Genomic DNA, 57,189 nt, shown 5'->3' with positions numbered 1-57,189 from the left:
CTTGAAGGGTTTCCACCCATTCAAACCCCGTTGCCTCAGCCAGTCGTTGACTGGATATGTTCGCCGAAGAAGTGGTCAGGCGCAGTGTGTGCCCGCTCAACTGCGAAACCAGAGCGGTCAATGCCTCCCTCATCAGCCCATGACCGGCGTGTGCCTGATTGCCCCAATAGCCAACTTCGTAGCTGTGAATCTCATCGGCCAGCGGCAGCAGGCCGATACAGCCCACCAATGCCTGGGGCTCGTCGCGAGATAACAGGAAATACCGTTTCTCCCCGACAGGCGCATCGAAGTCTTTTGCCGCGCGCTGCAGGCTTTCCTGCGTGTCCTCCCGCGTCCAGTGCGGCTTGCTCCATACGAGAAACCGGCGGTGCAGCGCGTAGCTGGCGTTCAAGGCATCGGCGAGTTTTTCAGCGAGCGCCACGTCGGGCGCAACCAGGGTCATCCGGTCAGTTTGCAGGGTTGTGGGCAGCGGCGCCTGCTGTTCAATGGTTTGCACCCACACGAATCCTTCGTCTTCACTGGGTGGCTCGAGCATGCTGAACACGCTTTTCAGCGCGTCCTCCGGCACCTTTTTGTCGGCATTGCGTTGGGCATTTCGCGATAACGCCAGCTCCAGCGGTGCGCTCACCAGGATGCCGATCACCGGGACTGCATATTCCCTCGCGATGGACAGCAGCTCCTCCCGATGACGCCTCGCCGGCAAAGCAGCATCGAAGACGATTGCGCCGTGCCCCAACCGCTCAAGGTTTTCCGCCACCCAGCGAGACTTGCCCGCCCCCTGCACGCCCATGACCACGTACACATGAGTGCCCTTTGCCGCCTGTGACAGCTCGTGCCTCAACCGCGCATACGCGAGCTGCCATGCCTGTCGATTTCGTTCAGGCGTGAATTCCCTGCCGAACTCGGTTTCCAGATAGTCGTCAGGGTTGATCACCAAGGGCAAGTCCATCGACCGATCCTCCATCAAAAAGGCACGTCGCCCAAAATCGTCGCGCGGTGCATCACCCGCCTTTGCGGTCGGTAATCATCAATCGCGTAATGCTGGGTAATGCGGTTATCCCAGAACGCTACATCATTCGCCTTCCATCGCCAACGCACGGTGAATTCCGGACGGCTCACGTGGCTGAACAATAACCGCAACAACGCATCACTTTCCGCCGCCTCAAGCTCATTGATCCGCGTGGTAAAGCCTTCATTCACAAACAACGCCTTGCGCCCGGTGGCAGGATGCGTCCTGACCATCGGGTGTGACAGCGGCGGGTGATCCTTCCGGGCTTTTTCGTAGCGCGCCAATGCTTCGGGCGTGCTGCCGAAGCGCTCGGTGGGAAATGATTTGGTCAATTCGTGGGTGGCGGTCAGGCCGTCGAGCAGTTGCCTGACGGGGGCCGATAACCCTTCAAACGCAGCCACGCCATTGGCCCACAACGTATCCCCGCCGAACGCAGGCACTTGCCTGGCCGCCAGCACGGAGCCCATCGCCGGTGCGGCGAGGAAGGTCACATCGGTGTGCCAGATGGCGTTGTCGCGGACATCGGTCACGGCGGTGTCGATCAGCAGCAGTTCCGGGTGCCGGTCAACGTGCGGGTAAATCGGATGCCGGTGCAAATCACCAAACCGCGCGGCAAATGCCACGTGCTGCCCGGGGGTAATGGCCTGGTTACGGAAGAACAACACCTGGTGCTGCAGCAGTGCTTGCTCCACCCAGTCGTGTTGTTGATCCGTCAGAGGCAGGGCCATATCCAGCCCCTCAACCTCCGCGCCGATGGTAGGGCCAAGGGGATGAAGCGTCAGGCCCATGATTATTCTCCGATGAACTTGTCGCTGACGAAGGCGGAATAGTCAGGCAGGACCTTTTCGATTTTTCCCTGTTCTTTCAGAAATTCGGCGGTCTTGCCGATTTCCCTGGCGGTGCCACCGGCGAGGTATTGCGCGCTTTTTTGTTCGGCGGCCGTCGGGAACGACGAGCCTTCGAGCAGCTCGGGAATGTCCGCAGCGTTGGCGCCTGTGAGTCGGGCGATGCTCTTCACGGGGGCAGAATCAGCGGTCCAGTCTTTTTTATGCGCGGCGTAATCGGCAATCGCCGCCAGGCTGACCCTGGCAAAATCGGCAACGACCTTCGGATTCTTTTCAGCGAAATCCTTGCGCGCTACCCACACCTCAAAGGTCGGGGCGCCCCAGTTGGAAACTTCGGCAGCATCCGTGAGGATCTGGCCGGTCTTACGGATTTCACCCAGGGCAGGCGACCAGGTAAACGCCCCGTCGATATCGCCACGGGCCCAGGCGGCGGTGATTTGTGCCGGTGTCAGGTTGACGATGTTGACTTTGCGCGGGTCCAGGTTCCAGTGCTTCAGCGCGCCCAGCAGGCTGTAATGGGAGGTCGACACAAAGGGCACGGCGATGGTTTTGCCGATCAGGTCATCAGGGGTCTTGATCCCGCTGCCGTCGCGAACCACCAGGGCCTCGGAACTGCGAATCTGCGCGCTGACAATGAACGCCACCAGCGGCATGTTTCGCGAAGCCGCCGCAGCCAACGGGCTGGAACCCAGGTTGCCGATCTGCACATCACCGGAAGCCATGGCGGCCAGGACGGCCGGGCCCGCGTCGAATCTGCGCCAATCGATCTTCTGGCCGATACCTTTTTCATATTCGCCATCGGCGATGGCGCGTTTGATCGGGTCGATGCCGTTGATGTAACCGATGGTGAGGTCAGCGGATTGAGCGCTTAGGGAGAGGACAGCGAGGCCCACGGCCGAGAGGAGGTTGCGGGCCAGTTTCAGCGTGTTCATTTTTATAGATTCCTGAGCGGATAAGGCTTGAACAGCGCGGACTCCGGCTCTCCAAGGGTCAACTCAGTTAGATGATATTGATCTATAAAAAATAAAATAAATAATTTTATGGAATTAGCTTAGAGCTTCTGCAGGAGCGATCAAGCTCGCTCCTGCAGGGTCATGTCACTCTTGAACATCCATGAACTCTTTGGCCCAGCTCACGTAGGTGTCGGGGAACGTGTAGGTGTGGGTCAGTTCGCTGGCGGTCAGGTTTGACGTGCTGCGCGTCAGGTTGCGCTGTTCGCGAAGGCTGTCGTAGGTGGCCTTGATCGAGGCGAAGTACGCGCCGTGCCCGGCAACCACAATCCGCACACCCAATTTGGCCAGGCGTTCGTTGTCATTGAGATGCGGGTTGGCGTAGGTCACCAGCATCAACGGCACCGTCAGGCCTTCGGCGATCTGTTCAAGGTGGTCGAAGTCACGGACACCCACCATGCAGATGCCGTCTGCGCCAGCCTCTTGATACGCCTTGGTGCGATGGATGACGTCTTCCACCGGCAGCACGGCGGCGTTGGTCCGGGCGATGATCGAAAGCTGCGGATCGACCCGGGCCTCCAGGGCCGCCTTGACCTTGCCCACGCCCTCTTCCGTGCTGATGAGGTCGGTGGATTTGCGCCCGAACTGCGCGGGCAGCAGGGTATCTTCAATGGTCAGCGCCGAGACGCCAGCACGCTCCAGTTCCTGAACGGTGCGCATCACGTTCAGTGCATTTCCGTAGCCGTGGTCGGCGTCGGCGATCACCGGAAGCTGCGCCACCCGGCCGATGCGGGTGGCCTGCTCGACGAACTCACTCAGGGTAATCAGCGCGAAGTCCGGTGCAGCCAGGACCTGTAATGACGCCACCGAGCCTCCCAGGATGCCGACTTCAAAGCCCAGGTCTGCAGCGATCCTGGCGGACATCGGGTCGAACACCGAGGCGGTGTGAAAGCAGTGTTGGGAGGCCAGCAGCTCGCGAAACGAGCGCCGTAGATCCTGGTGGGAAATTTTCGACATGTTCACTCCTCACTGTCGCCGTATACGCGGGAACGACCAGTGCCAATTCAAAAGTAAGGCTAGCGTATCACGCCGGAAAAAGATGGTTGATGACGTTTGAGAAACTTATACATCACGCTTGGCGGGGGGAAGCCCGCCGCCATTATTTCAACCGTCCCGCCTCACCCAGCCAGGTTGACGCGCCCTGGTGCAACCATTCGGTGGCGGCGGGATTGTGTTTGACCCGGCTATCCAGGAACGCCACACCCATGGCCTGAATCGCGGCCACCTGCTTGGGGTCCGGCGCCGGTTCGCCCGCCATCGGGCCGCCGCCGCCAGGTTTGGCGCCGTGCTTGTGCCCTCGCCCCTTGGGCGCGTCGCCAGACGAAGCACTGCCCTTGTCGGCCCTTTTCGCCGGCCGGCTGAACAGCTCGCTCCCGGACAAGGTCTTGTGCGTCGCACTGTTCAACTCCAGCTGAACACTGCCCGCCGCTGTCACCGACTCGCCCAACACCTCTCGCTGACGGTAAGAGCTGACCCAGTTGAACGGGTCTTCATCCTGCTGGCCGGTCATCGACAGCACGGGCGCCGTTATCCGGGCAAACACGTCCGGCCGGGCATCGGCGTCCACATAAGGGCTGAGCAGCAACACCGCCTTGGGTTGAAGCCCGACACCCGGGGTGGCCCCGGGCTCCAGCGCCCCGGCGAGTGCCTCAGCGGTCTGCGCGCCAAAATCAAAGCCGGCCACCACCACCTGGTTCCAGTCGATGGCCGCCAGTTGCGCGTCGCCTTTGGCGGCCCGTGCCCGAACTTCGCTCAGGACTTTCTGCAAGGTCGACAGCCTGTCACGCAGGGCGGCGGCGGAGTAATGACTGCTCGCCATCCCGCGAAAGTCGCCATATAACGCCTGCTGCGAGGCAAAGATCGACTGATCATGGGCGGGTTCCTGAACCGACAACACCGCATAACCGGCCTGCGCCCAAGCCTTGCGCCACGCCACCCCGCCCGAGGCCGGCTCACCCAACCCCGGCAAGTAGATAATCAGCGGCAAGCGCTCGTGGGTCACCGGTGCCAGCCACGCAACGTTCACCGGTTGCTTATCGAGCTGCCAGGTCGCGCCCCAGCCGGACGTTTCATAATGGGACGGTTGATACGCGGTGCTCAGTTCCTTGTTGACCCGCTCGCTGAATTCGGCCCGCGGGTTTGGCGGATCGCCCGCACACCCCGCAATCAATCCCAGGCTGCCCACCAGGGCGCTCACCGCCAGCCAGTACCGAGGTTGAAGGTTCATTCGATTCACACCGCCGTTCAGTTCAAGGTAACTGGCAGCCTAACCGACCCGCCGGCGAACGCAGCACCCGCGCAGGTAAAGAATGGGTAAAGCGTGACGGCACGATGGCCCTCTTCGCGGGTCTTTGTTTTATCAAAGCCGGAAAAATTTCAAGGAGACGCCTGTGAGCATCAGAGACAATCCCGAGGACTATCAGGATCTCAAGCGGGCCGTCGGTTTGCTGGAGTCACCCTCCCTGACGGCCAGGCTGTCCGGCATGATCGGCTCCCCGATTGAAAGCGCGGTAAAGGCATTGCCGGGGGTGGTTTCCAAACGGATCAATGGCGCGGTGGCGGCAGCGCTGCATTCATCCGCCGGCGCGGCGCTGAAAAGCCTGGACAACAGTCCGAGAAAACCGGCCTCGACCCGGCTGCACAAGGCTTTTGCGGCCACCTCGGGCGCCATCGGCGGGGCCTTCGGTTTCGCGGCGCTGTTTATCGAGCTGCCGATCTCCACCACCATCATGATGCGCGCGGTCGCCGACGTGGCGCGCAGCGAGGGTTTCGACCTGGGCGACTTTTCGACCAAACAAGCCTGCATCGAGGTGTTTGCCATGGGTGGCACCAGCCAGGCCGACGATGCAACGGAGACCGGTTACTACATGACCCGCAGCTTCACCACCCAGGCCATGCAACAACTGTCCAAGGAACTGGCGGGGATCGCCGCCAAGCAGGGCTCCAAGGCCATCAGCAGCTTGTCCCCGGGCCAAGCCGGGAAATGGCTGGCGATCCTGATCGATAAAGTCGCGACACGTTTTGGCTTTACCATTTCCAGCAAGTTCGCAGCCCAGGCCGTTCCGGTGATGGGCGCCTTTACCGGGGCGACGATCAATACGCTGTTCACCCACTTCTACCAGGACATGGCGCGGGGGCACTTCATCGTGAAACGGCTGGAAGAGAAATATGGTTTTGAGCCCATCAAGGATGCGTACATGGCCATCAAGGCGGCGCCCCGGGTGAACTAGAAGCGCGGAAATGCCGGAAAAATTTTTAATGCCGTGCATCCACTTCGCTGCCCCGCGCGTACATTCATCCGCAGGGCGCAAGAATTAGGGAGATACGCAGGAAGAGATCACCCGGACGCCATACCCTTGAGCTATCTGATGAATAGAAAAACAACATCATAATGATGGCACTGTCTGATACCTTGTTGTACGAACATAACCACTTTGAGGATTGTCATGGGCGAAGGCGCTCCTATTCCGCCGAATGAAATTGAACGGCTAAAAGAGGTCGCGAAATTTTGTCCAACCGACAGCGATAGTGATGATGTATTTGAAAAGATCGTCGAGATGGCGTCTGCCTATTACAACGCCCCCATCGCACTGATTTCAATTGTCGATAAACACCGGCAATGGTTCAGGGCACGCGTGGGAATTACAGAAACGCAGACACCGCGAGAAGTGTCTTTTTGCGCCTACTCTACCCTGGACAACGCCCTGTTGGAGGTGTCGGACGCAACGCTGGATGCCCGCTTCAAAGACAATCCCCTGGTCACGGGGCCGCCGCATATTCGTTATTACGCGGGCGCGCCATTGATCACGGAGGATGGCTTTACCCTGGGAAGTCTCTGCATCATTGATACTGTCCCCCGCCCTCCCATGAGCGAGCGTGACAGTGCAATGCTCAACGACTTTGCCGAACTGGTCATGATGCGCATACAGGGCATGCGGTCCCGCAACTTCGTAGACCAACCGACTGGGCTATTCAATCGACTCAGGCTTGAGGAAGATATACGTCAAGCGCTTAAGCTTGAAAACGCGTGCCATGTGTACGCAGTTGACATTATCTCGCCAAAGTTTCTCAACGATATTGTAAAGGCCCTGGGCTACAGCTTTGCCGGAGACCTGGTTCTGGCGATCAAATCTCGCCTGCAAAACCTGTTACCCGCGCAGTGCCTGCTTTACAAAATCAGCCCGACGCGGTTTGGCTTCATCCTTGAGGAGAATCAAACCACCGAGCACATCTGCGAAAGTATTCTCAAGGACTTCAAAAAGCCTGTTGAATGCCACGGCATCCCCATCCTCATGCAAGTCGGGATTGGCGTGCTGCCCATTCACCACTCCGGCCAGCAAGACTGGCTGCGCCTGCTGGTGAGTGCGGCAGATGAGGCGCGTGACCGCAAGCTGGGATGGTCTCTTTATGAACCCCAGTTTGATGCGGCTCAACAACGCGCGTTCATGCTGTTGAGTTCATTGCCGGAAGCGGTCAGCTGCGACAAACAGTTCAGCCTGGTGTATCAGCCCAAAGTCAAACTGCCCTCGGGAAGCTGTGATTCGGTAGAGGCATTGCTACGCTGGACCCATCCGTTGCTTGGCCCCATCAGCCCTGCCGAGTTCATCCCCCTGGCCGAAAAAACCGCGTTGATACCGTCCGTTGGATTATGGGTGCTCAACGCAATCATCCGGCAAGCCGCAGCCTGGAAAGCACAAGGCGTGCGCCTGCGAATAGCGATGAACATTACCGTCAGCGATCTGGAAAGCTCCGAGTTCGTGGACGCGATGATTCATGAGCTTCACCGGCATGACCTTGACCCTGCCGACTTTGAACTTGAGTTTACCGAAAGCATGTTGATGACCAACCCTGAGGAAGTCATCCGGCAACTGCAGCGCGTTCGGCAGATTGGCATAGAGGTCGCGGTTGATGATTTCGGCACGGGCTACAGCAACTGGGCGTACCTGAAGGAACTGCCGGCCACTACCGTCAAGCTGGATCAATCATTGATCAGCGGGCTGGGCAGCAATCAAAATGACAAGCAGTTGGTTAAAACCCTGATAGGCCTGGCGAAAGGGCTCGGCTACCGAGTCGTTGCCGAAGGCGTAGAAAACCAGGAAATCCTCGACCTCTTGATACAGTGGGGATGTTCCGAAGCGCAGGGCTACCTGATAGCAAAGCCCATGACCGCAACGGACCTGGAAACCTGGATAAGCCCAGGCCGCTAGCGAACAGGCCCACAGCGTGGGCCTGTAAACGTCAGGCGCCAGTGTCAGGCCAGTTCAAAGCGATCCAGATTCATCACCTTGGTCCAGGCCGCCACGAAGTCCTCGACGAACTTTTCCTCGGCGTCGGCACTGCCATAGACCTCGGACAGCGCCCTCAACTGGGCATGCGAACCGAACACCAGGTCGACCCGGGTGCCCGTCCACTTGACGGCACCGGTCTTGCGGTCATGCGCCTCAAAGGTATCGTGGCTGCCGGTGACTGGCTTCCATTCAACGCCCATGTCCAGCAGGTTCCTGAAGAAGTCATTGGTCAGGGTTCCCGGGCGCTCGGTGAACACCCCGTGCTTGCTTTCCCCGACATTTAGACCCAAGACCCGCAGTCCGCCCAACAGCACCGTCATTTCGGGTGCGGTCAATGTCAGCAGTTGCGCCTTGTCGATCAGCAACGCTTCGGCAGACACCTTGTAGTGCCCCTTCTGGTAGTTGCGAAAGCCATCGGCGACCGGTTCAAGGAAACCGAACGACTCGACATCCGTCTGCTCCTGGGAAGCATCCGTGCGCCCTGCCGTGAAAGGCACCGTGGTCTTGCGGCCGGCATTTTGGGCCGCCCGCTCAACCCCCACATTGCCCGCCAGCACGATCAGATCGGCCAGGGAAATCCTTTTGCCTCCCGTCTGTGCGGTATTGAAGTCGCCCTGAATAGCTTCGAGACGCTTCAGTACGCCCGACAGTTGCTCAGGCTGGTTGACCGCCCAGTCCTTCTGCGGAGCCAGGCGCAGGCGCCCGCCATTGGCTCCCCCGCGTTTATCGGAGCCGCGGAAGGTGGACGCCGCTGCCCATGCCGTCGAAACCAGCTGTGAGACCGTCAGCCCGGCGGCGAGAATCTTTTGCTTGAGCGCCGCCACATCCTGCTCATCCACCAGTGGATGATCGACCGCAGGAATCGGGTCCTGCCACAGCAACTCTTCCGCGGGGGTTTCCGGGCCGAGATAACGCGCAAGCGGGCCCATGTCGCGGTGGGTAAGCTTGAACCAGGCACGGGCAAAGGCGTCTGCCAGTTGGTCCGGGTTGGCCAGGAAACGTCGGGAGATCTGCTCGTACGCCGGATCGAAGCGCAGCGCCAGGTCCGAGGTCAGCATGCTCGGCGCATGCCGCCTGCCGGCGTCATGGGCATCCGGAACCTTGCCGGTGCCGGCACCGTTCTTCGGTGTCCACTGATGGGCGCCCGCCGGGCTCCTGGTCAGTTCCCATTCAAAGCCGAAGAGGTTTTCGAGGTACTCATTGCTCCATCTTGTCGGCGTCGAAGTCCAGGTCACCTCCAGCCCGCTGGTGATGGTGTCACCGCCCTTGCCGCTGCCGAAGCTGTTTTTCCAGCCCAGCCCCTGCTCTTCCAGGCCAGCCGATTCCGGTTCCGGGCCGACGTTATCCGCCGGACCTGCGCCGTGGGTCTTGCCGAAGGCGTGACCGCCGGCGATCAGGGCTACGGTCTCTTCGTCATTCATCGCCATGCGACCGAAGGTTTCACGGATATCCTTCGCCGAGGCAACCGGATCCGGAACACCTTCAGGCCCTTCCGGGTTCACGTAGATCAAGCCCATCTGCACAGCGGCGAGGGGATTTTCCAGGTTGCGCTCACCGCCCCCGGTGCGGCTTTCTTCGTTGCCATGGTTCTGCGGTTCAGCCACCAACGGACCATCACCCGGCTGCTGCATTTTCTTTTGCACGCCGTAACGCTCTTCTCCCCCCAGCCACGTGGTCTCGGCGCCCCAGTAAACGTCCTCGTCCGGCTCCCAGACATCCGGGCGACCGCCGGAGAACCCGAAGGTCTTGAACCCCATCGACTCCAGCGCAACGTTACCGGTGAGTACGATCAAATCGGCCCAGGAAATCCGCCGGCCGTACTTTTGCTTGACCGGCCAGATCAGGCGACGCGCCTTATCCAGGCTGACGTTGTCAGGCCAGCTGTTGAGCGGTGCAAAGCGCTGCTGACCGGAACCGGCACCGCCGCGACCGTCGGCGGTACGGTAGGTCCCGGCGCTGTGCCAGGCCATGCGAATGAACAGCGGGCCGTAATGGCCAAAGTCCGCCGGCCACCAGTCCTGGGATTGCGTCATGACATCGCGCAAATCCTGCTTGACCGCTTCGAAGTCAAGGCTCTTGAACGCCTTGGCGTAATCGAAGCCCTGACCCATGGGGTCGCTGAGGGAGGAATGCTGATGCAGGATCTTCAGGTTCAGTTGCTGGGGCCACCAGTCTCGGTTCGTGGTGCCGCCACCCGCAGCGTGGTTGAAAGGGCATTTCGATTCAGTTGACATGCTTGGCACACCTTTTAGTGACGTTTTCAAAGATTAGCCTCGTTCGCAGAAAACTCTAATAGCTGCAACGTTATCCCCTGATAGACCTGTTCTTGGGATTGAAAGCCGTCCTGGGGCCCCGCCCTGCATAAGAGCCACTGGGATCTCAAGACCAGAAAAAGCCATCCGCTCGACCTTTTATCGCGCGAACCCATCTTCAGTTTGCTTGCAGCTCTTGCGCTTGCGGTATTATGGTATACCATCATACACAAACCAATCAGCACCCAGGTGGAGCAGCCATGAGTTTTGAAATCCGCAAGATCGTCAGCTATGTAGAAGAAACCTTTATTGAAGGCGGCAAGGCCTCCGACACGCCAGTGACTATGGTGGGCCTGGCTGTCGTCCTGAAAAACCCGTGGCTGGGTCGCGGTTTTGTCGAAGACCTGAAACCGGAAATCCGTGCCAACTGCTCGGATCTCGGCGCACTGATGGTGGAGCGCCTGATTGGCATTATCGGTGGTGCAGACAACATCGAAGCCTATGGCAAGGCCGCCGTGGTCGGTGCCGACGGTGAAATCGAACACGCCTCGGCAATCATCCATACCCTGCGCTTTGGCAACCACTACCGCGAAGCGGTCAAGGCCAAGAGCTACCTGAGTTTTACCAACAAGCGCGGTGGCCCGGGCACATCGATTCAAATCCCGATGATGCACAAGGATGACGAAGGGCTGCGCTCGCACTACATCACCTTGGAAATGCAGATAGAAGATTCCCCGCGTGCCGACGAGATCGTGGTGGTCCTTGGGTGCGCCGACGGCGGCCGCCTGCACCCACGCATCGGCAACCGTTACATCGACCTGGAAGAGCTGGCAGCCGAGAAAGCCCAGTAAGCAAGACCGGTCACCCAAACAAAAAACATGCAGGAGCGCTCCATGATTCAGCTCACCGCTGATCGCACCCCGGCTGGCACCAGTTATCTGGCGACCGGCCAAGGCCAGCCTGTGGTTTTGATCCACGGCGTGGGCCTGAATAAAGAAATGTGGGGCGGGCAAGTCGTTGGCCTGGCCACGAATTATCGCGTGATCACCTATGACATGCTGGGCCATGGCGCCAGCCCACGCCCGGCTGCCGGCACCCCGCTGCTGGGGTATGCCGACCAGTTGCTGGAACTGCTCGACCACCTGCAACTGCCTCAGGCAACGGTGATCGGGTTTTCCATGGGCGGCCTGGTTGCGCGGGCGTTTGCCTTGCATTACCCCGAACGCCTGCAAGGCCTGGTGGTGCTCAACAGTGTGTTCAACCGCAGCGCCGAACAGCGTGCCGGGGTGATCGCACGCACTGCCCAGGCCGCCGAGCATGGCCCGGATGCGAATGCCGAAGCCGCGCTGTCACGCTGGTTCAGCCGCGAGTACCAGGCAGCCAACCCGGCGCAGATCGCTGCGCTGCGTGAAACCCTGGCGGGCAACGACCCCCAGGGCTACCTCACCACGTACGAGCTGTTCGCGACCCAGGACATGTACCGCGCCGACGACCTTAAGGGTTTGCGCACGCCGACCCTGGTCGCCACCGGTGAACTCGACCCGGGCTCGACCCCGGAGATGGCCCGGCAACTGGCCGATCGCATTCCCGGTGCGACGGTTGCAGTGCTGGCCGAGCAACGGCATATGATGCCAGTGGAATCGCCGCGGCTGGTCAACCAACTGCTGCTGGGCTTTCTTGACACGGTGTACACCCAAAAAAATCCAATAAAGGGGATCGTTGCATGACACTCGCACGCTTCCAGATGTGCATCGGCGGTGAATGGGTCGATGCCCTGTCCGGCAAGACTTTCGACAGCCTCAACCCGGCCCTGGCCGAACCCTGGGCGCAACTGCCCGACGCCGACGAGACGGATGTGGAGCGCGCCGTGCAGGCCGCGCAAAGCGCCTTCGACAGCCCGGCCTGGCGTGGCCTCACCGCTACCGCGCGGGGCAAACTGCTGCGCCGCCTGGGAGATTTGATTGCCGAAAACAAGGAACAACTGGCACAGCTCGAAAGCCGCGACAATGGCAAGCTGATCCGCGAGACACGCGGTCAGGTCAGTTACCTGCCGGAGTTCTTCCATTACACGGCAGGCCTGGCCGACAAGCTTGAGGGCGGCACCCTGCCGCTGGACAAGCCGGACCTCTTCGCCTACACCGTGCACGAAGCCATGGGCGTGGTGGCCGCGATCATTCCATGGAACAGCCCGCTGTACTTGACCGCGATCAAACTCGCGCCGGCCCTGGCAGCGGGTAATACCATCGTGATCAAACCGTCGGAGCACGCCTCGGCGACCATCCTCGAACTGGCGCGCCTGGCCCTGGAGGCTGGCATTCCGCCGGGCGTGGTCAATGTGGTGACTGGCTACGGCCCAAGCACCGGCGCCGCCCTCACCCGCCACCCTTTGGTGCGCAAGATCGCCTTTACCGGCGGCGCAGCCACGGCGCGGCACGTAGTACGCAGCAGCGCCGAGAACTTCGCCAAGCTGTCGCTGGAACTGGGCGGCAAGTCACCGAACATCATCTTTGCCGATGCCGACCTCGACAGCGCCATCAATGGTGCGATTGCCGGGATATACGCGGCGTCGGGGCAAAGCTGTGTGTCTGGCTCGCGCCTGCTGGTGCAGGATGAAATCTACGACGAATTCGTCGAGCGCCTGGTAGAGCGCGCCAAACGCATTCGCATCGGCAACCCGCAGGACGACGCCAGTGAAATGGGCCCCATGGCCACCGCACAGCAACTGGCCGTGGTCGAAGGCCTGGTGGCGGATGCCATCGCTGAAGGTGCGCGCCTGCGTACCGGTGGCAAGCGTCCGCAGAACCTGGGCGAAGGCTGGTTCTATGAGCCGACCCTGTTCGAGTGCGACCGCAACTCGATGAAGATCATGCAGGAAGAAGTGTTCGGCCCGGTGGCCTCGGTCATCCGTTTCAAGGACGAAGCCGAAGCCCTGGCCATCGCCAACGACTCTCAGTTCGGCCTCGCCGCCGGCATCTGGACCCGCGACCTCGGTCGTGCCCACCGCCTGGCCCGCGACGTGCGTTCGGGGATTATCTGGGTCAACACCTACCGCGCCGTCTCGGCCATGGCGCCCATTGGCGGCTTCAAGAACAGCGGCTATGGACGTGAAAGTGGCATCGATTCGGTACTGGCTTACACCGAGCTGAAGACGGTGTGGATCAACCTTTCCCAGGCGCCCATGCCTGATCCTTTTGTGATGCGTTAAGAGACCCCGACCATGATCGAACCCGGCATTTACAAAGACGTCATGAGTTCATTCCCGTCCGGGGTGACGGTCGTCACTACCCTCGACCCGGATGGCGGCATCGTCGGCATCACCGCCAGCGCATTCAGTGCGCTGTCGATCGACCCGGCACTGGTCCTGTTCTGCCCCAACTATGCATCGGACACCTATCCGATCCTGCGCGACAGCAAGCGCTTTGCGATTCATTTGCTGTCCGCCGACCAGACCGCCGAAGCCTATGCCTTTGCCAGCAAGGGCAAGGAAAAGGCCAAGGGCATCGAGTGGCACTTGAGCGAACTGGGCAATCCGCTGCTGGCCAAGGCCACGGCGATCATCGAGTGCGAGTTGTGGCGCGAATACGACGGTGGCGATCACGCGATCATCGTCGGAGCGGTGAAAAACCTGATCCTGCCCGAGCAACCGGTCACACCGATGATCTACCACAAGGGCAAGCTGGGCCCGCTGCCCACCCTGGCCTGAGGAGCTGATTGATGAGCGACGACAAGTACCAACGGGGCCTGAAAATCCGTACGCAAGTGCTGGGCGAAGCCTATGTGCAACGTTCGATCGAGAACGCCGACGACTTCACTCGCCCCCTGCAGGAGATGGTCACCGAATACTGCTGGGGCCATGTGTGGGGCCGTGAGGGTTTGTCGCTTAAAGAACGCAGCATGATAAACTTGGCGATGATTTCGGCCCTCAATCGGCCCCATGAACTCAAGCTGCACGTGCGCGGCGCCTTGCGTAACGGGCTGAGTCGTGAACAAATACGCGAAATTCTGCTTCAGGTCGGCATTTATTGCGGGGTTCCCGCCGCCGTGGACAGTTTCCGACTGGCCCGTGAAGCCTTCGCTGAAACCGACGCCGAGGCCTCCAGTTAACCGCAACATTCAGAGCAGCCCCCATGAAACGCCTGCCACTCGACGACAGCTTCAAGGTCAATCACAACCCGGTCACCCTGCGCGAAATCGTGCTGGCAAAACTGCGCAGCGCCATCATGAACTTCCAACTGCTGCCGGGTGACCGCCTGGTGGAACGCGACCTTTGCGACCGCCTCGGCGTCAGCCGCACCTCGGTGCGCGAAGCCTTGCGCCACCTGGAGTCCGAAGGCCTGGTGGAGTTCGCCGATGCCAAGGGCCCGCAAGTGGCGATCATCACCCTGGCCGATGCCGTCGACATCTATGAACTGCGTTGCGTGCTCGAAGGCTTGATCGTGCAGTTGTTCACCCTGCGCGCCAAGGCCAAGGACATCAAGGCACTGGAAAAAGCCCTCGAGGAAAACCGCAAGGCCCTCAAGGACGGTGAGCTGCAACAGGTCATTGATTCGGTACAAGGATTCTACGACGTGTTGCTCGAAGGCTCCGGCAACCACGTGGCGGCCACCCAACTGCGTCAGTTGCAGGCACGTATCAGCTACTTGCGCGCGACCTCGGTATCCCAGGAAAACCGTCGCGGTACCAGCAACCAGGAAATGGAGCGTATGGTCCAGGCGATCAAGAGCGGCGACCCGCTCGCCGCCCACCAGGCCTGTGTCGACCACGTGCGCGCCGCCGCCGCCGTGGCCCTGGATTACCTCAAGCGCAAGCAGGAAGAGACCGGCAAGATCCCCGAGATCACACTGCCCATCGCCCTCAAAGAACCGCGCATAGGTCACTGACCATGCCCAGCCCCAGTTTTTGCCCGACATGTGGCAGCAGTGACCTCGGTCACCAGCTGCCACCGGGTGATACCCATGAGCGCCTGATGTGCCGGGGCTGCGGCTACATCCACTACATCAACCCGAAGATTATCGCCGGCTGCATCATCGAGCAGGACGGCAAATATCTGCTTTGCCAGCGGGCCATCCCGCCGCGTCCTGGCACCTGGACGCTGCCGGCCGGCTTCATGGAAGGTGGCGAAACCACTGAACAGGCCGCACTACGCGAAGTCTGGGAAGAAAGCGGCGTACGCGCGGAGATCCTCTCGCCCTACTCGATTTTCAGCGTGCCGAAGATCAGCGAGGTGTACATCATCTTCCGCGCCATCGCGCTGCAGATCACCGGCCAGTTCGGGCCGGAGACCCTCGACTACAAGTTCTTCGCGCCCGAGGACATTCCCTGGGACAGCATCTACTACCCGGCGATCCGGCAGATCCTCGAGCGTTATATCGAGGAACGCCAGGCTGGGGTGTATGGCATCTACATCGGTAACGACGACAGCGGCAAGATTCACTTCATCCGCTGATCGTCAGACCCGACACGGATCAAAAATGTGATGTATGCCTGATACCCCTAAGGCACCAGCCCTTCCACGATGATGATCTGCGCCTCGCCCGCCCCTTCACGACGCGCCTTTGCCTCCTGATACTCCGCAGACTCATAACAGGCCAGCGCCTGCTCGTAGCTGTCGAACTCGATCACCACATTACGTTGCCTGGCAGGCCCGCCTTCCATCGCGGCGCTGCGCCCGCCCCTGGCCAGGAAGCGCCCGCCAAACTTCGCGAAGGCCGCAGGCGCGCGCTGGGTGTACTGCGTGTACTGCTCTGCATCGGACACATTTACATGGGCAATCCAGTAAGCCTTCATCGTGACATCCTCTTGCTTGGTTTTGTGGTATACCATAATACATACAACCAATAAATCGAGCAGCCACCATGTCTTTCAACAACATCGCAGACATCATCGAAGACTACCGCCAAGGCAAAATGGTGCTCCTGGTGGACGACGAGGATCGGGAGAACGAAGGCGACCTGTTGCTGCCCGCGGTGTGCTGCACCGCCGAGACTATCAGCTTCATGGCCCGGGAAGCGCGTGGCCTGATTTGCCTGACCCTCACCGACGAACACTGCCAGCGCCTCGGCCTGCAGCAGATGGTGCCGAGCAATGGCAGCGTGTTCAGCACCGCGTTTACCGTGTCCATCGAAGCCGCCACCGGCGTGACCACCGGCATCTCCGCCGCCGACCGGGCGCGCACGGTGGCCGCGGCCGTGAATGCCGATGCGGGGCCGGCCGACATCGTGCAACCGGGGCATATTTTCCCGTTGCGCGCCAAGGATGGCGGCGTGTTGACGCGCGCCGGGCACACCGAAGCCGGTTGCGACCTGGCGCGCCTGGCCGGGCACACACCAGCCTCGGTGATCGTCGAAGTGATGAACGATGACGGCACCATGGCACGTCGCCCTGACCTTGAGGTGTTCGCGCACAAGCATGGGATCAAGATCGGCACCATCGCCGATCTGATCCACTACCGCCTCAGTACCGAGCGCACCGTAGTGCGCATCGGCGAGCGCGACCTGCCCACAGTGCACGGCACGTTCCGCCTGATCACCTTTGAGGACCGCATTGATGGCGGCGTGCACATGGCGATGGTCATGGGGCAGTTACACCGCGACACGCCCGCCCTGGTGCGCGTGCACGTGATCGACCCGCTGCGCGACCTGGTGGGCGCCGAGTATAGCGGCCCCTCCAACTGGACCTTATGGGCCGCCCTGCAACGCGTCGCGGCAGAAGGCAGCGGCGTGGTGGTGGTGCTGGCCAATCATGAATCCTCCCAGGCCCTGCTCGAACGCGTCCCGCAGTTGACCCAGACGCCGCGCCAGTTCAGCCGTTCGCAGTCGCGGATCTATTCGGAAGTCGGCACCGGCGCGCAGATATTGCAGGACCTTGGCGTCTGCAAGCTGCGCCACCTTGGCCCTCCGCTGAAATACGCCGGGCTGACAGGCTACGACCTGGAGGTGGTGGAGAGCATTCCGTTCACCGAATGACGGATAACCGGTAAGGCAAAGTGCTTGCACAAAGCTTGGAATACCATAATATGACATTCCATCGACCGAGTACTTTTGCCAAGTGCGCATGCCAGGGATAGCGCCAGTAACAAGCCTTGGTACGGTCGACTTTTGAGGCTTCGCAATAGAGGCTTCGAGAGACCTACTGCTCCCGATAGGCGGGCATTACCAGGCCCGCTCAATAACAAAACAAATGAGGGCGTGAAAATGGTGTTGAACAAACGTGCAACCGCGATGCTGTTCGCGGGTTTGCTGGCCACGGCCACTCACGCGGCCCTGGCGGCCGAAAGCGTCAATTTCGTGAGCTGGGGCGGTAGCACCCAGGATGCGCAAAAGCAGGCGTGGGCCGATCCTTTCAGCAAGGCCAGCGGGATCACTGTGGTGCAGGACGGTCCCACCGACTATGGCAAGCTCAAGGCCATGGTCGAGAGCGGCAACGTGCAGTGGGACGTGGTAGACGTGGAGGCTGACTTCGCCTTGCGCGCCGCCGCTGAAGGGCTGCTCGAACCCCTGGATTTTTCGGTGATCCAGCGCGACAAGATCGACCCGCGGTTTGTCTCCGACCATGGCGTCGGCTCGTTTTTCTTCTCCTTCGTACTCGGCTACAACGAGGGCAAGCTCGGCGCTGGCAAGCCACAGGACTGGGCCGCGCTGTTCGACACCAAAACCTACCCCGGCAAACGTGCCCTCTACAAATGGCCAAGCCCTGGCGTGCTCGAACTGGCGCTGCTGGCTGACGGCGTTCCAGCCGACAAGCTCTACCCCCTGGACCTGGACCGCGCCTTCAAGAAACTCGACACCATCAAGAAAGACATCGTCTGGTGGGGCGGCGGCGCACAGTCCCAGCAACTGCTGGCCTCGGGCGAAGTCAGCATGGGTCAGTTCTGGAACGGCCGCATTCATGCCCTGCAGGAAGATGGCGCACCCGTAGGCGTAAGCTGGAAACAGAATCTGGTGATGGCGGACATCCTGGTCGTGCCTAAAGGCAGCAAAAACAAAGGCGCGGCGATGAAGTTCCTGGCCAGTGCCAGCAGCGCCAAGGGCCAGGCCGACTTCTCTAACCTGACCGCTTATGCACCGGTGAACATCGACAGTGTGCAGCGCCTGGACTCAGTGCTGGCGCCCAACCTGCCGACGGCGTATGCCAAGGACCAGATCACCCTCGATTTCGCCTACTGGGCCAAGAACGGTCCGGCCATTGCGACACGGTGGAATGAATGGCTAGTCAAATGAAAATGACGGCAACCACGCCGACCGGGAGCGCCCTCGGCGTTGCTGGCGCAGTTTCCTGCAAACCAGGTGCGCCATCCCTGGCGCAGCGCTGGCGGGGGTCGAGCAACCTGATCCCGGCGCTGCTGTTCCTCGGCCTGTTCTTCCTCGCGCCGCTGATCGGCCTGTTGCTGCGCGGCGTGCTGGAGCCCGTACCGGGCCTTGGCAACTATGAGCAACTGTTCGCTAACTCGGCATACGCCCGGGTACTGCTCAATACCTTTTCGGTGGCCGGCCTGGTGACCCTGTTCAGCCTGTTGCTGGGCTTCCCGCTGGCCTGGGTGATTACCCTGGTACCACGCGGCTGGGGGCGCTGGATCCTGAACATCGTGCTGCTGTCGATGTGGACCAGCCTGCTCGCCCGCACCTATTCATGGCTGGTATTGCTGCAAGCCTCCGGGGTGATCAACAAGGCACTGATGGCGATGGGCATCATCGACCAGCCGCTGGAGATGGTGCACAACCTGACCGGCGTGGTGATCGGTATGAGCTACATCATGATCCCGTTCATTGTGCTGCCATTGCAGGCAACCATGCAGGCCATCGACCCGATGATCCTGCAGGCCGGCTCCATCTGCGGTGCCAGCCCTTGGACCAACTTCTTCCGGGTGTTCCTGCCGCTGTGCCGACCGGGGTTGTTTTCCGGCGGCTTGATGGTGTTTGTGATGTCCCTCGGTTACTACGTCACCCCGGCGCTGCTCGGCGGCGCGCAGAACATGATGCTGCCTGAGTTCATCATCCAGCAGGTGCAGTCGTTCCTCAACTGGGGCCTGGCGAGTGCCGGCGCCGCATTGCTGATCTTTATCACGCTGGTGCTGTTCTACTTCTACCTGAAGCTTCAGCCGGAATCCCCGGTTGGCGCCAGCAACGCGAGGTAAGCCGTCATGCTCCTGACTTCCAATGCCATGAGCCGCAGGATGCGCCTGGGCCTCTACACCACCACCGGCATGATTGGCCTGTTCTTGCTGTTGCCGATCGTGTTCATCGTGTTGCTGTCGTTCGGCTCGTCCCAATGGCTGGTGTTCCCGCCACCGGGCTGGACGCTGAAATGGTACGGCCAGTTCTTCTCCAATGCCGACTGGATGAACGCGGCGGTAGCGAGCCTCAAGGTTGCGGTACTGACCACCGTGTTCGCCGTGGCGCTGGGCCTGCCCACCGCATTTGCCCTGGTGCGTGGGCGATTTCCTGGCCGCGAGTTGCTCTACGGCCTGTTCACCCTGCCGATGATCGTGCCGTTGGTGATCATCGCGGTGGCGGTGTACGCACTGTTCCTCAAGCTCGGCTATACCGGCACGATGTTCGCCTTTGTAGTGAGCCATGTGATTGTCGCGCTGCCGTTCACCATTATCTCGATCATCAACTCGCTCAAGCTGTTCGACCAATCGATTGAAGATGCGGCGGTGATCTGCGGTGCATCGCGCCTGCAGGCCGTATTCAAGGTGACATTCCCGGCGATTCGCCCGGGAATGGTGGCCGGCGCGTTGTTCGCCTTTCTCGTCTCATGGGACGAAGTGGTGCTCAGCGTGATGATGGCCAGCCCGACCCTGCAAACCCTTCCCGTAAAAATGTGGACCACCCTGCGCCAGGACCTGACGCCTGTGATTGCCGTCGCCTCGACGTTGCTGATCGGCCTCTCGGTGCTCGTCATGGTCATCGCCGCCGCCCTTCGCCGGCGCACAGAAACCCGCGCTTGAGCGCCCAGGAGCAAGACATGAGTGCAGTGATCCAAGATACCGCGCAAAACCATGGCCAACCCCTGGTCAGCTTGCGCAACCTGAACAAGTACTACGGTGAATTTGCCGCCGTGGATAACATCTCGCTGGACATCAAGGACGGCGAATTCCTGACCTTCCTCGGCTCCAGCGGCTCTGGCAAAAGCACCACCCTGTCGATGCTCGCAGGCTTTGAAACGCCAAGCAGCGGCGAGATCCTGGTGAGCGGCCAATCCCTGGTCAATGTGCCGCCGCACAAACGCGACATCGGCATGGTGTTCCAACGTTACTCGCTGTTCCCGCATTTGTCGGTGCGCGACAACATCGCCTTCCCCCTGGCGATTCGCAAACTGGCCAGCGCCGAGCGCGAGAAGCGCGTCGACGCCATGCTCAAGCTGGTGCAGCTTGAGCAATTTGCCCATCGCCGCCCTTCGCAACTCTCCGGCGGCCAGCAGCAACGCGTCGCCATCGCGCGGGCGCTGGTGTACGAGCCGCGCATCCTGCTGATGGACGAACCCCTCGGCGCCCTCGACAAAAAACTGCGTGAAGACCTGCAGGACGAACTGCGCCAATTACATCGGCGCCTGGGCATCACCATCGTCTACGTAACCCACGACCAGGAAGAAGCCATGCGCCTGTCCCAGCGCATCGCGATTTTCAGCCACGGCAAGATTGTCGGCCTGGGCAGTGGCTACGACCTGTACCAGAACCCGCCAAATGCGTTTGTAGCCTCGTTCCTCGGTAACTCCAACTTCCTCAAGCTCAAGGCGCAGGGGAATGCGGTGGCATCGTTTGAAGGCCAATCGCTGTCGATCCGCCTGACCAGCGGCTTGCAAACCGAGCAGGAGGTGCTGTTGATGGTACGCCCGGAAAAAGCCTTGGCGCTGAGTGTCGAGCAAGCTACCGAGCAGGCATTGGCGGCGGGTTGGAATGAGGTGTCAGCGATTGTAGGCGAGGTGCTGTTCCTCGGCGAAAGCCAGACCTGCACCGTGAAAACCCTTGGCGGCACCTCGATGACAGTCAAGGCGTTGTCTGCTGCGGGCATGCCACTCAAGGCCGGCGACCCGGTGCGCGTGCGCTGGGCCACGGCGGATGCTTGCGTCTATACCGCATGGGCTGAAAGCGATCTGAACAAGGCCGCCGGCGCCCATTGAGTCACCCTTGGGCCGCCACAACGTCGGGTTGTGGCGGCCTTTTTTTGCCTGCTAACATTGGACCTGGCCGGATGTCATTGATCATCAAGCCAGCTTGCTACAAGGATACGGCTGCATCGGCAGGCCTTAACTGCAGATAAAAAAATGCCCGGCATTGGCCGGGCATTTCAGTTCATTCGATGATCAGTCGGTATAGCCCAACTTTACCGTCCTCATCTTCCGGCTATGCTCGCGCGTCGCCAGGCAGTAATACAGCGGACACGTCACCACCAACCCCACCAGCCACGACAGGTCTGCGCCCTCTACCAGATTGGCCCATGGCCCCACGTACAGCGACGTATTGGCAAACGGCAGTTGCACGACGATGCCGATGAAATACGCCACGATCGCATGCAGGTTAAAGCGTCCGTAAACCCCGCCGTCCGCCTGAAAGATCGACGCAATGTCATAGGCGCCACGCTTGATGATGTAGAAATCGATCAGGTTGATCGACGCCCACGGCACCAGCACCAATAGCAGCGCAAGGATCAGGCCGATAAATTGCGAGATGAAGTCCGCCGACGCGCCCAATGCCACCACGCAGCATCCGGCCAGCACCACGCTGGACAGCACCACACGCACTTTGATGCCGGGTGTCCACTGGCTGGCGAAGGTCTGGATCGAGGTGATGATCGACAGCACCGCACCATACAGATTCAGGGCGTTGTGGCTGATGATATTGAGCAGAAACAGCACCATCAGGATCGACCCCAGCCAGCCGGTGGCTTGCTTGACCGCGACCATCGCCTCAGTGCCTTCGGGTGTCGCCAGGGCGGCGACCAAGCCAAAGGAGAACGACAAAATGGTGCCGAGAGTGGCCCCCAGGTAGGTGGCGACAAAGGGTCGGGTGATGCCGATATCAGCCGGCAGGTAGCGCGAATAATCGCTGGTATAGGGGGAGAAGCTGATCTGCCAGATCACTCCCAACGATACCGTCGCCAGCCAGCCGGCCGGATTGAAGCCGCCACGGGTGAGGAAGTCTGCCGGCAGGTCGTGGGAAAAAATGTAGAGGAAACCCGCCAGCAATGCGCTGCCCATCACCCAGGTGCCGATGCGGTTCAGGGTATGGATAAAGCGATAGCCGATCACGCCAATGGCCGTGGCGCTGAGCGCGCCGATCAGGATGCTGGCCGGCACCGGTACCGACGGCACGATGCCGACGATGGACTTGCCCGCCAGCACAATGTTGGAGATGAAAAAGCCAATGTAGATCAGGGCCGCGAAGAAAACGATCAGCAGCGCTCCGTAGCGCCCGAACTGACCCCGGCTCTGCACCATCTGCGGGATGCCCATGCGCGGGCCCTGGGCCGACGCGAGGGCAATGACAATACCGCCGAGCATGTGCCCGAGGGCAATCGCCAGCAGCCCCCACACCAGGTTGAGATGGAACACCTGAGTCACCATAGCGCCGGTGACGATGGGCAGCGGTGCAATGTTAGTGCTGAACCATAGGGTGAACAGGTCGCGGGCCTTTCCATGGCGCTCCGCGAGGGGGACGTAATCGACCGTGTGATTCTCGATCAGGGGATCTTGCCGGGACATCTGGGGCATGGAAATGAACTCGCGTTTGTCTGATCTTATAGTTGTTTGACGCCAAACCGGGGGAGCTCTCTGGCCACCCCCATACGAACACCATATTATGGTATTCCAACATTTTCACAAGACTGATCCGTAGTCCTGGCACGCATCTGATCCGCTATTGTGCCACACGGCCCCTCTTCATTCAGCGGGCTAACCCCCGTATTCATTGGCTATAAGACCAAAGGTCAACGTTCATCGGCCGCCTGAAAAAGCCCTTGATTAGATTGTATTACGGTATACCATCAGACCTACAAATCTATAAAATCCGCTTCACCCTACGAGGACCGTCCCATGATCGATGCCGCCATCTACAAACAAGTGATGGGTTCGTTTCCGTCCGGAGTCACCGTGATCACCACGCTCGATGATGACGGGCAGATAGTCGGACTTACCGCCAGTGCGTTCAGCTCGTTGTCCATGGAGCCGGCCCTGGTGCTGTTCTGCCCCAACTACAGTTCCGACTCCTATCCGGTGCTGATCAAGAACCAGCGCTTTGCCATTCATGTGCTGTCCGGTGGGCAGCAAAGCGAAGCCTATGCTTTTGCGCGCAAGGGCAAAGACAAGGCGCAGGGCATCGAATGGACGTTGAGTGAACTGGGCAACCCGATCCTCGCCAATGCCACGGCGGTGATCGAGTGCGAGTTGTGGCGTGAGTATGAAGGCGGTGACCATGCAATCATGGTCGGTGCGGTGAAGAACCTGATCGTGCCCCGGCAGAACGCCGGGCCACTGGTGTATTGCCACGGCAAGATGGGCGCCCTGCCCGCCATTGCCTGATCGTTACCGTTGCAGGCGCCCGGCAGCCCGGGCGCCCACCGGTCAGGTGCGGAAGCGGCTGACCAACTGATTCAACGTCTGAGACAACGTCGTCAATTGCTGCGCATCCTGGCGCGTGGAATCAGCCAGGCTCGCCACCAACTGTGCATCCCCGTGAATCTGGCTGATGTGCCGATTGATGTCTTCAGCCACCTGGTGCTGCTCTTCGGCAGCCGTTGCGATTTGCGTATTCATGTCGCGGATCACGTCCACCGACTCGCGAATCAACCCAAAACTGGCCCGTGCGTCGTTGATCGACACCACCGTTTCCTGGGACACCTCCAGGCTGGCATGCATTTGTTTACCCATCTGATGGGTACGCCGGGCGAGGTTGCCCAGCAGCCCGTCGATCTCGCCGGTGGAGTCCGACGTACGCTTGGCCAGGGCCCGCACTTCGTCTGCCACCACGGCAAAACCACGCCCCTGTTCACCGGCTCGGGCGGCTTCGATGGCAGCGTTCAGCGCCAGCAGGTTGGTCTGTTCGGCGATGGAGCGGATGGTGCCGAGTATCGACTGGATGTCGTTGCTGTCTTTTTCCAGTTGCTCCATGGACTGGGCGGAGTGGCCGATTTCCTCACTCAGGCGCCCTACGCTGCTCACTGCTGCGTCGATCTGCTGCTGGCCGGTGTGCGCCTGGCGCTGTCCGTTGTCGGCAGAGTCGGCGGCCTGGCTGCAGGAGCGCGCGACTTCATTGGAGGTGGCGACCATCTCATGAAACGCGGTGGACACCATGTCCACGGCCTCCCGTTGGCGTGAGGCGACCTCAGCCATTTCCACCGAGACCTCCATGGCACTCCCCGAACTGCTGTGGATCTGCCCGGCCGCCTGGCCGATGCGCTGGATCAGCGTGCGGATCGCTTCGAGGAACTGGTTGAACCAGCCGGCCAGTTGTGCCGTCTCGTCTCGCCCTTTTACCGGCAGGCGCGCCGTCAGATCTCCTTCGCCCTGGGCGATGCCTTCCAGGCCGCTGGCCACACCACGAATCGGCTTGACGATCAGCCCGGCAAACCAGGCGCCCACCACTGCAAACAACACGGCACACACCAGGGCGATCGCCGCGATCAGCCAGGTCAGGCGCGCCGCGCCGGCCATCACTTCACTTTCCCGCACCACCCCGACAAACCGCCAGCCCAATGCCCTGGACGGCCAGACAAACGCCATGTAGCGCTCGCCTGCCAACTCGACCTGCACCAGGCCCTGCCCAGCCTCGCTCAACTGCCGGTAACCCTCGCCCAACTCACTAAGTTTCTTGAAGTTGTGAGACGGGTCATTCGGGTCCACCAACACGGTGTTATTGGCTTCCATCAACATCAGGTAGCCGCTGTCACCCAGCTTGATCTGTTTGACCAGGTCGGTCAGTTGCTTGAGGGAAACATCGATGTTCACCACCCCGCTCGCGTTGCCCTGGCGGTCATTGAAGCTTCGCACCGTACTGACCAGCACCACGTCATCGGCGGCCCAGTAATACGCCTCGGTGCGCAGGGTCTTGCCCGGTTGCGCCATGGCCGTCTTGTACCAGGGCCGGGTGCGCGGGTCGTAGCTCGCCAGCTTCGGGTCACCCGGCCAGAATACATAGCCGCCATCTTCAGTACCCAGTGACAGGTAGGTGTAGGCCGAATGACTCTTGGCCAGGCCCTCGAACAGCTTGAACAACTGCTGATCGCGCTCACCGAGTGCGACTTGGGCGGCGTCGCTGGCCAGATAGCGTTTCACATCGCCGTTGATACTTTGCAACTGCGGATGCGCCGCCAGGTAGGCGACGTTCTGACTGATACCTTCAAAAAACAATTGCATGGCATTGTCGACCTGGCGAATCTCGCGTTCGCTGCCGTCGATAAAGCCGTCCCGTGCCTCATGGCGCACGTTGAGGATGATCATCACTGCCACCAGAATGACTGGCAGGCTGGCGATCACCGCAAAGGCCAGGATCAATTTTTGTTTTATGTTCATCTAGCTCGCCTTCCTTGTGAAGTGAATGTGCGACCGCTGGAGAGAAAAGTTTTGCAGATATTCCGTATTATGGTATACCAACAATCAATCCGCCGAATAGCCTTCATCACTGGCAAGCTTCACATTGGCGAGAGCACCTAAGGGCCCGCAGTCGACAGGCCGATCACAATAGATCCGAGGTAAGCGTCATGAAATTTTCCCTGTTCGTGCACATGGAACGCTGGGATGAAAGTGTCAGCCATCGCCAGTTGTTCGAAGACTTGACCGAACTGACCCTGATGGCGGAAGCCGGTGGTTTCAGCACCGTCTGGATTGGCGAACACCACGCCATGGAATACACCATCTCGCCCAGCCCGATGCCGCTGCTGGCTTACCTCGCGGCCAAAACCACCACCATTCACCTGGGCGCCGGTACCATCATCGCGCCGTTCTGGCACCCACTGCGGGTGGCAGGCGAATGCGCGCTGCTCGACGTGATCAGTAACGGACGCATGGAAGTCGGCCTGGCCCGTGGTGCCTACCAGGTGGAGTTCGACCGCATGGCCGGCGGCATGCCCGCCTCATCCGGCGGCCAGGCGCTGCGCGAGATGGTGCCGGTGGTACGTGCGTTGTGGAAAGGCGACTATGCCCATGACGGCGACATCTGGAAGTTCCCCACCTCCACCAGCGTGCCCAAGCCGATCCAGCAGCCCAACCCGCCGATGTGGATTGCCGCACGCGACCCGGACTCGCATAACTTTGCGGTAGCTAATGGCTGCAACGTGATGGTCACGCCGTTGATGAAGGGCGACGAAGAAGTCCTCGACCTGAAAAATAAATTCCAGGCTGCCCTGGACAACAACCCGGATGTGCCACGCCCACAACTGATGGTGTTGCGTCACACCCACGTGCACGCGGTAGACGACCCTGACGGCTGGAAAGTCGGGGCCAAGGCAATCGCCCGATTCTATCGCACCTTTGATGCCTGGTTCGGCAACAAGACCGTGCCGGTCAACGGCTTCCTTGACCCGAGCCCGGAAGAAAAATTCGCCGGGCGTCCGGAGTTTGAACTGGAAAGCCTGCACAAGACCGCAATGATTGGCACGCCTGAAGAAATCATCCCGCGCATCCAGTACTACCAGGAGCTGGGTGTGGACGAGTTCAGCTTCTGGTGTGATAACAGCTTGCCCCACGCGGAGAAGAAAAAATCCCTTGAGCTGTTTATCAAGCACGTGGTGCCGGCATTTCGCTGAGGGTAATGCCTGAACCGCACACAGCGCCGGCACTTGCCGGCGTTGTTGTTTCGGGTGGCGGGAATGCGGCAAGTGCTTCGGGTCGAGGAGATGTATACGATGCCGGACCGGGGTGCTCCGCCCAAAAACCGCTGTGCCCACTGCCCGTATTCCATGTACTCAAAAATGTACTAAAAAAAGTGGCTGGAGACGGATTTCAGTAGTTTTGCGTAGAAACGAAAAAAGACGCCGAAGCGTCTTTTCCTTAAATCCCAGGCAAAAAAAAGCCACTCTATTGAGTGGCTTTTTTTTGTGTTTGGAGCGGGAAACGAGACTCGAACTCGCGACCCCGACCTTGGCAAGGTCGTGCTCTACCAACTGAGCTATTCCCGCGTCTTGGTGATGCGCATTCTATAGAATCCTCATCACCCGTCAACCCCTTGATTCAAAAAAGTTTTATTTCTTTTCAACCTCGGTGCGCAGATGCGGCCAGGCGGCGCGCAAATATTGCAGCATGGACCACAAGGTCAGCCCCGCGGCGATCAGCAGCAAGGCGTAGCCCAGCAATACCCAGAAGGAGAAATCCGACGGGTTGGCCAGCAGGATCACCAGGGCAAGCATCTGCGCCGCGGTTTTCCATTTGCCCATGTTGGACACGGCCACGTGAGCACGGGCGCCGATTTCGGCCATCCATTCCCGCAGGGCCGAGACGACGATCTCGCGACCGATGATCACGGCCGCCGGCAAGGTCAGCCAGAGGTTGCCATGTTCCTGCACCAGCAGCACCAGGGCGACCGCTACCATCAGTTTGTCGGCCACCGGGTCCAGGAACGCGCCAAACGGCGTGCTCTGCTCCAGGCGGCGAGCCAGGTAGCCGTCCAGCCAGTCGGTGGCAGCCGCGAAGGCGAAGACCGAACTGGATGCCATGTAACTCCATTCGTACGGCAGGTAAAACAGCAAAATGAAAATCGGAATGAGCAGGACGCGTAGTACGGTGATCAGATTAGGGATATTCATCGGCACAACTGGCTACGAGGTGAGAAGGCATTCTACTCGCTGTGCAGATTTGCATAAATCAACTCTGCGAGCTTTTTACTGATACCGGGAGCTTTGGCTATTTCTTCGATGCTGGCACGGGACAGCTCCTGCAAGCCACCAAAATGTTTTAACAAGTCCCGCCGCCGCGTTGGCCCGACCCCCGCCACCCCTTCCAGGGTTGAGGTACGCCGGGTCTTGCCACGTCGGGCGCGGTGGCCGGTGATGGCGAAACGGTGGGCTTCGTCGCGGATCTGCTGGATAAGATGCAGAGCCGGGGAGTCGCCCTTCAAAGTGAACTCATGGGCGGCATCATTCAAGTACAAGGTTTCAAAACCGGCCTTGCGGGTGGCCCCCTTGGCCACGCCGAGCAGGATCAGGTCGGGCACCGCCAGTTCATTGAGCACGTCGCGGGCCATGGATAGCTGACCCTTGCCACCGTCCACCAACAGGATGTCCGGCAGCTTGCCCTCGCCGTCCTTCAGTTTGCTGAAGCGGCGGGTCAGGGCCTGGTGCATGGCGGCATAGTCATCGCCCGGAGTAACGCCTTCGATGTTGTAGCGCCGGTAGTCGGACTTGATCGGTCCTTCAGGCCCGAACACCACGCAGGAGGCCACGGTGGCTTCGCCGCTGGAATGGCTGATGTCGTAGCACTCGAGGCGCTGGGGCGGCTCGTCAAGGTTGAGGACTTCGGCCAAAGCGTCAAACCGTGCGGCGACGTGCTGGCGGTTGGCCAGACGTGCGCCCAGGGCCTGTTCGGCATTGGTCACGGCCAGTTGCTGCCAGCGGGCCCGGGTGCCGCGTACGCGGTGGCTGATGTCCAGCTCGCGGCCGCGCAATTCGTGAATCGCTTCGATCAGCGCCGGGAAGTCCTCATGCACCACGTTGACGATCAGCTCGCTCGGCAGGTCGCGCTCGGGGCTGCTGACGTAGTACTGGCCAAGGAACGCCGCCATGACTTCGGCGACCTCCTCTTCTATACCGGTCTGGGGGAAGAAGTTCTTGCTGCCCAGCACCCGGCCGCCGCGCACGCTGATCAGGTGCACACAAGCACCGCCCGGGTTGACGAAGGCGGCGATGACGTCGACGTCACCGGTGCCGCCCTCCATGCTCTGCTGGTCCTGCACGCGGCGCAGCAGGGAGATCTGGTCGCGCAGTTCGGCGGCGCGCTCGAAATCCAGGGTGCTGGCCGCTTGCTCCATGGCGCCGGACAGTTCATCGGCCAGGGCATTGCTGCGGCCTTCTAGGAACATTACCGAATGGCGCACGTCCTCAGCGTATTCCGCCGGCTCAACCAGGCCTACGCATGGCGCCTTGCAGCGTTTGATCTGGTACTGCAGGCACGGACGGTTGCGGTTCTTGTAGAAACTGTCTTCGCACTGGCGAACGAAAAATGCCTTTTGCAGCAGACTCAGGCTTTCGCGAATGGCGCCGGCGCTGGGGTAAGGCCCGAAGTACTTGCCCTTCTGCTTCTTGGCACCGCGATGGATGCTCAGGCGTGGGAAGTCGCCGTCCGAGAGAAACACGTACGGGTAGGACTTATCGTCACGCAGCAGGATGTTGTAGGGCGGCCGCCATTCCTTGATCAGCGTCTGCTCAAGCAGCAGCGCCTCGGTTTCATTGGCGGTGATGGTGGTTTCCACCTGGGCGATACGCGCCACCAGTGCCGCCGTCTTCGTTGCCAGGCCGGTCTTGCGGAAGTAACTCGCCAGGCGGCTCTTCAGGTTCTTGGCTTTACCAACGTAGAGCAGGCGCGCTTCGCTGTCGAACATGCGATACACGCCGGGACGGCCACTGCAGGTTGCAAGGAACGCACTCGGATCGAATTGGACCTTTATTTCAGGAGCTGTCATTTCAGGCGCTGGCGTCTACCATGCCGTGGCGTACCGCCAGCAGGGTCAATTCAACATCACTGCTGATGGAAAGCTTTTCGAAAATCCGATAACGGTAGGTGTTCACGGTTTTCGGCGACAGGCACAGCTTGTCGGAGATCGACTGGACTTTCTGACAGCCGACAATCATCAGGGCGATCTGGATTTCGCGCTCCGACAGCGCATCGAACGGCGAGTCGCTGGTGGGCTGGAACGACTTGATCGCCAGCTGCTGGGCAATCTGCGGGCTGATGTAGCGTTGGCCGGCAAATACCAGGCGAATGGCCTGGACCATTTCCGCCAATCCCGCGCCTTTTGTCAGATAGCCAGCCGCGCCCGCTTGTAGCAGCCGTGTAGGAAAAGGATCTTCCTCACACACGGTCACTACCACGACTTTAATATCCGGATGGCTGCGCAACAACTTCGTAGTGGCGCCAAGACCGCCGATCCCGGGCATCTTGACGTCCATCAAAACCACATCGGGCTTCAACTCCCGGGCCTTGATCAGGGATTCCTCCCCTGACTCGGCCTGGCCGACTACTTGCAGGCCATCGATGTCAGCCAGCATTCGTGTAATGCCTGTACGAACGAGATCATGGTCATCGACTACTAGCACCCTAATCAAGCAGACACCTCGCGATATGGTCTTATAGGTTGCTGAACACCTTAGCAAAAAACCACGGCGCAGACCTAGCCGCAAGCGTCATATATATAGAGTTTCAATGAACAATGGCCGTCTACCGGGCGGTAGGCGGCCGAATTTCCTGAGAAAAAGGTCAGGATTCCTGGAGGGGGAGCTTTGTTTTTCCATTCAATGAAGCTGAATGCTCGGCCAGCGTAGTGGTCAACCGCCGGATTGCATCTTGATCTTCCTTTAACATTGCCCGGTAATTGCCCAGGACTTTTTCCTCCAGCTGGCTAAGGTTATCCAATTGAATAGGAGTAGACGTGCCCGTCAGCACGTACAGGATATCGACACCTCTTTCAGCTACCCGTGACAGATAGTCCGCCTTGGGCGCCCGACCACCACTTTCATATTTGCCTTGCGCGTTGGCTTCCACGCCTCCTATTTCACCAAAAGTTTTCTGCGACAGGCCAAGTCGCTCTCTTTCTTGCCGTAACCGCGAACCGATTCCACTCATTTGGATGTATGATCCTATTTGGCACACCCCAAGAGGTGACACTCTCATCTCTTTGTTAAACAAACTTGAACGGTTTTGAACTATGCCCGGAATTCGCACGGCTGCACAAGCCAAGGCTTGGCTTGAACACCAAGGAAAATCTGTTCAAGCATTCGCCCGGGAGCATGGCGTGGACCCGGCTACCACCTATCAAGTGCTCGCTGGGCGCAAAAAGGGACGACGTGGAGAAGCCCATAAGGTGGCGGTCCTGTTGGGCATGAAAGACGGGATCATTCCGACGGAGGAAGAAACCGTAAGGCAAGATCAGGAAGTCATTTCTTGAAGTCAGTATGCGCTTATTAAAACCAAGTGCCTGTTTTCCCAAAATTGGCAGTACTCACACCCGATCACGGCCGGCAATTGCGCTCCATGCGCCAGAAGCAATCCTCCGCTCCAACGATTTCCAGGCCCTTGCGCTGATAGAGCCTTCGCGCCGGGTTGGTCTTGAAAACGGTCAACCGTAAAAGACCCAGCCCTTGCGCGCGCGCCTTGTACACCATCTGCTCGATAACCCAGCCGCCAGCCCCTTGATGACGAAACGCCTCAAGGATGTGCAATTCGCGGATATACAGTGCCTTGGGGTCACGACTGATGCTGATGAAACCCAGCACCTCGTTATCGCGACAGATCAGCCAGTTTTCTCGTCCGGCCCAGGCGGTATCGAAACCGGCATCGGACCACGACAAGTCGTATTGGCGATAATAATTACCCATGGCCTGGTGGGTCAGGGTCCGGGCGAAGGCCAGGTGTTGGCTGGTCGCGGCCTGCAGTTGAAACGCCATGTGCCTGAACTCCCTAGATTGCCACCTGTTCTCCCTGCCACTGGCCGCCGGTGTCGCGTCGTGCAATCACCAGCGTATCGCCTACACCCGGGCTAGCCGCGATCAAACCACCGTCGGCGCCCCAGATTGCGCTGCGCCCGGCGCAGGCCCAGCCACCGGATGGACCGCCGTGGTTGGCCATCAGCACCAGCATCCGGTGCTCGGCGGCATAGCCCTGTAGCAAGGCGGTGTCCGGCGCGTAGCCGCCTTCGCTGATCAGCACACCCGCAGCGTAGATGTTCGCCCCGTCCTCGGCAGCCTGTCGAGGGTGGCTGGCGTGGGAAAAATCCGCGCATACCGCCAGGGCGATCCGGTCGTCCCCCCATTCAAGGGCCGCCCCGCCCTGCCCCGCAGCAAACGCCACGCCTTCACCGGGATGCAGATGCTGCTTGGTATAGACCGCCACCGAGCCATCCGGCCCCAGCACCAGCGCGCCGATCAACACCTCACTGGCGCCCCCCAGGCGAATCGGCATGCCCACCACCGCGGTAATGCACAACTCACGGGCCATCTCCCGCAGCGGCGCCAGCGCTTCATCGCCGGGCGCGATCGCCAGCCCGGCGGCCAGTGAAGGTTCATAGCCGGTCAGGAACAGTTCCGGAAACACCAGCAACTGCACGCCGTGCTCCGCCGCCACGCGCATGAAAGCCAAGTGACGAGCGATATTGCCGGGCACATCGCCTGCAACGGAAATGGATTGGGCAGCAGCAATCGTCAAGGCAGTCATGGTCGCATCCAGGCAATCATCGTGAGGTGGGTGCAGCATATCGACACTGGCGTCATAGCCGTAAGTACCCAACCTCAATAGAAATTACTGATTGAATCCACCCGCTCGCCTCAGTTAAGCTCCCCCCATCATTTGGAGACACACCATGTTGCAACTCACCCACACTCAGGTTTGCCCTGCTGCCAGCGCCCAGCGCTCGGTCGTGGCTGCCCGTGTGAGCGGTTTGAGCGCACTGGTCAGCTTTTATTTTGGGTATTGGTTTAGCCACTGGCGCGCCTGATACCTGAAATCGGCGCCCACTACTCAAGGGGTCGCCTACCAGAGAAATCTAACCCCCGGTCGGCTCCCCGACCGGGGGTTTTGTTTTTTCAGCCCTTATTATTGTTGCCACACACCGAACACTTAAAGGACTCACGCCATGAACTACGCCACCTATTACCGCTACGACACCTCCACCGCCTGGCGATTTAGCAAGCTCCGTTCGGGACAGCCTGCCGCCTCCGATCGGTCACCTATTGGTGGCAAGCCAACACACGTAGCCAATACGGCCAATTGTCGAACACCCCAGTAGGGCAGAGCGTGCGGGAACAGCCCGCCGCTTGCCCAGGAAGCCCGAATATGAAAGCCTCGATCGCCGCTCTGCCTGTTTCCACCCTGTCCTGCGCCAATGAAGCGCTGACCCAGCGTTTGCCCAGTGCCCTTGAGCTCAAGCACCAACTGCCCCTGAGCCCATTCCTCAACGAACAGATCCACGCCCATCGCCAAGCCGTGCGCGCCATCCTCCAGGGTGAAGACTCACGCCTGCTGGTGATTGTCGGCCCGTGCTCGATCCACGACCCGGAATCGGCCATGGAATACGCACGCAACCTGAAAAAACTGGCCCATGAAGTCAGTGACCAGATGCTGCTGGTGATCCGCGCCTACGTCGAAAAACCCCGCACCACCATCGGCTGGAAAGGCCTGGCCTACGACCCACGCCTGGATGGCAGCGACGACATGGCCGCCGGCCTGACCCTGTCCCGGGAACTGATGCGGGAAATGCTGCGCCTGGGCCTGCCGGTCGCCACCGAGCTGCTGCAACCGATGGCTGCCGGCTACTTCGATGACCTGCTGAGCTGGGTTGCCATTGGCGCGCGCACCACCGAATCGCAGATTCATCGCGAAATGGCCAGCGGCCTCGGCATGCCCGTGGGCTTCAAGAACGGCACCGACGGCGGCGTGGCCATCGCCTGTGACGCCATGCGCTCCGCCGCTCACCCGCACCGTCACTTCGGTGTCGACAGCCAGGGCCATCCGGCGATCATCCAGACCCCGGGCAACCCCGACACTCACCTCGTGTTGCGCGGCGGCCATCGTGGGCCGAACTACGATCGCCAGAGCGTGGCCCAGGTTCACGCCGACCTTGCCAAGAGCAAAGTCGCGCCGCGGATCATGGTCGACTGCAGCCACGCCAACAGCGGCAAAGACCCGCTGCGCCAACCGGCGGTGTTCAACGACGTGCTGGAGCAGCGCCTGCAGGGCGACACCTCGCTGATCGGCATGATGATCGAGAGCCACCTGTTCGAAGGCTGCCAGCCATTGAGCCCGTCGATGAAATACGGCGTGTCGATCACCGATGGCTGCCTGGGCTGGGACGGCACGGAACAGCTGCTACGCAGCGCTGCCGAACGGTTGCGGGCACACAATCGCGCCTGACAAATGAAGACCAAATGTGGGAGCGGGCTTGCTCGCGAATGCGGTGGTTCAGCCAGCACATGCATCAACTGGCACACCGCTTTCGCGAGCAAGCCCGCTCCCACACTGGATCTTCATTCACTTGACTAAAGTGGATAAAGAGCCTCATCAAACTGCGCCAACTTCGGAAACACCAACGGCTGGTCATCCGCCAGCCCTTCCAATCGCTGCTGGTAACTGTGCAGGAAAGTCTGCCGGGCCTCGGCGCTGATATACGGCACATGCCACGCCACAAACGGCTCCAGCACCTCAAACCCGACATACGCCAGCGTGCCACGCAGGATCGGCCGCAGCATGTCCTCCAACGGCCCGTGAATCGCACCCTCGCCAAACATATGCTCGCGCCCGCCGAGGGTCACCGTGACCAGCGCTTTCTTGCCGGCGAGCCCGCCCTGATCATAAAACCGCTTGCCGCCGTAGCACACGCCCGACACCAGCACCCGGTCAATCCAGCCCTTGAGCATCGCGGGCGCCGAGAACCAGAAGATCGGGAAATTGAGGATCAGCAGATCGGCCCACAGCAGCTTGTCCAACTCCTGCTGGATATCCGCCGCGATGGATTGGCTTTTCACCCCCAGGCGCTGCTCCAGGGCATACACCAGGTAGTCGGGGTTCTCCCGCGAGGTGAAGTCCGACGCGCTGGCTACGGGATTCCAGTTCATCGCGTACAAATCACTGACCTGCACCTCATGCCCCTGCGCTTGCAGGGTTGCCGTGGCCTGGTCACGCAAGGCCGCGGTAAACGACTGCGGCTCGGGATGGGCGTGGACAATCAACACCTTCATAAAAACTCCTCAAGAAGTAAGCGCGGCCCGTTCGGCCAGCAAATGGTCGAGCCAGTCGGGGTCCATTTCCGGCTCCGATGAAAACAGCAAGCCGGTGTAGTCCTGATACGGCGGGGTGAAGATCGCGCTGCGGCTGCCCTGGTCCACCACCCTGCCCCGCTGCATCACCACCACTTCGTCGGCGATGGCGCGCACCGTGGCCACGTCGTGGGTGATAAACAGGTAGGCCACGCCCAACTGCTGCTGAATGCGGTTGAGCAGTTTCAGCACGCCCTCGGCCACTAACTGATCCAGGGCCGAGGTCACTTCGTCGCAGATGATCAATTGTGGGTCGGCCGCCAGGGCGCGAGCGATGCAGATACGTTGCTTCTGGCCGCCGGACAGCTCACGGGGCTGACGCTCCATGAAGGTGGCCGGATCCAGCTCGATCATCTCCAGCAACTCGGCGACCCGGGCACGCATGGCCTTGCCCTTGAGGCCGAGGTAGAAGGTCAGCGGCCGGCCGATGATGTCGACGATGCGCTGGCGCGGGTTCAGCGCGGTATCCGGGATCTGGTAGATCATCTGGATCCGTCGCAACTGCTCCTTGCTGCGCCGACGAAAGTCCGCCGGCAACGCTTCACCGTCATACAGCACCTGCCCCGCCGTAGCCGGCAGCAACCCGGTAATCAGGCGTGCGGTGGAGCTTTTGCCGCTGCCGGACTCACCGATCACCGCCAACGTCTGGCCGCGATGCAAGCTCATCGACACGTCATGCAGCACCGGCTGATGCCCGTAGCTGGCGCACACCTGACGCACTTCCAGCAACGGCATCTGCTGCTGGGGACAGGCCTTGGGTTCGGTGCGAAAGCTGCGCACCGCCCACAGGGATTTGGTGTAGTCCTGCTGCGGGGCGCTGAGCATGGCGCGGGTCTCGGCCTCCTCCACCAGCTTGCCGTGGCGCAGCACCATGATGCGGTCGGCCATCTGCGCGACCACCGCCAGGTCATGGCTGATATACAGCGCGGCACTGCCGAAGGTTTTCACCGCATCGCGAATCGCCGCCAGCACTTCGATCTGGGTGGTGACGTCGAGGGCGGTGGTGGGCTCGTCGAAGATGATCAGGTCCGGGTGACAGGCCATCGCCATGGCGGTCATTACCCGTTGCAGTTGCCCGCCGGAGACCTGGTGCGGATAACGCTGGCCGATGGTTTCCGGATTGGGCAGGCGCAGCACGCGGTACAACTCCACCGCCTCGCGTTCAGCCTGGGCGCGGCTGATGCCACCGTTGATCACGGCGGTTTCCACATGCTGGTCAATCAGCCGGTGGGCCGGGTTGAACGACGCGGCAGCGCTTTGCGCTACGTAGGCAATCCGCAGTCCTCGAAGCTTGCGCAAGGCTTCGGGTTTGGCCTGCAACAGTTGAATGCCGTCAAAGCACACCGAGCCACCGGTGATGCGACAACCATCGCGGGCAAAACCCATGGCCGCCAGGCCCAACGTTGATTTACCCGCGCCGGACTCGCCAATCAACCCCAGCACCTCGCCCCGCTGCAACGTCAGGTCGATGCCCTTGATCAGCGGATGCCAGGCATCCTCGTAATGCCCTTCGATCTGCAGGTTGCGGATTTCCAGCAGTGGCTTGTCCATCCTCAACACTCCTTCAGGCCGCTGGATTTATGCAGCATCCAGTCGACGACAAAATTCACGCTGACGGTGATCAACGCCACCGCCAGGGCCGGCAGCAACGGGCTGATGTCGCCGAAGGTAATCAGCACCGCATTGTCGCGGACCATGCTGCCCCAATCGGCGGTGGGTGGTTGAATGCCCAGGCCAAGGAACGACAGCGCGCTGATAAACAGGAACACGAAACAGAACCGCAGGCCGAACTCGGCAATCAATGGCGCGGCGGCATTGGGCAGCACTTCGCGGGTGACCAGCCACCACAGCCCTTCCCCACGCAGCCGTGCGGCTTCGACGAAGTCCTGCACCACCACGGTCATCGCCACGGCCCGGGACAGGCGAAACACCCGGGTCGAATCCAGCAGTGCAATCACCAGCACCAGCGAGGTGGCATTGGTGCCCACCACGCTGAGGATCAGCAAGGCGAAGATCAGCTGCGGGATCGCCATCAGGATATCCACCACCCGCGACAATCCCTGGTCGACCCAGCCGCCCTTGATCGCGGCTATCAAGCCGCTCAAACCGCCCAGCAAAAACGACAGCACCGTGGTCAAAAAAGCGATGCCCAGGGTGTTGCGCGCGCCATACACCAGGCGGCTGAACATGTCCCGCCCGAGGTTATCGGTGCCCAGCAGGAACTGGCCGCTCCAGGGCGCAAACCCGTCACCCACCACCTGGGTTTCCCCGTAAGGTGCGAGCACCGGCGCAAATAACGCCACCAGCACGTACAGCACGATGACCAGCAGGCCGAACTTCGCGCTCAATGGCGCCCGGGCCAGTTGTGTGAGAAGGCTCATGGTCTACCCCTTGGGATGCATCAGGCGTGGGTTGGTGGCGATGGACAGCACATCGGCGCCGGTATTGAGCAGGATGTAGGTGGCGGCAAAGATCAGGCTGCACGCCTGCACCACCGGGATATCGCGCTTGGACACCGAGTCCACCAGCAACTGGCCGAGGCCCGGGTAGACAAACACTACTTCCACCACCACTACGCCCACCACCAGGTACGCGAGGTTGAGCGCGATCACGTTGACGATGGGCGCCAGGGCATTGGGCAGTGCGTGGCGCCAGATAATCCGCGACTGGCTGATGCCCTTGAGCCGGGCCATTTCGATATACGGGCTGGCCAGCAGGTTGATCAGCGAGGCACGGGTCATGCGCATCATCTGCGCGATCACCACCAGGCTCAGGGTGGCCACCGGCAACACCGAACGTTCGAGAATGGTGGCGAATGAGGCATCCGGCGCCAGGTTGGACAGGCTGGGAAACCAGCCCAGCTTGACCGAAAACACCAGGATCAGCAGGTAGGCGACGAAGAACTCCGGGAACGACACCGCACTCAGGGCCGAGGTGTTGAGCAGGCGGTCGAACCAGCTGTTGCGGTACAGCGCGGCGAGCATGCCCAGCACCAGCGCCAGGGGCACCGAAACCAGCGCGGCCAATGCCGCCAGGCGCAAGGTGTTGCCCAGGCGTGCGCCGATCAGTTCGGCGATGGGCCGCTGGTTGGCCAGGGAAGCGCCGAGGTCGCCGTGCAGGAGGCGCAGCAGCCATTGCACGAACCGGCTCAGGGGCGGCAGGTCCAGGCCCAGTTGGGCGCGAAAGGCGGCGACGGTTTCCGGCGTGGCGGACTGGCCGAGCATGGCCTGGGCGATATCACCGGGGAGCATGCCGACCGCCAGGAAGATGATCACCGAGACGGCGAACAACGACAGCAGGCCGAGAGCGAGGCGTTGGAGTACCAGTTTGAATAGGCTATTCATGTTCGGTTCTCATGAGTTGGGCATGTTCTCGAAGGCGACACAGGACCAATGTGGGAACGGGCTTGCTCGCGAAAGCGGTGTGTCAGCCAATACAGATAGAGACTGACCCACCGCATTCGCGAGCAAGCCCGCTCCCACATTTGATTTGTGGCGTATCTGAAATCTTCACGCCTGCCACCACCGCTCGATCAGCCGCAACCCATCCAGTTCCCCATACGGCGCCGTCAGCGGTCCATGGCTGACGCGGTTCGAGCGGGCCGCCACGGAGCTGGCGAACAACGGCACAATCGCACCGCCGTCGTCCCGGCACAGGCTCTGCATTTCGTTGTACATCTCCTGGCGCAGAGGCGCGTTCATCTCGCCTCGCGCTGCGTTGAGCAACTGGTTGAAGCGGTCGTTATCCCAATGGGTTTCGTTCCACGCGGCGCCCTTGGCGTAGCCGATGCTGAACATGCGGTCGGCAGTCAGGCTGCTGTACCAGAACGAGGTGGTGAACGGCTGCTTCATCCAGATATTGGAGAAATAGCCATCCGCCGGCTCGCGCACCACGTCGATATCAATCCCGGCCTGGCGCGCCTGCTCCTTGAACAGCACCGAAGCATCCACCGCGCCGGTGTAGGCGGCATCGGAAGCTTGCAGGCGCACCTTCAGCGCCTCCACACCGGCCTTGCGCAGGTAGAATCGCGACTTGTCCGGGTCGTAGGTGCGCTGCTCCAGGGCGGCGTTGATGAAACGGCTGCCCGGCTGGATCGGATGGTCGTTGCCCACCAGGCCATAGCCATGCAGCACCGAGGCCAGCAGGGTTTCGCGGTTGATCGCATGCTTCATCGCCATGCGGATGTCGTTGTTCTTGAACTCGTTGCTGTCGCACAACATCGGGAAGGTGTAGTGCTGGGCGCCCTTGGTTTCTTCGATGACCAGCGTGGGATTGCGCTTGAGCAAGGCCACGGTTTTCAGGTCGACCTTGTTGATCACGTCGACTTGCCCGGTGACCAGCGCATTGACCCGCGCTGCGCCGTCGGCAATCGCCAACAGCTCGGCGCTGGCGAAGTGTGCCCTGCCCGGCTTCCAGTAATCAGGGTTGCGCTCCAGGTCCATGCGTACGCCCGGCTCGAAGCTTTTCAGGCGATAACCGCTGGTGCCGATCCCGGCCTGCCAGTCGGCGGCGCCGTCCTTGGCGGGCATGATCACCAGGTGGTAATCGGCGACCACATAGGCGAAATCGGCATTGCCCGAGTGCAGTTCGAACACCACTGCATCGCTGCCCTTGGCGCTGACACTGGCCACATCGCCGATCACCGTCTTGGCCGCCGAGGTGGAGTTGGCTGCCAGGTGATGGTTGATCGAGGCCACCACGTCGTCAGCGGTCAGGCTTTTGCCGTTATGGAAGGTCACGCCCTGGCGCAGCTTGAAGGTCCAGATGCGCGCGTCGGGCGTCGACTCGAAGCTTTCGGCCAATTCGGGGATAGCGCTGCCGTCCACCGCGATTTCCGTGAGGGTGTTGTACACCGCCGAAAAGCCGACGAAGGTGAAGGTGTCGACCCAGGATCCCGGGTCGCGGGAGTCGGTGGTGCTGCCGCCGGCCAGGCCCATGCGCAGCACTCCGCCCGGCTTGGGCGTGGCCTCCTCGGCAAAGGCCTGCAGCGGCAGGCCCATGGAAAACGCGGCGGCCACGGCACCGGCTACGGCGCTGTGCTTGAGGAAGTCCCGCCGGTGCATCGCTTGAGTCATTTTGTTGTTGTTTTCGCTCATGGTGTTGCTCCTCTAAAGGTTCACACAGGCATGCTTCAACTCGATCAAGGTCACGCCGTTGCGCTTGAAACCGTTACGCAAATCCGTCTGCAGCTCATCCAGGTTCTGTGGCTCGCTGACCGTGCAGCCGAACGCCCGCGCCAGGGCGGCGAAGTCCGGGTTGCGCGGCAGTACGCCGATGGGTTCGATGTCCAGGTTCAACATGTCGTCGCGAATCTGCCCCAGGGCGTCGTTGTTCCAGAGCAACACCACCAGCGGGCTGTCCAGTTCTTCCACGGCCGTGGCCAGTTCCTGGGCGGTGTAGAGAAAGCCGCCGTCGCCCACCAGCACCAGGCCGGGCCGTTGCGGTGCGCCGAACTTGGCGCCGATACCGGCCGGCAGGCCATAGCCCAGGGTGCCGTAGCCGGTGGGATGCAGCCAACTGCGGGTGGCGTTGCTGGGAAAGGCGTAGTTGCCGGTGTAAGCCAGTTGGGTCATGTCGCTGCTGATGAAGGCATTGGCCGGCAACTCGGCGGCCACGCGGTCGAGAATCGCCTGGTGAATGCGTTGCAACGGACCATGGCAGCTGCTGACTGCCTGGCGCAACGTCGCGACCGCAGCGGTGGCGGCATCCGCGTTGCGCGGCGTGGCTGGCAAGCGTTCCAGCAAAGCCAGCGTCGTTTGCTGGGCATCACCGTGCAACGCGACGGCGCAAGGATAGAAATCGTTGAACTTGCGCGGGTCGATATCCACCCGCAGCAGCTCGCCATTAATCGGCAGGCGTTCACGCCAGAAGTCGGTATCGGCCATTTCGGTGCCGATGGCCAACACCACATCCGCCTCGGCGATGAGCTGCCAGCCGGGCTCGACACACAGGGTCGAACCGGCATTCAGCGGATGCTCCACCGGCAACAATCCCTTGCCGGCGACACTGCTGAAAAACGGCGCCGCCAACTGCGTACTCAAGCGCTGCAAGGCATCGGCCGCCAACAGTGCACCACCACCGGCAATGATCATCGGGCGCTTGGCCGCGGCCAGTTTTGCCACTGCCTGATCAAGGCTTTCAGCCGATGGCAAACCGCGTCCGGGACGGCGCACCACCTCATTGCTCCAGTCCCGTTTGATCGGCGCCGACAGTACATCCAGCGGCACCGAAATATGCACCGGGCGCGGTCGCTCACTGTCGAACACCGCGTAGGCCCGCGCGATCAACTCCGGCAAATCCTCGGCACTCAACGCTACTGCCGAAAACGCAGTGATGGGCGCGGTCATCGCCCGCTGGTCCTGGGTTTCATGCAGGCAGCCCCAGCCCTTGCCGAGGCTGGCGGTGTGGTTGACGCTGGAAATCACCAGCAACGGAATCGAGTCGGCATACGCCTGGCCGATCGCCGTCGCGGCGTTGGTCACCCCCGGCCCGGTGATGATGAAACACACGCCCGGCTTGCCGCTGACCCGCGCATAACCGTCGGCCATAAAGCCGGCGCCCTGCTCGTGGCGGGTCAGCACATGCCGAATACCGCTGCCCGGCAAGCCGCGATACAGCTCCAGCGTGTGCACGCCGGGAATCCCGAACACCGTGTCGACACCATAGTTGGCCAGCAATCGCACCAGGGCCTGGCCGCCCGTCAAGGTTTTGCTTTGCATCGTCATCTCCTTCACGCCTGGGCGAGACGGATCAATGCATCGACCGCCGTGGCGCCCCGGGCATTGACCAGCAATGGGTTTACATCGAGTTCCAGCAATTGCCCGGCGTTGGCGCAGGCGTAGTCGGCCACCGCACGAATCGCCGCCACCAGGGCTTCCATGTCGGCCACTTCCCGTCCGCGAAAGCCTTGCAGCAATGCGGCGCTGCGCAGGCCGAGCAAGGCGTTGCGGATTGCGTCGTCGGTGGTCGGCAGCAGCAGGCTGCGGCTGTCCTTGAGCAACTCCACGAGGATTCCACCAGCGCCGATCACCAGCGCCAGGCCGAAGTCGTTTTCGCGCTTGATGCCCACAATCAGCTCGGCCAGCGGCGGCGTAGCCATGGACTCCAGCAGCAGCTGATCGAACGGCACATCCGGCGCATAAGCGGCGATTTGCTCGCGCATATGAGCCAGGGCAGCAGTCAAGGCGAAGCCGTCCTGCAGGTTGAGCGCCACGGCGCCAGCTTCGGTTTTATGCGGCAAGTCGGCACTGACGGCCTTGAGTACCAGCGGGTAACCCAGCACTTTGGCATCGGCTATGGCCCGCTCGGGAGTGCTCAAGACACCGGCTGGCGTGGTCAGGCCGAAAGCCCGTAAAGCCTGCTTGGAATCCCACTCATCAAGCGACTGTCCGTGTTGTTCAAGCGCTTGCGGGCACAGCGGCACCAGTATCGACTCACCCCGCGCCAACAACGCCCGGCGATTGTCTTGATAGTCGGCAATCCGGCCCCAGGCCGCCAGCGCATCTTCCACGCCTTGCAACGCGGCAACGCCCTGGGCATGCAGGCGCTCGCGAGCGTGGGCCGGGAGCAATTCGGGAAATGCAGAGGTGACAAAGCCAGTCTTGCCGTGACGAGCCAGTGCGCTGCAAAACAGCTCCAGCAGCAGGTCGCACTCCTTGCGCTCACCGGTAAATTCCGCCGGGTAGTCGAGCACCAGCATTGCCGCATCCGCTTCGGTGCGCAGTGCCGTGTCGAGCATCGTATTAAGCGCGTCGCTGTTGCCCCAGATGGCCGTGGTGAAATCCAGCGGGTTGACCAGATTGGCGTAGCTGGGCAGCACCTGCGCCAACTCTTCACGCTGGCCTTCGTCGAGCTTCGGCAGGCTCAAATCGTTGCGCTCGGCGTAGTCGGCAATCAACCCGGCATCACCACCGGAACAGGCCAGGGCGATCAGGCTGTTGCCCGCCGGCAGATTACCGCAGGCCGCCGCCTTCAGGGTCTCGACAAAACTCACCGGCCCGCTGACCCGGATCACACCCAGGCGCGCGAACAGACTGTCGTACAGCGCATCGGAACCCGACAACGAACTGGTATGACTCAAAGCCAACTCGGCGCCGATCTGTGACACCCCGGTTTTCAGGGCGATGATCGGAATGCCTTTCTCCAGGGCCTTGTGGGCCGCACGGGCGAACCCCGGCACATTCTTCAAGCCTTCCAGGTGCAAGCCAATCGCTGTAACGCGCGGCTCGTCGAGCAGCACGTCCATCAACTCGGCAACCCCCAACTGCGCCTGGTTGCCCACCGACGCCATATAGGCCACCGGCAGCGACCGGTCGCTCATGGACAGGTTGTAGGCAAAGTTGCCGCTCTGGGTCAGCACCGCAACGCCCTTCTCGACCGGCTTGCCGCCATGGGCCACCGGCCACAACGCCGAGCTGTGCAGGTAATCCAGCAGGCCATAGCAATTGGGGCCCAACAGCGCCATCTCGCCAGCGGCCTTGAGCAGTTGTTGCTGCAAGGCCTGGCCCTCGGCGCCGGTTTCGGCAAATCCGGAGGCGTAGCAGATGGCGCCACCGGTGCCGATGGCCGCCAGTTCGGCAACGCAGGTCAGGGTCAGCTCGCGGTTGGTGGCAATAAACACCGCGTCCGGGCCGCACGGCAAATCGGCCACGCGGCGTACGCAGGGAATGCCATCGAGGCTGTCATGCTGCGGATTGACCAGCCACATCTGGCCGGCAAAACCACCTTCTGCGCAGCGCTTGAGGGCACGGGCCATGCTGCGCCCACCGACGAATGCCAGGTGACGGGGCGCCAGCAGGCGCTTGAGATTGTCGCGAATAGCCTGGGACATAAGCGTTCTCCGACCCGATCAACGCAACAGTGGCCGCAACAGTTCGCGGGCAATAATGTGGCGCTGGATTTCCGAAGTGCCTTCCCAGATCCGCTCGATCCGCGCGTTGCGCCAGATGCGCTCCACCGGGCCTTCGTCCATCAAACCCATGCCGCCATAGATTTGCACTGCTTCATCAGCAACCTTGCCCAGTACTTCGCTGGCAAACAACTTGGCCATGCCGGCCTCGCCGTCGGTCATGGTGCCCTGGTCCATTTTCCAGGCGGTGTTCAGGGTCAGCAGTTCGGCCGCACGGATTTGCGTGGCCATGTCGGCGAGCTTGAACGAGATGCCTTGGTAGGTGCCGATGGGCTGGCCGAACTGCTTGCGGTCGGCCGCCCATTGCAGGGAAACGTCCAGCGCACGCTGGGCCTGGCCGACGCAGTTGGCAGCCACCATCACCCGGCCTGCGGTCAGCCAGGCATTGGCGACTTCCCAACCTTTGCCGACTTCGCCGAGGACTTTGGAGGCTGGTACGCGGCAGTCGTCGAAGAACATTTCATAAGTGTGGTAGCCGCGGTTGCTGACGCACTTGGGGCCCCGGCGAATGGTCATGCCCGGCGTGCCACGGTCCACCAGGAACGAGGTCACCGCATTGCGTTGGCGACCGTTGTGTTCGTAGGTGTCGGTAACGGCAAACACGATGGCGAAATCCGCGTGGCCGGCGTGGCTGATGAAGTGCTTGCTGCCATTGAGCACAAAGTCATCACCGCTGCGCACGGCGCGGGTCTTGATCGCATTGGCGTCGGAACCGGCACCCGGTTCGGTCAGGGCAAAGCAGTCGATCTTCTTGCCCTGCACGCACGGCAACAGGTACTCGCCAATCTGCGCGCCGGTGCAGGCCATGAGGATTTTCGACGGCCGGGCGACAAACACATGCAGCGCCCAGGAGACTTTCGACAACTCACGCTCGATCAACGCCTGTGACAGGTAATCCAGGCCGCCACCGCCGACGTCTTCCGGCATGTTGAAGGCATAGAAACCGGCAGCGATGGCCTTGTCACGAATCTGCGCGGCAAGCTCCGGCGAAACTTCATCGGCGCGGTCCACCGCCTCCTCGTGGGGCAACAACTCCTTGGCAACAAAACTGCGTACCGCGTCCACCAACATGTCTTGTTCTTGGCTGGGCTGGAAATTCATGGCGCTACCTGTCGATCGTTCGAGGGTGTTTTGAAGGGGAATCAGTTGCCGGAGAAGTTCGGTGGACGCTTTTCCATCGAGGCGCGCAGGGCTTCAGCACCGTCGGCGCTGCGTCCACACAGCAGGCCGGCGGCGAGTTCCGCCTGAAGCTGCTCGGGCAGGCTGCGCCCGGCGCCTTCGCGGATGAGGGTTTTGGTCTGGGCAAACGCAAAGGTCGGGCCGTTGGCCAGGCGCGTGGCCAGCTCGGCGACGTGGGTATGCAGTTGCTCGTCGGCAACGACTTCGCCCACCAGCCCGGCGGCCAGGGCGCGGTCGGCGCTCCACAATTCATCGAGGAACAGCAGGCGCTTGGCTTGCTCGCTGCCGATCAGGCGCGGCAGATGCCAGCTGGCGCCGGCGTCCGGCGAGTAGGCCATGCTGGTGTAGCCGGCCTTGAAGCGTGCCGATTGCGCGGCGACGCGCAGGTCGCAGCACAGGGTGAGGTCCATGCCGGCACCGACCGCCGTGCCATTGATGGCGGCGAGGGTAGGTTTGTCGAGGGTGTGCAGGCGGGTCATCAGGGCGTGGGCGGTTTCGGTCCAGCCGTAGGTTTCGAGGGCGCCACGGGCTTCGGCATCGGCCCATTCGGCAAGGTCGGCACCGGCGCAGAAGCTGCGACCGCTGCCGGTCAGTACCACCACGCGCACAGCCGGGTCGCGGTTGAAACCGTCCAGCAAGGCATGCAGGTGCTTGAGGGTCGGGATGTCCAGGGCGTTGCGCTGGGGGCCGCGATTGAGGGTGATCCAGGCAACACCTGCCTGCACCTGAGTGAGCACGGACGGATCTGTAGTCATGGAATCCTCGAATTATTTTAATTGGCTTGAGGGGTGCGACATGGGGCGATACTAAACGAGTGTTCAGTAAGGAGGCAATCGGGTAACTGCAAATATTTTTCGAGGGGAAAATGCCGGCCCGGACATTGCGTCCAGGCGGCGCGGAATCGTCAGTTCAGGGTTTGATCTGGAAGCGCTTGCGCCCGCCCGACTGCAAGCCATCGACCCAGGCTTCGCAGATCTGGATGCCCTGCTCCGGGGTGAAGGTGCCGGGATTGAGCCCCGATTCCAGCCACAAGCCGTCGAGCAAGGCGCTCAAGGCGATGGCCGCCAAATCGGCATCGAACTGCTTCCAGCCCTCCTCCCCGGCCATGTCCACCAAGGCCGAACGCATGATGGTGCGGTACTCGCCATAGGAGTGTTCGTGGGCCTGGTTGATCGCCGGGGCCGTCTTGACCGCCCCCCAGAACACCAGCCAGGCATCCAGCAGTTGCGGGTCGAGCAATTCGGGGGAGAACGAGCCGCGAAAGAACGCCGACAGCCGCTCCCGCGGACTGGGCGGCGCCTTGGCCATCGCATCCCGCAGCAGGTCCATGACCTGCCGGGTGATTGACCGATAGGCCTCGGCCACCAGCTCATCCTTGCCCGAGTAGTGATGACTGATCAGCCCCACCGACACCCCGGCCTCGGCGCTGATCTTGCGGATCGACGCGCCCTGGAAGCCGTCGCGCTTGAGGCAGGCCAACGTCGCCTGCACCAGATTGGCCTTGCGCAACTCCGGTTCCATGCGGGAGAAACGGGATTCCTGGGTCATGAGGCGGTGTCCTTGGGTTGAGTCGGCTGGACGACTCTACCTCACTCCCGGAACCCCGGCGACACCCGATCCAGTAACCGCAGCAATGCCGCCCATGCCAGTTGCATGGCGTCCGGGTCTGCCAGTTCGCCCTCTTCCAGTGGCCGGCCTGGCTCATTGAACTGCCGCTCGGTGTATTCACACACGTGCGCAGGCGGCAGGATCAGCTTGCCGCACGCCTGGGCGGCGATCTGGATATCGCAGGCCTTCTCCAGGTAATACATGCGCAGGAACGCCTGACTGACCGTCTCCCCTACCGTCAACAAACCATGGTTGCGCAGCATCAACACCGGCTTGTCGCCGAGGTCGTGCACCAGTCGCTGTTGCTCGTCCATGTCCAGCGCCACGCCTTCGTAGTCGTGGTAGGCGACCTTGCCGTAGAACTCCATGGAAATCTGGTTCACCGGCAACAGCCCGCATTCCAGGGCCGCCACCGCACAGCCGGCGCGGGTATGGGTGTGCAGCACGCACTGCGCATCTTCGCGGGCGCCGTGAATCGCGCTGTGAATCACAAACCCCGCCGGGTTGACGCCATGGGCCGAAGCCTCGACCGCACGTCCGTCCAGGCCGATCTTCACCAGGCTGGAGGCGGTGATCTCCTCGAACATCAGCCCATAGGGGTTGATCAAAAAGTGATGCTCGGGCCCCGGGATACGCACCGAGATATGGGTGAAAATCAAATCGCTCATGCGAAAGTGCGCGATCAGCCGGTAGCAGGCGGCAAGCTCTTCGCGCAGCTGTCGTTCGGTGGCCCCAGGCATTTTTATTCTCCAGGCGGGTGGGTGATGTGGTTGACGCTAATCCAGTCACCAGTAAAAAAACAAGTTGATTTTTTACTGAGGCTGACCTCCTATAGAAAAATAATAACAACAGCGCCTGGAGTATCCGCACCATGTCGCCCCATGCCTTTCCGCATCTTTTTGAACCGCTGGTACTGCGCGGCAAACGCCTGAAAAATCGCATCATGTCCAGCGGGCACGACACCTCGATGCCCACCGACAACCAGGTCAACGAGCAGTTGATCGCCTACCACCGGGCACGCGCCGAAGGCGGCGTGGGGTTGATTGTGTTGCAGGTGGCCGGGGTGCACGACAGCGCCCGCTACACCTCCCATGTGCTGATGGCCACCGATGACAGCTGCATCGACGGCTATCGCCGACTGGCCGAAACCTGCCACGCCCACGGCACCGTGGTGCTGTCGCAGATTTTCCATCCGGGGCGGGAAATCATGGAGTCGGCCGACGGTTTGCTGGCGGTGGCTTACTCGGCTTCCGGGGTGCCCAACGAACGCTTCCGGGTGATGCCGCGCGCCCTTGACCAGACAATGATCGACGAGATCGTCGCCGGCTACGGCGCTGCGGCAAGGCGCCTGTATCAGGCCGGGATTGACGGTGTGGAAGTGGTCGCCAGCCATGGTTACCTGCCCGCGCAATTTCTCAACCCGCGGGTGAATCGCCGCACCGACGGCTACAACGGCGAGCTGGAACAACGCCTGCGTTTCCTGCGGGAAATCATCGCCACGGTGCGTGCCGAAACCGACGAGCACTTCATCATCGGCCTGCGCATTTCTGCCGATGAACGCGACCCCGAAGGCCTGACCGAAGAGGATTCCCTGGCCGCCGTGCAACAGCTGCAATCACACCTGGATTACGTGCACATCGTCGCCGGCACCTCGGCCTCCCTCGGCGGCGCGATCCATATCGTGCCGCCCATGGCCATTGCCCCGGCGTACCTGGCGGCAGAAGCGGCGACGTTCAAGACGCACCTGTCGATTCCGCTGTTCGTTACCGGGCGCATCAACCAGCCCCAGGAGGCCGAACTGATGCTGCAACGCGGCCAGGCCGATGTGTGCGGGATGACCCGCGCGCTGATCTGCGACCCGCGCATGCCGGCCAAGACCTCAAGCGGCCATGCCGAGGATGTACGGGCGTGCATCGCCTGCAATCAGGCGTGCATCGGCCACTTCCACAAAGGCCTGCCGATCTCCTGCATCCAGCATCCCGAGACCGGCCGCGAATTGCAGTTTGGCCAACTGCAACCGGCACTGCGACGCCAGCGGATCATGGTCGCCGGTGGCGGCCCGGCAGGGATGAAAGCGGCAGCGGTGGCGGCGCAGCGCGGACATGAGGTGACCTTGTATGAAGCCAGTGCCCAATTGGGCGGCCAGGTGCTTCTGGCGCAGTTACTGCCCCGACGCAGCGAGTTCGGCGGCGCCAGTACCAACCTGCAGCGCGAGATGGAACTGGCCGGGGTCCGCGTGGTGCGCAACACCCGCGTCGACCGCGCATTGGTGGAACGCGAACAACCTGACAGGGTGATCATCGCCACCGGCGCCGAGCCCTACTGGCCGGCCTTCGAACGCGGCGGCGAGCTACAGGTGGTGGATGCCTGGCAAGTGCTGCGCGATGAGGTGCAACTGGGCCGTTCGGTGGTCGTGGTGGACTGGCGTTGCGACTGGATCGGCCCGGGCATTGCCGAGCGCCTCACCCGTGCCGGCCATCAGGTGCAACTGGCGGTGAACGGCACCCATTGCGGGGAAAACCTGCCGTTGTACGTGCGTGACCAACTGGCCGGCGAACTGCATCGGCTGGGCATTCCGATCATCCCTTACGCCCGTTTGTACGGCTGCGACGACACTACCGTCTACCTGCAACACACCGCCAGCGGCGAGCCGATGCTGCTGGAAAATATCGACACCCTGGTGTTGTGCCAGGGCCACCAGCCGGTGGACACTCTGGGCGCAGAACTGGAAGGCCTGGTGGCGTTCACGCGGATCGGCGATTGCCTGGCGCCGCGTACCGCCGAAGAGGCGATTTATGAAGGATTGAAAGTAGCGTGGGACATTTGAACGACCAACCGCCACAGCTGTTTCTCGGCACCCGCATCCGCGGCTTGCGCAAGGCCCGGGGCATGACGCTTACCGAATTGGCGCAGATGAGCGAATTGACGGCCGGCTATATCAGCCAACTGGAACGCAACCTCGCCTACCCGTCGATCCCGGCCTTGTTCAACATCGCCCGCAGCCTGGGGGTGACGATCCAGTGGTTTTTTGCCAGTGAGACCACGCCGGCAGCGGAGGATGAAGGTTTTGTGGTGCGCAGGAACAATCGCCAGAGCATTCACTATGAGGACGGGATCGTCGACCAGTTGCTGACGCCCCTGCCCAATCATCAATTGGAGATGCTGCACTCGCGCTTTCCACCGGGCACCTATAGCCAGCAGAGCTATAGCCATGAGGGTGAAGAGGCGGGTTATGTGTTGAGCGGAACGTTTGAGTTATGGGTGGGCGAGCGGCATTTTCAGCTGGCTGAAGGCGACAGTTTCAGCTTCCCCAGCAGTGAGCCCCATCGCTATGGCAACCCCGGAAAGGTGGATGCGGTGGTGATCTGGGTGATTACGCCGCCGACGTTTTAGACCGTTGGGGCAACTAAGGACGTTTCCTACGATACGCGGGGAGTTCTGGATGGGGGCCATCAGTAGTCGGTAAAAACGGCTCTTGCTATAAAACCGACTACTTTTTTATGAGGGTGCCGGTCATGTTTGAGTCGTTTGCGTGGTTCAAGAAACCCACTGAGGAAGATCTGGAAAATATCAGGGCTATCAAGCGGTACAAAACCATGAGGATAGTGGGTGAGTGGGGTATTTCTGTCGACCCGGCGGAAATCGCCAACTCACCCGAGTTCAAGGAACACAAGCGCAAGATACGTGAACTGATATTCAAATAACCCATGGGGCTACTACTTATACTGCCGTTACTGGTGAGTGGCTATTTGGTGTGTTTGAAACACCCCGGCCATTACTGCCGCCTCCACCGCTTTGAGGGCCAGTTACTCTATCTACAGGTCGCAAGATTAGGCTGGACCTGCCTCGTACTGTCGTTCGTACTGACCACTTTGATTCTTTGCCTGTCCAAACAGCCGCTGCAACTGACTGGCCAGACAATCCCCATTGATTACAGTGCTTATCTGGGCAAGCTGCTGATAGAGCTGGATATTGCCACCGAGAGAAATCATGGCCTCTGGGTATTTTTGCTCCAGGTCGGCCTGACAGCCATGATCATTCCCTACTGCTGGGCGCGATTATTTGTGCGTTGGCGTCGACGAAGACTGCAACTTGCTTCAGAGGAGGAACTGAACCAGCAATTGATGCTCGAGCTTCTAACGGGGCGCCCCCTCAGGACCCTACTCAGGGAATCCATTGCGCGCGGCTCTCAATGCATGTTCACGCTGAACGATCGGAATGTTTATGTGGGCGTTGTTTCATCCATCTGCGAGCCGAATGAGTCCGAAGGTATAGATCACGCCTTCAGTCTGATTCCGACCTGCAGCGGCTATCGCGACAAGGACACCTTGGAAATCATCCTCGATACTGAATACCCGGATGCGTCAGACGCTATTTCCATCATGCTGCTCCAGGAAGCGGTGGTATCAGCCACCCGCTTTGACCCTGCGACGTGGATGTCTTTCCAATCCCGCATACGGGCAAAACCCCAGCCTATCCGGAGCTATCGTCGTGAGTCGGCACGCAGGAAAAAGACGCCAGGTGCCTGTGCCTGAGGTCCTCCCGCCAAACAGTAAACCTTCCAGCCATTCCCACATCTACCCGCCGGTTTCAGTGCACACAAAAACGCAACACTGAACTGCATCGATTGTGATGGCCGCGTCACACCGGGGTTTATATAGTCGTCCCTACTGCAACCCGCCATGAGCCAGCCGGCCCATCACAAGGAAGCGTTCGATGACTGACCTGCATACCCTTACGGCCGCCGAACTGCTGGCGCAATTTGCCAGCCGGCAACTCGCGCCCATCGACTACTACGACCAACTCCTGGCCCACATCGACCGCTGGGAGCCGCAGATCAACGCGCTCTATGCCTTCGACCCGCAACAGGTGCGTCAGCAGGCCCAGGCCTCCACCGAGCGCTGGAACAAGGGCCAACCCAACGGCGCCCTTGATGGCGTACCGGTGACTCTCAAGGAATTGATCGCCACCGAAGGCGTGCCCATTCCCCTCGGCAGCGCGGCTACCCGCCTGACCCCGGCCCTCAGGGACGCACCGCCCGCAGCCCGCATGCGTGAAGCGGGCGCGATAATCCTGGCCAAGACCACCAACCCGGACTTCGGCATGCTGTCTTCCGGCCTGTCGAGCTTCCACGGCATCACCCGCAACCCGTGGAACACCGCCAACAACACCGGCGGTTCCAGCTCCGGTGCCGCCGCAGCGGCCGCCGCAGGTTACGGCCCGCTGCACGTGGGCACCGACATCGGTGGCTCGGTGCGCCTGCCCGCCGCCTGGTGCGGCTTGGTGGGATTCAAGCCGACCCTGGGGCGCATCCCCATCGACCCGTACTACACCGGCCGCGCCGCCGGGCCCATGACCCGCACCGTCGACGATTGCGTGCTGTTGATGCAACACCTGGCCCGCCCCGATGCCCGCGATGCCACCAGCCTTCCGCCGCTCACCACCCAGTGGAGTAACCAGCCGCTGTCGGTCAGGGGCCTGCGCGTCGGCCTGATGCTTGAACCCGGCGCAGGCATGCAGCCTGAAGGCTTCGTCTGTGAAGCCGTGGAGCAAGCCGCGCGGCTGTTCGAAGCCCACGGCGCCAAGGTCACGCTGATCCCGCCAATCATGGACCGCGCACAACTCGATGGCCTCGACCATTTCTGGCGCGCCCGCCAGTGGGGCGATTTGTCGGCCCTGAGCAGCGAGCAGTTCGACAAGGTCTTGCCGTACATCCGCGACTGGGCCGCGCCGGGCGCCGAGATCAGCGGCGTACAAGCCGTAAAGGGTTTCAACCAGACCTTTGAAATGCGCCGCCGCGCCGCGCAGGTGTTCACCGAACTCGACCTGGTGCTGTCCCCCACCAACCAGGTCAATGCGTTCCCGGCCGAGTGGCCATCACCGAGCAACAACCCGCAACTGCCGTTCGAACACATCGTGTTCACGGTGCCGTGGAACATGGGCGAGCAACCGGCGTTGTCGATCAACTGCGGTTTCGCCGCCGATGGCATGCCCATCGGCCTGCAGATGATCGCCCCGCGTTTTGCCGATCAATGGCTGCTGCAAATCGCTAAAACCTACGAGAGCTGGCGTGGCGCAATCCACCACTGGCCGAATCCTTCCTGACTTTTGACGCTGTAAGAACTGCCCACCCACACGCCAGCTCCGGGCCCTCTTGGCCTGGAGCTCGGACGACCTATAACTAAAATCGAGGGGCTGGTATGCACACTGAGCAATTGACACGATCCGATCCTGATCACGCACCCGAAACACCGTCCCCGGACGCCGGCAAAAAGAGCATCTTCGCCGTGGTCCTGGGCAACGCCGTGGAGTTTTTCGACTTTGGTGTGTACGCAACCTTTGCGGTGATGATCGGCCACACGTTCTTCCCGTCCGACAGCGCCTTCGTCAGCCTGATGCTGTCGGTCACGGCGTTCGGTATCGGCTTTATCGTCCGGCCCCTGGGCGCAGTACTGATCGGCGCCTACGCCGACCGCGTCGGGCGCAAACCGGCGATGCTGTTGACCCTGGTAATGATGGCCGTGGGCACCGGCAGCATCGCGATATTGCCCGGTTACGAGACCATCGGTATCGCGGCGCCGATCCTGCTGGTACTCACCCGCATGATCCAGGGCCTGGCCTGGGGCGGTGAAGCCGGCCCCGCCACCACCTACATCCTCGAAGCGGCGCCACCCCACAAACGCGGGACCTACGCCTGCTGGCAAGTAGTCGCCCAGGGCGTCGCAGCCATGGTGGCCGGGCTGGTAGGGTTCACCCTGACCAAGGTCATGTCCCCGGAAGACCTCAACAGCTGGGGCTGGCGCGTGCCGTTCGTGTTCGGCCTGCTGGTGTTGCCGATCGGCATCTACATCCGCCGCAACCTCGCCGAAACCTTCCACGGCCACGGCGAGCAGACCAGCACCGGCGACCTGGTGCGAGAAGTCTGCGGCAAGCACCGGCGCGCACTGGTGCTGGGGTTGCTGATCCTTTCCGGCAGCACCATCACCCAGTACTTCCTCAACTACATGACCACCTTCGCCCTCACCGAACTGAAGCTGCCCACCAGCATCTCGATGCTCTCGACCCTGGTGGCCGGCGCAGCGATGGCCGTGTGCGCGGTGGCCGGCGGCATGCTCTGCGACCGCTTCGGGCGCCGTACGATCCTGATGACACCGCGGGTGGTGTTGCTGTTGATTTTGTTCCCGGCCCTGCAACTGATGACCGAGCACCCAAGCCCGGCGACCTTCCTGCTGACCCTGGCGGTACTCTCGGGCCTGCACGGCATGAGTGGCGCGGCGCTGATCGTGTTGCTGGTGGAAAGCTTCCCGAAATCCGTGCGCTCCACCGGTTTCTCCATCGTCTACGCCTTCGGTGTGGCAGCGTTCGGCGGCACCGCGCAGATCATCATCACCTGGTTGATCGGCACCACCGGCGACCCGATGTCGCCGGTCTGGTACCTGCTGATCGCCAACCTGGTGTGCCTCACCGCCGCCTGGTTCGCCAAGGAAACCCGTCCGCCGCTGCCCGGCAGCCCGGCCCGCGAAACCCGGCTCACAGAAGCTTCGGTTCGCTGAATACCTTTTCCCACTGTCCCGCGTCTTTTCGCCACCGACCGGCAGCACCTGAGGGCCTGCCGGGACGGTCGCCTTACGTCTGATTTGTATGGGGATTTACCATGTATCCACGTCTTTTACTGGCCGTCACCCTGGCGTCCAGCACCCAGGCTTTCGCCCAGGAAAACGCCCAGGCCAGCGCACCGGGCTTCCTCGAAGGCAGCACCCTGGACCTGAACCTGCGCCACTACTATTCCAACCAGCACACCAAACGCACCACCCACTTGAGCATCAAGAAAGCCGGCGGCGTCGAGCCCACGCGTGTACGGGAAACCTGGGTGCAGACCAGCATGCTCAAGTACAGCTCCGGCTACACCCAGGGCCTGATTGGCGTGGGCGTGGATGCGGGGATCTTCAGCGCGGTCAACCTGGAACGCGGCCACGGCAAGGTGGCCAATGGCGGCGACCGGGTGCTGGTGGACGGCGACGGCGATGCGATTCCCACCTGGAGCCGACTGGGGGTGGGCGACGTGCGTTTTCGCCTGTCGAGCACCGAGATCAAGGCGGGTCGGCTGATGACCGACAATCCGATCCTGCGTTACAAGGACAACCGCGCCCTGCCCTCCAGCTTCCAGGGCGTGGGCTTGTTCAGCAACGAATTCGACTGGCTGTCGGTGCAGGGCGGCAGCTTCGAGCGGGCGATTCCACGCACCGGCACCGGCGCCGAAAAGCTCACCACCACCTTCGGCAACCGCGCCTACAGCGGCGCACGCATCAGCTACCTGGGAGCCACGGTAAAACCGGGTTACGGGCTGGAAGCCAGCGTCTACGCGTCGCGTTTCGAAGACATGTGGGACCAGACCTACGTCGGCCTGACCCACCGCATCGGTCACAAAAGCGACATCGCCTTGAAGACCGCCTTCAACTACTACCACACCAGCGACTCGGGCGACAAAAACCTCGGCTACATCGACAATAACGCCGCCAGCCTGGCCTTCACCGCCACGCACCTGGCCCACAGCCTGACCCTGGCCTGGCAGCAGGTATTCGGCAACGAATACTTCGACTACGTGTGGGAGTCCACCGGCAACTACATGGCCAACTCGCTGTACTCGGACTACAACGGCCCCAACGAAAAGTCCTGGCAGTTGCGCTACGACCTGGACTTCGCCGCCTACGGTGTGCCCGGCCTCACCGCCAGCCTGTGGCACGCCAAGGGTTGGGACATCGACGGCACCCATTACGATGGCGACCGCAACGGCCACAACACCGGCTACAACGTGCGCAGCCTGGATGGCGCCAAGCACAACGAAAACGGCTTGATGCTGGCCTATGTGATTCAGTCCGGAACACTCAAGAACACCGTACTGCGCACCATCGTCTACAACCATCGCGCCAGCGGCGGGCAGATTGACGGCAGCTACGATGAGTTCCGCCTCGTCGCCAATGTGCCGATCAACATCTTCTGAGGCTCAGGCTCAGTTCAGCGAACAACGCTGCATCGCCCCCGCCAGCATTTCCTGGCACTTGAGCACCGCCACCGAGCGGGGGCGGTTGCGGTACACGCAGAGGTCGATGCGGATGCGGCCGAGGTCTTCATCGGCGATCGGCACGGCGACCAGGCCGTCGCCCAGGTCCCGCACGTCTGCCTCGACCTGGGGCAAAATCAGCACCGCTGCCCGTTGCCGGGCCAGGCTCTTCTGCACTTCCAGGGAGCTGGTGGTGAACACCGGTTCGAGGGTGACGCCGCGTTTTTTTGCCGCCACTTCCAGGGCCTGGCGCACGCCGTAGGCCGAGTCGGGAATCGCCAGGGGCTGGCCTTGCAGTTCGCTCAATTCGATGCTGTCGCGCTGGGCGAAGGGGTGTTCGGCGCTGACCAGCACCCGGTGCCATAACTGGCAGTGGGCGGTGACTTCGACGTCGGCGCGCTCTTGCAGGTAGAACGCCAGGCCCAGGTCCGCCTCGCCGCTGCACAGGGCGTCGAGGGTGGCCGAGGCGCTGGCGATCACGATGTTGAAGGTGACCTTGGGGTGGGCGCGGTAGAAGGTGGCGAGCACCGGGGCGAGCACGGTGGAAACGATACTTTCTGACACATGGATGCTGATGTTACCGGCCACCTGGCTTTGGCGGCTGGCGATGACTTCGCGTACCTGGTCGAGGCCGCGCAGGGTTGAGGTGACTTGTTCGGCCAGGCACTCGCCCTCGGCGGTGAGGCGGATGCCGCGGGGGCCGCGCTCAATCAGGGCGGCGCCGAAGAAGTGTTCCAGGTGTTCGATCTGGCGGCTGACGGCGGTGGGGGTGACGTAAAGACGTTCGGCGGCCTTACGCAGGGAGGCGCAGCGGGCGACCTCGTGGAAATATCGCAAGGCGCGTAGTTGCATGGGGGGTGCTCCTTTTTTGGGGGGGTGGATTGGGGAGGACGCAATTACTGCGCCATGCGGGTGTACATATCCGTTTCTTCGGTCACGGCGTCCTGCCGGTTTACCCGCTCTGCACTACCCGCGTTCGCTCAGATCAAGATCAAAAGCAGATCTGCTTTTCTGTGGGTGGCTTGCCTGCGATGCAGACAACTCGGTGCATCAGGTACACCCAGTTGATGCCATCGCAG

Annotated in this window: 52 protein-coding genes, 1 tRNA gene and 1 pseudogene (1 of these 54 only partly in view); 25 read left to right on the top strand and 29 right to left on the bottom strand. The window is 61.4% G+C overall.

Annotated features, from left to right (window positions below):
• The 5 genes from HX817_RS10095 to HX817_RS10075 form a co-directional block, all read right to left on the bottom strand.
• A protein-coding gene (locus tag HX817_RS10095; RefSeq protein WP_102604584.1) for a GNAT family N-acetyltransferase crosses the window boundary here: on the bottom strand, positions 1 to 949 show its 5' portion. Its footprint begins 65 nt before the window's first position; the window shows 949 of its 1,014 coding nt (coding positions 1–949); its start codon is at positions 947 to 949; its stop codon lies off the left edge, out of view.
• Between the two features lie 14 nt (positions 950 to 963).
• Positions 964 to 1,797 carry a taurine dioxygenase gene (gene tauD / locus HX817_RS10090; RefSeq protein WP_177040180.1) on the bottom strand — a complete coding sequence of 278 codons (834 nt, stop codon included), beginning with the start codon at positions 1,795 to 1,797 and terminating at the stop codon, positions 964 to 966.
• A 2-nt stretch (positions 1,798 to 1,799) separates the two neighbouring features.
• Entirely contained in the window at positions 1,800 to 2,786 is a 987-nt protein-coding gene (gene tauA / locus HX817_RS10085; protein ID WP_177040179.1) for a taurine ABC transporter substrate-binding protein, read from the bottom strand.
• Between the two features lie 165 nt (positions 2,787 to 2,951).
• Complete coding sequence (locus HX817_RS10080) at positions 2,952 to 3,821, bottom strand: oxaloacetate decarboxylase (protein WP_003208921.1); 870 nt, start codon at positions 3,819 to 3,821, stop codon at positions 2,952 to 2,954.
• 142 nt (positions 3,822 to 3,963) lie between these two features.
• Complete coding sequence (locus HX817_RS10075) at positions 3,964 to 5,091, bottom strand: alpha/beta hydrolase (RefSeq protein ID WP_177040178.1); 1,128 nt, start codon at positions 5,089 to 5,091, stop codon at positions 3,964 to 3,966.
• A gap of 163 nt (positions 5,092 to 5,254) precedes the next feature.
• On the opposite strand from HX817_RS10075, the gene HX817_RS10070 reads away from it, so the two are divergent.
• Complete coding sequence (locus HX817_RS10070; protein WP_003208925.1) at positions 5,255 to 6,094, top strand: EcsC family protein; 840 nt, start codon at positions 5,255 to 5,257, stop codon at positions 6,092 to 6,094.
• Positions 6,095 to 6,310: 216 nt separating this feature from the next.
• Positions 6,311 to 8,071: an EAL domain-containing protein gene (locus HX817_RS10065; RefSeq protein ID WP_008436073.1), complete on the top strand. Its 1,761-nt coding sequence runs from the start codon at positions 6,311 to 6,313 to the stop codon at positions 8,069 to 8,071.
• Positions 8,072 to 8,115: 44 nt separating this feature from the next.
• Here HX817_RS10065 and katG read toward each other — a convergent pair whose 3' ends face one another.
• Positions 8,116 to 10,386, bottom strand: a complete 2,271-nt coding sequence (gene katG, locus HX817_RS10060; RefSeq protein ID WP_177040177.1) for a catalase/peroxidase HPI — start codon at positions 10,384 to 10,386, stop codon at positions 8,116 to 8,118.
• A 278-nt stretch (positions 10,387 to 10,664) separates the two neighbouring features.
• On the opposite strand from katG, the gene HX817_RS10055 reads away from it, so the two are divergent.
• Genes HX817_RS10055 through HX817_RS10025 form a run of 7 tightly spaced genes read left to right on the top strand, consistent with a single transcriptional unit; the run spans position 10,665 to position 15,850 of the window.
• Positions 10,665 to 11,255, top strand: coding sequence for an amino acid synthesis family protein (locus HX817_RS10055; protein WP_087694298.1), 591 nt, complete (start codon positions 10,665 to 10,667; stop codon positions 11,253 to 11,255).
• 42 nt (positions 11,256 to 11,297) lie between these two features.
• Positions 11,298 to 12,131: an alpha/beta fold hydrolase gene (locus tag HX817_RS10050; RefSeq protein WP_087694299.1), complete on the top strand. Its 834-nt coding sequence runs from the start codon at positions 11,298 to 11,300 to the stop codon at positions 12,129 to 12,131.
• The gene (locus tag HX817_RS10045) at positions 12,128 to 13,609 is read left to right on the top strand and encodes an aldehyde dehydrogenase (protein ID WP_087694300.1); all 1,482 of its coding nucleotides are present in this window, start codon (positions 12,128 to 12,130) and stop codon (positions 13,607 to 13,609) included. Before HX817_RS10050 ends, HX817_RS10045 begins: the two co-directional genes overlap by 4 nt.
• Positions 13,610 to 13,621: 12 nt before the next feature.
• Positions 13,622 to 14,107: a flavin reductase family protein gene (locus tag HX817_RS10040; RefSeq protein ID WP_010567340.1), complete on the top strand. Its 486-nt coding sequence runs from the start codon at positions 13,622 to 13,624 to the stop codon at positions 14,105 to 14,107.
• 11 nt (positions 14,108 to 14,118) lie between these two features.
• Positions 14,119 to 14,508, top strand: a complete 390-nt coding sequence (locus HX817_RS10035; protein WP_087694301.1) for a carboxymuconolactone decarboxylase family protein — start codon at positions 14,119 to 14,121, stop codon at positions 14,506 to 14,508.
• 23 nt (positions 14,509 to 14,531) lie between these two features.
• Complete coding sequence (locus tag HX817_RS10030) at positions 14,532 to 15,284, top strand: GntR family transcriptional regulator (protein WP_087694302.1); 753 nt, start codon at positions 14,532 to 14,534, stop codon at positions 15,282 to 15,284.
• A 2-nt stretch (positions 15,285 to 15,286) separates the two neighbouring features.
• Positions 15,287 to 15,850, top strand: coding sequence for an NUDIX hydrolase (locus HX817_RS10025; RefSeq protein WP_087694303.1), 564 nt, complete (start codon positions 15,287 to 15,289; stop codon positions 15,848 to 15,850).
• Positions 15,851 to 15,897: 47 nt separating this feature from the next.
• On the opposite strand, the gene HX817_RS10020 is transcribed toward HX817_RS10025, so the two are convergent.
• On the bottom strand, positions 15,898 to 16,191 hold the full coding sequence (locus HX817_RS10020; protein WP_087694313.1) for a DUF1330 domain-containing protein: 294 nt from the start codon (positions 16,189 to 16,191) through the stop codon (positions 15,898 to 15,900).
• A gap of 68 nt (positions 16,192 to 16,259) precedes the next feature.
• Here HX817_RS10020 and ribBA point away from each other — a divergent pair, with 68 nt between their 5' ends.
• The 5 genes from ribBA to HX817_RS09995 all read left to right on the top strand — a co-directional run bounded on the left by ribBA (position 16,260) and on the right by HX817_RS09995 (position 21,525).
• Positions 16,260 to 17,369: a bifunctional 3,4-dihydroxy-2-butanone-4-phosphate synthase/GTP cyclohydrolase II gene (gene ribBA / locus HX817_RS10015; protein WP_087694304.1), complete on the top strand. Its 1,110-nt coding sequence runs from the start codon at positions 16,260 to 16,262 to the stop codon at positions 17,367 to 17,369.
• A 228-nt stretch (positions 17,370 to 17,597) separates the two neighbouring features.
• On the top strand, positions 17,598 to 18,623 hold the full coding sequence (locus HX817_RS10010) for an ABC transporter substrate-binding protein (RefSeq protein WP_087694314.1): 1,026 nt from the start codon (positions 17,598 to 17,600) through the stop codon (positions 18,621 to 18,623).
• Positions 18,620 to 19,537 carry an ABC transporter permease gene (locus HX817_RS10005; RefSeq protein ID WP_168197505.1) on the top strand — a complete coding sequence of 306 codons (918 nt, stop codon included), beginning with the start codon at positions 18,620 to 18,622 and terminating at the stop codon, positions 19,535 to 19,537. The genes HX817_RS10010 and HX817_RS10005 overlap by 4 nt, the downstream gene beginning before the upstream one ends.
• A 6-nt stretch (positions 19,538 to 19,543) precedes the next feature.
• Positions 19,544 to 20,353, top strand: coding sequence for an ABC transporter permease (locus HX817_RS10000; protein ID WP_087694306.1), 810 nt, complete (start codon positions 19,544 to 19,546; stop codon positions 20,351 to 20,353).
• 17 nt (positions 20,354 to 20,370) lie between these two features.
• A complete protein-coding gene (locus HX817_RS09995) occupies positions 20,371 to 21,525 on the top strand; it encodes an ABC transporter ATP-binding protein (RefSeq protein WP_087694307.1) in 1,155 nt (384 codons plus the stop codon).
• A gap of 183 nt (positions 21,526 to 21,708) precedes the next feature.
• Here HX817_RS09995 and HX817_RS09990 read toward each other — a convergent pair whose 3' ends face one another.
• Positions 21,709 to 23,115, bottom strand: a complete 1,407-nt coding sequence (locus HX817_RS09990) for a cytosine permease (RefSeq protein ID WP_177040176.1) — start codon at positions 23,113 to 23,115, stop codon at positions 21,709 to 21,711.
• 321 nt (positions 23,116 to 23,436) lie between these two features.
• On the opposite strand from HX817_RS09990, the gene HX817_RS09985 reads away from it, so the two are divergent.
• Entirely contained in the window at positions 23,437 to 23,922 is a 486-nt protein-coding gene (locus tag HX817_RS09985) for a flavin reductase family protein (protein ID WP_087694309.1), read from the top strand.
• 42 nt (positions 23,923 to 23,964) lie between these two features.
• On the opposite strand, the gene HX817_RS31580 is transcribed toward HX817_RS09985, so the two are convergent.
• Positions 23,965 to 24,693, bottom strand: a complete 729-nt coding sequence (locus tag HX817_RS31580) for a methyl-accepting chemotaxis protein (RefSeq protein ID WP_371132431.1) — start codon at positions 24,691 to 24,693, stop codon at positions 23,965 to 23,967.
• A gap of 129 nt (positions 24,694 to 24,822) precedes the next feature.
• Positions 24,823 to 25,755 (bottom strand): annotated as a pseudogene (locus HX817_RS31575) (cache domain-containing protein); the annotation flags it as partial.
• 344 nt (positions 25,756 to 26,099) lie between these two features.
• Here HX817_RS31575 and HX817_RS09975 point away from each other — a divergent pair.
• Complete coding sequence (locus HX817_RS09975; RefSeq protein ID WP_102368697.1) at positions 26,100 to 27,143, top strand: LLM class flavin-dependent oxidoreductase; 1,044 nt, start codon at positions 26,100 to 26,102, stop codon at positions 27,141 to 27,143.
• 296 nt (positions 27,144 to 27,439) lie between these two features.
• Here the strand turns inward: HX817_RS09975 and HX817_RS09970 are convergent.
• The 5 genes from HX817_RS09970 to HX817_RS09950 form a co-directional block, all read right to left on the bottom strand.
• Positions 27,440 to 27,515, bottom strand: a tRNA-Gly gene (locus HX817_RS09970).
• A gap of 63 nt (positions 27,516 to 27,578) precedes the next feature.
• Positions 27,579 to 28,139 (bottom strand): CDP-diacylglycerol--glycerol-3-phosphate 3-phosphatidyltransferase, encoded by a 561-nt coding sequence (gene pgsA / locus HX817_RS09965; protein WP_003208929.1) that lies wholly within the window; start codon positions 28,137 to 28,139, stop codon positions 27,579 to 27,581.
• Positions 28,140 to 28,171: 32 nt separating this feature from the next.
• Positions 28,172 to 30,010 carry an excinuclease ABC subunit UvrC gene (gene uvrC, locus HX817_RS09960; RefSeq protein WP_032899474.1) on the bottom strand — a complete coding sequence of 613 codons (1,839 nt, stop codon included), beginning with the start codon at positions 30,008 to 30,010 and terminating at the stop codon, positions 28,172 to 28,174.
• A 1-nt stretch (position 30,011) separates the two neighbouring features.
• Positions 30,012 to 30,653: a UvrY/SirA/GacA family response regulator transcription factor gene (uvrY, locus tag HX817_RS09955; RefSeq protein ID WP_008436066.1), complete on the bottom strand. Its 642-nt coding sequence runs from the start codon at positions 30,651 to 30,653 to the stop codon at positions 30,012 to 30,014.
• 151 nt (positions 30,654 to 30,804) lie between these two features.
• Positions 30,805 to 31,170, bottom strand: a complete 366-nt coding sequence (locus tag HX817_RS09950) for a helix-turn-helix domain-containing protein (RefSeq protein ID WP_177040175.1) — start codon at positions 31,168 to 31,170, stop codon at positions 30,805 to 30,807.
• Between the two features lie 82 nt (positions 31,171 to 31,252).
• Here HX817_RS09950 and HX817_RS09945 point away from each other — a divergent pair, with 82 nt between their 5' ends.
• Positions 31,253 to 31,492 carry a DNA-binding protein gene (locus tag HX817_RS09945; RefSeq protein WP_177040174.1) on the top strand — a complete coding sequence of 80 codons (240 nt, stop codon included), beginning with the start codon at positions 31,253 to 31,255 and terminating at the stop codon, positions 31,490 to 31,492.
• 64 nt (positions 31,493 to 31,556) lie between these two features.
• Here the strand turns inward: HX817_RS09945 and HX817_RS09940 are convergent, their stop codons facing one another.
• Together HX817_RS09940 and HX817_RS09935 are read right to left on the bottom strand one after the other, a co-directional pair.
• On the bottom strand, positions 31,557 to 31,991 hold the full coding sequence (locus HX817_RS09940) for a GNAT family N-acetyltransferase (RefSeq protein ID WP_008436062.1): 435 nt from the start codon (positions 31,989 to 31,991) through the stop codon (positions 31,557 to 31,559).
• Positions 31,992 to 32,004: 13 nt separating this feature from the next.
• A complete protein-coding gene (locus tag HX817_RS09935; RefSeq protein WP_177040173.1) occupies positions 32,005 to 32,757 on the bottom strand; it encodes a carbon-nitrogen hydrolase family protein in 753 nt (250 codons plus the stop codon).
• Between the two features lie 618 nt (positions 32,758 to 33,375).
• Here HX817_RS09935 and HX817_RS09930 point away from each other — a divergent pair.
• A complete protein-coding gene (locus HX817_RS09930) occupies positions 33,376 to 34,452 on the top strand; it encodes a 3-deoxy-7-phosphoheptulonate synthase (RefSeq protein ID WP_177040172.1) in 1,077 nt (358 codons plus the stop codon).
• A 125-nt stretch (positions 34,453 to 34,577) separates the two neighbouring features.
• On the opposite strand, the gene HX817_RS09925 is transcribed toward HX817_RS09930, so the two are convergent.
• From HX817_RS09925 to HX817_RS09875, 11 genes are all read right to left on the bottom strand, one after another.
• Positions 34,578 to 35,276 (bottom strand): NAD(P)H-dependent oxidoreductase, encoded by a 699-nt coding sequence (locus HX817_RS09925; RefSeq protein WP_177020177.1) that lies wholly within the window; start codon positions 35,274 to 35,276, stop codon positions 34,578 to 34,580.
• Positions 35,277 to 35,285: 9 nt separating this feature from the next.
• Entirely contained in the window at positions 35,286 to 36,905 is a 1,620-nt protein-coding gene (locus HX817_RS09920; RefSeq protein WP_177040171.1) for an ABC transporter ATP-binding protein, read from the bottom strand.
• A gap of 2 nt (positions 36,906 to 36,907) precedes the next feature.
• Positions 36,908 to 37,735, bottom strand: coding sequence for an ABC transporter permease (locus HX817_RS09915; RefSeq protein ID WP_177040170.1), 828 nt, complete (start codon positions 37,733 to 37,735; stop codon positions 36,908 to 36,910).
• A gap of 3 nt (positions 37,736 to 37,738) precedes the next feature.
• Entirely contained in the window at positions 37,739 to 38,698 is a 960-nt protein-coding gene (locus HX817_RS09910) for an ABC transporter permease (RefSeq protein ID WP_003208950.1), read from the bottom strand.
• A 165-nt stretch (positions 38,699 to 38,863) separates the two neighbouring features.
• Positions 38,864 to 40,450 (bottom strand): ABC transporter substrate-binding protein, encoded by a 1,587-nt coding sequence (locus HX817_RS09905; protein ID WP_177040169.1) that lies wholly within the window; start codon positions 40,448 to 40,450, stop codon positions 38,864 to 38,866.
• 12 nt (positions 40,451 to 40,462) lie between these two features.
• Complete coding sequence (locus HX817_RS09900) at positions 40,463 to 42,073, bottom strand: 5-guanidino-2-oxopentanoate decarboxylase (protein WP_177040168.1); 1,611 nt, start codon at positions 42,071 to 42,073, stop codon at positions 40,463 to 40,465.
• A gap of 11 nt (positions 42,074 to 42,084) precedes the next feature.
• Entirely contained in the window at positions 42,085 to 44,184 is a 2,100-nt protein-coding gene (locus HX817_RS09895; RefSeq protein ID WP_177040167.1) for an acetate--CoA ligase family protein, read from the bottom strand.
• A gap of 18 nt (positions 44,185 to 44,202) precedes the next feature.
• The gene (locus tag HX817_RS09890; RefSeq protein ID WP_008436052.1) at positions 44,203 to 45,363 is read right to left on the bottom strand and encodes an acyl-CoA dehydrogenase family protein; all 1,161 of its coding nucleotides are present in this window, start codon (positions 45,361 to 45,363) and stop codon (positions 44,203 to 44,205) included.
• A 41-nt stretch (positions 45,364 to 45,404) separates the two neighbouring features.
• On the bottom strand, positions 45,405 to 46,196 hold the full coding sequence (locus tag HX817_RS09885) for an enoyl-CoA hydratase/isomerase family protein (protein WP_023658721.1): 792 nt from the start codon (positions 46,194 to 46,196) through the stop codon (positions 45,405 to 45,407).
• Between the two features lie 154 nt (positions 46,197 to 46,350).
• Entirely contained in the window at positions 46,351 to 46,989 is a 639-nt protein-coding gene (locus HX817_RS09880) for a TetR family transcriptional regulator C-terminal domain-containing protein (protein WP_003208961.1), read from the bottom strand.
• 41 nt (positions 46,990 to 47,030) lie between these two features.
• Positions 47,031 to 47,789 carry a class II aldolase/adducin family protein gene (locus HX817_RS09875; protein ID WP_087694886.1) on the bottom strand — a complete coding sequence of 253 codons (759 nt, stop codon included), beginning with the start codon at positions 47,787 to 47,789 and terminating at the stop codon, positions 47,031 to 47,033.
• Between the two features lie 131 nt (positions 47,790 to 47,920).
• Between HX817_RS09875 and HX817_RS09870 the strand changes: the two genes are divergently transcribed.
• The 7 genes from HX817_RS09870 (at position 47,921) to HX817_RS09840 (ending at position 56,050) form a co-directional block, all read left to right on the top strand.
• A complete protein-coding gene (locus HX817_RS09870) occupies positions 47,921 to 49,876 on the top strand; it encodes an FAD-dependent oxidoreductase (protein ID WP_177040166.1) in 1,956 nt (651 codons plus the stop codon).
• Entirely contained in the window at positions 49,864 to 50,442 is a 579-nt protein-coding gene (locus HX817_RS09865; RefSeq protein ID WP_023658720.1) for a helix-turn-helix domain-containing protein, read from the top strand. The genes HX817_RS09870 and HX817_RS09865 overlap by 13 nt, the downstream gene beginning before the upstream one ends.
• A 122-nt stretch (positions 50,443 to 50,564) precedes the next feature.
• A complete protein-coding gene (locus HX817_RS09860) occupies positions 50,565 to 50,753 on the top strand; it encodes a hypothetical protein (protein WP_003208968.1) in 189 nt (62 codons plus the stop codon).
• 3 nt (positions 50,754 to 50,756) lie between these two features.
• A complete protein-coding gene (locus tag HX817_RS09855; RefSeq protein ID WP_177040165.1) occupies positions 50,757 to 51,584 on the top strand; it encodes a hypothetical protein in 828 nt (275 codons plus the stop codon).
• A gap of 181 nt (positions 51,585 to 51,765) precedes the next feature.
• Positions 51,766 to 53,154, top strand: a complete 1,389-nt coding sequence (locus HX817_RS09850; protein ID WP_008436038.1) for an amidase — start codon at positions 51,766 to 51,768, stop codon at positions 53,152 to 53,154.
• Positions 53,155 to 53,249: 95 nt separating this feature from the next.
• Complete coding sequence (locus HX817_RS09845; RefSeq protein ID WP_008436037.1) at positions 53,250 to 54,602, top strand: citrate-proton symporter; 1,353 nt, start codon at positions 53,250 to 53,252, stop codon at positions 54,600 to 54,602.
• A gap of 101 nt (positions 54,603 to 54,703) precedes the next feature.
• Positions 54,704 to 56,050, top strand: coding sequence for an OprD family outer membrane porin (locus HX817_RS09840; protein WP_177040164.1), 1,347 nt, complete (start codon positions 54,704 to 54,706; stop codon positions 56,048 to 56,050).
• Positions 56,051 to 56,059: 9 nt separating this feature from the next.
• On the opposite strand, the gene HX817_RS09835 is transcribed toward HX817_RS09840, so the two are convergent.
• On the bottom strand, positions 56,060 to 56,962 hold the full coding sequence (locus HX817_RS09835) for a LysR family transcriptional regulator (RefSeq protein WP_003208975.1): 903 nt from the start codon (positions 56,960 to 56,962) through the stop codon (positions 56,060 to 56,062).
• Between the last annotated feature and the right edge of the window lie 227 nt (positions 56,963 to 57,189).

The sequence above is a fragment of the Pseudomonas sp. C6002 genome (genome assembly GCF_013385805.1).
Taxonomy (GTDB): Bacteria; Pseudomonadota; Gammaproteobacteria; order Pseudomonadales; family Pseudomonadaceae; genus Aquipseudomonas.
Note: the sequence above shows the minus strand (reverse complement) of the source record. Positions and strands in the feature narration are given on the sequence as shown.

Coding starts and splice junctions, on each gene's coding strand:
- HX817_RS10075 (WP_177040178.1), bottom strand. CDS start 5,091: ATGAACCTTCAACCTCGGTACTGGCTGGCGGTGAGCGCCCTGGTGGGC.
- katG (WP_177040177.1), bottom strand. CDS start 10,386: ATGTCAACTGAATCGAAATGCCCTTTCAACCACGCTGCGGGTGGCGGC.
- HX817_RS09850 (WP_008436038.1), top strand. CDS start 51,766: ATGACTGACCTGCATACCCTTACGGCCGCCGAACTGCTGGCGCAATTT.
- uvrC (WP_032899474.1), bottom strand. CDS start 30,010: ATGACAGCTCCTGAAATAAAGGTCCAATTCGATCCGAGTGCGTTCCTT.
- HX817_RS10040 (WP_010567340.1), top strand. CDS start 13,622: ATGATCGAACCCGGCATTTACAAAGACGTCATGAGTTCATTCCCGTCC.
- HX817_RS09885 (WP_023658721.1), bottom strand. CDS start 46,196: ATGACTACAGATCCGTCCGTGCTCACTCAGGTGCAGGCAGGTGTTGCC.
- HX817_RS09935 (WP_177040173.1), bottom strand. CDS start 32,757: ATGACTGCCTTGACGATTGCTGCTGCCCAATCCATTTCCGTTGCAGGC.
- HX817_RS09895 (WP_177040167.1), bottom strand. CDS start 44,184: ATGTCCCAGGCTATTCGCGACAATCTCAAGCGCCTGCTGGCGCCCCGT.
- HX817_RS09985 (WP_087694309.1), top strand. CDS start 23,437: ATGATCGATGCCGCCATCTACAAACAAGTGATGGGTTCGTTTCCGTCC.
- HX817_RS10080 (WP_003208921.1), bottom strand. CDS start 3,821: ATGTCGAAAATTTCCCACCAGGATCTACGGCGCTCGTTTCGCGAGCTG.
- HX817_RS09900 (WP_177040168.1), bottom strand. CDS start 42,073: ATGCAAAGCAAAACCTTGACGGGCGGCCAGGCCCTGGTGCGATTGCTG.
- HX817_RS09890 (WP_008436052.1), bottom strand. CDS start 45,363: ATGAATTTCCAGCCCAGCCAAGAACAAGACATGTTGGTGGACGCGGTA.
- HX817_RS09905 (WP_177040169.1), bottom strand. CDS start 40,450: ATGAGCGAAAACAACAACAAAATGACTCAAGCGATGCACCGGCGGGAC.
- pgsA (WP_003208929.1), bottom strand. CDS start 28,139: ATGAATATCCCTAATCTGATCACCGTACTACGCGTCCTGCTCATTCCG.
- HX817_RS09940 (WP_008436062.1), bottom strand. CDS start 31,991: ATGGCGTTTCAACTGCAGGCCGCGACCAGCCAACACCTGGCCTTCGCC.
- HX817_RS09995 (WP_087694307.1), top strand. CDS start 20,371: ATGAGTGCAGTGATCCAAGATACCGCGCAAAACCATGGCCAACCCCTG.
- HX817_RS10005 (WP_168197505.1), top strand. CDS start 18,620: ATGAAAATGACGGCAACCACGCCGACCGGGAGCGCCCTCGGCGTTGCT.
- tauD (WP_177040180.1), bottom strand. CDS start 1,797: ATGGGCCTGACGCTTCATCCCCTTGGCCCTACCATCGGCGCGGAGGTT.
- HX817_RS10000 (WP_087694306.1), top strand. CDS start 19,544: ATGCTCCTGACTTCCAATGCCATGAGCCGCAGGATGCGCCTGGGCCTC.
- HX817_RS09945 (WP_177040174.1), top strand. CDS start 31,253: ATGCCCGGAATTCGCACGGCTGCACAAGCCAAGGCTTGGCTTGAACAC.
- HX817_RS09975 (WP_102368697.1), top strand. CDS start 26,100: ATGAAATTTTCCCTGTTCGTGCACATGGAACGCTGGGATGAAAGTGTC.
- HX817_RS09915 (WP_177040170.1), bottom strand. CDS start 37,735: ATGAGCCTTCTCACACAACTGGCCCGGGCGCCATTGAGCGCGAAGTTC.
- HX817_RS09860 (WP_003208968.1), top strand. CDS start 50,565: ATGTTTGAGTCGTTTGCGTGGTTCAAGAAACCCACTGAGGAAGATCTG.
- HX817_RS09950 (WP_177040175.1), bottom strand. CDS start 31,170: ATGAGTGGAATCGGTTCGCGGTTACGGCAAGAAAGAGAGCGACTTGGC.
- HX817_RS09880 (WP_003208961.1), bottom strand. CDS start 46,989: ATGACCCAGGAATCCCGTTTCTCCCGCATGGAACCGGAGTTGCGCAAG.
- HX817_RS09930 (WP_177040172.1), top strand. CDS start 33,376: ATGAAAGCCTCGATCGCCGCTCTGCCTGTTTCCACCCTGTCCTGCGCC.
- HX817_RS10010 (WP_087694314.1), top strand. CDS start 17,598: ATGGTGTTGAACAAACGTGCAACCGCGATGCTGTTCGCGGGTTTGCTG.
- HX817_RS09875 (WP_087694886.1), bottom strand. CDS start 47,789: ATGCCTGGGGCCACCGAACGACAGCTGCGCGAAGAGCTTGCCGCCTGC.
- HX817_RS10020 (WP_087694313.1), bottom strand. CDS start 16,191: ATGAAGGCTTACTGGATTGCCCATGTAAATGTGTCCGATGCAGAGCAG.
- HX817_RS10035 (WP_087694301.1), top strand. CDS start 14,119: ATGAGCGACGACAAGTACCAACGGGGCCTGAAAATCCGTACGCAAGTG.
- HX817_RS09870 (WP_177040166.1), top strand. CDS start 47,921: ATGTCGCCCCATGCCTTTCCGCATCTTTTTGAACCGCTGGTACTGCGC.
- HX817_RS10025 (WP_087694303.1), top strand. CDS start 15,287: ATGCCCAGCCCCAGTTTTTGCCCGACATGTGGCAGCAGTGACCTCGGT.
- HX817_RS09855 (WP_177040165.1), top strand. CDS start 50,757: ATGGGGCTACTACTTATACTGCCGTTACTGGTGAGTGGCTATTTGGTG.
- HX817_RS09910 (WP_003208950.1), bottom strand. CDS start 38,698: ATGAATAGCCTATTCAAACTGGTACTCCAACGCCTCGCTCTCGGCCTG.
- tauA (WP_177040179.1), bottom strand. CDS start 2,786: ATGAACACGCTGAAACTGGCCCGCAACCTCCTCTCGGCCGTGGGCCTC.
- HX817_RS10030 (WP_087694302.1), top strand. CDS start 14,532: ATGAAACGCCTGCCACTCGACGACAGCTTCAAGGTCAATCACAACCCG.
- HX817_RS09990 (WP_177040176.1), bottom strand. CDS start 23,115: ATGCCCCAGATGTCCCGGCAAGATCCCCTGATCGAGAATCACACGGTC.
- HX817_RS10045 (WP_087694300.1), top strand. CDS start 12,128: ATGACACTCGCACGCTTCCAGATGTGCATCGGCGGTGAATGGGTCGAT.
- HX817_RS09920 (WP_177040171.1), bottom strand. CDS start 36,905: ATGGACAAGCCACTGCTGGAAATCCGCAACCTGCAGATCGAAGGGCAT.
- HX817_RS10055 (WP_087694298.1), top strand. CDS start 10,665: ATGAGTTTTGAAATCCGCAAGATCGTCAGCTATGTAGAAGAAACCTTT.
- HX817_RS10050 (WP_087694299.1), top strand. CDS start 11,298: ATGATTCAGCTCACCGCTGATCGCACCCCGGCTGGCACCAGTTATCTG.
- HX817_RS31580 (WP_371132431.1), bottom strand. CDS start 24,693: ATGGTGTCCACCGCGTTTCATGAGATGGTCGCCACCTCCAATGAAGTC.
- HX817_RS09835 (WP_003208975.1), bottom strand. CDS start 56,962: ATGCAACTACGCGCCTTGCGATATTTCCACGAGGTCGCCCGCTGCGCC.
- HX817_RS09840 (WP_177040164.1), top strand. CDS start 54,704: ATGTATCCACGTCTTTTACTGGCCGTCACCCTGGCGTCCAGCACCCAG.
- ribBA (WP_087694304.1), top strand. CDS start 16,260: ATGTCTTTCAACAACATCGCAGACATCATCGAAGACTACCGCCAAGGC.
- HX817_RS09845 (WP_008436037.1), top strand. CDS start 53,250: ATGCACACTGAGCAATTGACACGATCCGATCCTGATCACGCACCCGAA.
- HX817_RS10065 (WP_008436073.1), top strand. CDS start 6,311: ATGGGCGAAGGCGCTCCTATTCCGCCGAATGAAATTGAACGGCTAAAA.
- HX817_RS09925 (WP_177020177.1), bottom strand. CDS start 35,276: ATGAAGGTGTTGATTGTCCACGCCCATCCCGAGCCGCAGTCGTTTACC.